General features: G+C 67.8%; 50 protein-coding genes and 1 pseudogene (1 of these 51 only partly in view). 39 read left to right on the plus strand and 12 right to left on the minus strand.

What is annotated here, in order from left to right:
• The 5 genes in view from AC5RVS_RS08640 to AC5RVS_RS08660 are tightly spaced (at most 8 nt apart) and all read right to left on the minus strand, a layout consistent with a single transcriptional unit that may run on beyond the window.
• On the minus strand, positions 1-107 hold the 5' portion of the coding sequence (locus AC5RVS_RS08640; protein ID WP_494107810.1) for a DUF58 domain-containing protein. Its footprint begins 1186 nt before the window's first position; the window shows 107 of its 1293 coding nt (coding positions 1-107); its start codon is at positions 105-107; the stop codon falls past the left edge of the window.
• Positions 108-115: 8 nt separating this feature from the next.
• Positions 116-1141 carry an AAA family ATPase gene (locus tag AC5RVS_RS08645; RefSeq protein WP_494107811.1) on the minus strand — a complete coding sequence of 342 codons (1026 nt, stop codon included), beginning with the start codon at positions 1139-1141 and terminating at the stop codon, positions 116-118.
• Positions 1138-2400 carry a DUF4350 domain-containing protein gene (locus AC5RVS_RS08650; RefSeq protein ID WP_494107812.1) on the minus strand — a complete coding sequence of 421 codons (1263 nt, stop codon included), beginning with the start codon at positions 2398-2400 and terminating at the stop codon, positions 1138-1140. The genes AC5RVS_RS08645 and AC5RVS_RS08650 overlap by 4 nt, the downstream gene beginning before the upstream one ends.
• The gene (locus AC5RVS_RS08655) at positions 2397-3110 is read right to left on the minus strand and encodes a DUF4129 domain-containing protein (RefSeq protein WP_494107813.1); all 714 of its coding nucleotides are present in this window, start codon (positions 3108-3110) and stop codon (positions 2397-2399) included. The genes AC5RVS_RS08650 and AC5RVS_RS08655 overlap by 4 nt, the downstream gene beginning before the upstream one ends.
• Positions 3098-4531 (minus strand): glycerophosphoryl diester phosphodiesterase membrane domain-containing protein, encoded by a 1434-nt coding sequence (locus AC5RVS_RS08660; RefSeq protein ID WP_494107814.1) that lies wholly within the window; start codon positions 4529-4531, stop codon positions 3098-3100. The genes AC5RVS_RS08655 and AC5RVS_RS08660 overlap by 13 nt, the downstream gene beginning before the upstream one ends.
• A 190-nt stretch (positions 4532-4721) precedes the next feature.
• On the opposite strand from AC5RVS_RS08660, the gene mtrA reads away from it, so the two are divergent.
• The 7 genes from mtrA to secA all read left to right on the plus strand — a co-directional run bounded on the left by mtrA (position 4722) and on the right by secA (position 14808).
• A complete protein-coding gene (mtrA, locus tag AC5RVS_RS08665) occupies positions 4722-5399 on the plus strand; it encodes an MtrAB system response regulator MtrA (RefSeq protein WP_493989146.1) in 678 nt (225 codons plus the stop codon).
• Positions 5400-7094 (plus strand): MtrAB system histidine kinase MtrB, encoded by a 1695-nt coding sequence (mtrB, locus tag AC5RVS_RS08670; protein WP_493989147.1) that lies wholly within the window; start codon positions 5400-5402, stop codon positions 7092-7094.
• Positions 7075-8802: an LpqB family beta-propeller domain-containing protein gene (locus tag AC5RVS_RS08675; RefSeq protein WP_493989148.1), complete on the plus strand. Its 1728-nt coding sequence runs from the start codon at positions 7075-7077 to the stop codon at positions 8800-8802. Before mtrB ends, AC5RVS_RS08675 begins: the two co-directional genes overlap by 20 nt.
• Before the next feature lie 107 nt (positions 8803-8909).
• Entirely contained in the window at positions 8910-9761 is an 852-nt protein-coding gene (locus tag AC5RVS_RS08680; protein ID WP_493989149.1) for a ComF family protein, read from the plus strand.
• 249 nt (positions 9762-10010) lie between these two features.
• Positions 10011-10733 carry a ribosome hibernation-promoting factor, HPF/YfiA family gene (hpf, locus tag AC5RVS_RS08685; RefSeq protein WP_493989150.1) on the plus strand — a complete coding sequence of 241 codons (723 nt, stop codon included), beginning with the start codon at positions 10011-10013 and terminating at the stop codon, positions 10731-10733.
• A gap of 29 nt (positions 10734-10762) precedes the next feature.
• Entirely contained in the window at positions 10763-12013 is a 1251-nt protein-coding gene (locus AC5RVS_RS08690; RefSeq protein WP_493989151.1) for a winged helix-turn-helix domain-containing protein, read from the plus strand.
• 44 nt (positions 12014-12057) lie between these two features.
• Positions 12058-14808, plus strand: a complete 2751-nt coding sequence (gene secA, locus AC5RVS_RS08695; RefSeq protein ID WP_493989152.1) for a preprotein translocase subunit SecA — start codon at positions 12058-12060, stop codon at positions 14806-14808.
• A 7-nt stretch (positions 14809-14815) separates the two neighbouring features.
• Here secA and AC5RVS_RS08700 read toward each other — a convergent pair whose 3' ends face one another.
• A complete protein-coding gene (locus AC5RVS_RS08700) occupies positions 14816-15565 on the minus strand; it encodes an Rv3235 family protein (RefSeq protein ID WP_494107815.1) in 750 nt (249 codons plus the stop codon).
• Positions 15562-16284 carry a LysM peptidoglycan-binding domain-containing protein gene (locus AC5RVS_RS08705; RefSeq protein WP_494107816.1) on the minus strand — a complete coding sequence of 241 codons (723 nt, stop codon included), beginning with the start codon at positions 16282-16284 and terminating at the stop codon, positions 15562-15564. The genes AC5RVS_RS08700 and AC5RVS_RS08705 overlap by 4 nt, the downstream gene beginning before the upstream one ends.
• 158 nt (positions 16285-16442) lie before the next feature.
• On the opposite strand from AC5RVS_RS08705, the gene AC5RVS_RS08710 reads away from it, so the two are divergent.
• Complete coding sequence (locus AC5RVS_RS08710) at positions 16443-17003, plus strand: hypothetical protein (protein ID WP_494107817.1); 561 nt, start codon at positions 16443-16445, stop codon at positions 17001-17003.
• Between the two features lie 4 nt (positions 17004-17007).
• Here the strand turns inward: AC5RVS_RS08710 and AC5RVS_RS08715 are convergent, their stop codons facing one another.
• Complete coding sequence (locus tag AC5RVS_RS08715; protein ID WP_493979122.1) at positions 17008-17223, minus strand: helix-turn-helix domain-containing protein; 216 nt, start codon at positions 17221-17223, stop codon at positions 17008-17010.
• A gap of 239 nt (positions 17224-17462) precedes the next feature.
• Here AC5RVS_RS08715 and AC5RVS_RS08720 point away from each other — a divergent pair, with 239 nt between their 5' ends.
• The 4 genes from AC5RVS_RS08720 to AC5RVS_RS08735 all read left to right on the plus strand — a co-directional run bounded on the left by AC5RVS_RS08720 (position 17463) and on the right by AC5RVS_RS08735 (position 25808).
• Positions 17463-18110: an SAF domain-containing protein gene (locus tag AC5RVS_RS08720; RefSeq protein ID WP_494107818.1), complete on the plus strand. Its 648-nt coding sequence runs from the start codon at positions 17463-17465 to the stop codon at positions 18108-18110.
• Entirely contained in the window at positions 18107-19420 is a 1314-nt protein-coding gene (locus AC5RVS_RS08725) for a CpaE/TadZ family protein (protein WP_494107819.1), read from the plus strand. Before AC5RVS_RS08720 ends, AC5RVS_RS08725 begins: the two co-directional genes overlap by 4 nt.
• A gap of 78 nt (positions 19421-19498) precedes the next feature.
• On the plus strand, positions 19499-24331 hold the full coding sequence (locus AC5RVS_RS08730) for an NAD-glutamate dehydrogenase (protein WP_494107820.1): 4833 nt from the start codon (positions 19499-19501) through the stop codon (positions 24329-24331).
• A 1-nt stretch (position 24332) separates the two neighbouring features.
• Positions 24333-25808, plus strand: coding sequence for a sensor histidine kinase (locus tag AC5RVS_RS08735; RefSeq protein WP_493989159.1), 1476 nt, complete (start codon positions 24333-24335; stop codon positions 25806-25808).
• A 75-nt stretch (positions 25809-25883) separates the two neighbouring features.
• Here AC5RVS_RS08735 and AC5RVS_RS08740 read toward each other — a convergent pair whose 3' ends face one another.
• Positions 25884-26132 carry a WhiB family transcriptional regulator gene (locus tag AC5RVS_RS08740; protein WP_086994524.1) on the minus strand — a complete coding sequence of 83 codons (249 nt, stop codon included), beginning with the start codon at positions 26130-26132 and terminating at the stop codon, positions 25884-25886.
• A 275-nt stretch (positions 26133-26407) separates the two neighbouring features.
• Between AC5RVS_RS08740 and AC5RVS_RS08745 the strand changes: the two genes are divergently transcribed.
• A complete protein-coding gene (locus tag AC5RVS_RS08745) occupies positions 26408-26824 on the plus strand; it encodes a hypothetical protein (RefSeq protein ID WP_494107821.1) in 417 nt (138 codons plus the stop codon).
• On the opposite strand, the gene AC5RVS_RS08750 is transcribed toward AC5RVS_RS08745, so the two are convergent.
• Entirely contained in the window at positions 26796-30746 is a 3951-nt protein-coding gene (locus AC5RVS_RS08750; RefSeq protein ID WP_494107822.1) for an FtsK/SpoIIIE domain-containing protein, read from the minus strand. The genes AC5RVS_RS08745 and AC5RVS_RS08750 overlap by 29 nt on opposite strands.
• A 154-nt stretch (positions 30747-30900) precedes the next feature.
• Between AC5RVS_RS08750 and AC5RVS_RS08755 the strand changes: the two genes are divergently transcribed.
• The 5 genes from AC5RVS_RS08755 (at position 30901) to AC5RVS_RS08775 (ending at position 36214) form a co-directional block, all read left to right on the plus strand.
• Entirely contained in the window at positions 30901-32190 is a 1290-nt protein-coding gene (locus tag AC5RVS_RS08755; protein ID WP_494107823.1) for a nucleotide sugar dehydrogenase, read from the plus strand.
• A gap of 61 nt (positions 32191-32251) precedes the next feature.
• Positions 32252-32872 (plus strand): acyltransferase, encoded by a 621-nt coding sequence (locus AC5RVS_RS08760; protein ID WP_494107824.1) that lies wholly within the window; start codon positions 32252-32254, stop codon positions 32870-32872.
• The gene (locus tag AC5RVS_RS08765; RefSeq protein WP_494107825.1) at positions 32869-33963 is read left to right on the plus strand and encodes a DegT/DnrJ/EryC1/StrS family aminotransferase; all 1095 of its coding nucleotides are present in this window, start codon (positions 32869-32871) and stop codon (positions 33961-33963) included. Before AC5RVS_RS08760 ends, AC5RVS_RS08765 begins: the two co-directional genes overlap by 4 nt.
• Positions 33964-33965: 2 nt before the next feature.
• A complete protein-coding gene (locus AC5RVS_RS08770; RefSeq protein ID WP_494107826.1) occupies positions 33966-35036 on the plus strand; it encodes a Gfo/Idh/MocA family protein in 1071 nt (356 codons plus the stop codon).
• The gene (locus AC5RVS_RS08775; protein WP_494107827.1) at positions 35036-36214 is read left to right on the plus strand and encodes a glycosyltransferase; all 1179 of its coding nucleotides are present in this window, start codon (positions 35036-35038) and stop codon (positions 36212-36214) included. The genes AC5RVS_RS08770 and AC5RVS_RS08775 overlap by 1 nt, the downstream gene beginning before the upstream one ends.
• 99 nt (positions 36215-36313) lie before the next feature.
• Here AC5RVS_RS08775 and AC5RVS_RS08780 read toward each other — a convergent pair whose 3' ends face one another.
• Positions 36314-37453 carry a glycosyltransferase gene (locus AC5RVS_RS08780; protein WP_494107828.1) on the minus strand — a complete coding sequence of 380 codons (1140 nt, stop codon included), beginning with the start codon at positions 37451-37453 and terminating at the stop codon, positions 36314-36316.
• A gap of 246 nt (positions 37454-37699) precedes the next feature.
• Between AC5RVS_RS08780 and AC5RVS_RS08785 the strand changes: the two genes are divergently transcribed.
• The 8 genes from AC5RVS_RS08785 (at position 37700) to fdhA (ending at position 45558) form a co-directional block, all read left to right on the plus strand.
• Positions 37700-38860, plus strand: coding sequence for a glycosyltransferase family 4 protein (locus AC5RVS_RS08785; protein ID WP_494107829.1), 1161 nt, complete (start codon positions 37700-37702; stop codon positions 38858-38860).
• 27 nt (positions 38861-38887) lie between these two features.
• Complete coding sequence (locus AC5RVS_RS08790) at positions 38888-39553, plus strand: glycosyltransferase family 2 protein (protein ID WP_494107830.1); 666 nt, start codon at positions 38888-38890, stop codon at positions 39551-39553.
• 4 nt (positions 39554-39557) lie between these two features.
• The gene (locus tag AC5RVS_RS08795; RefSeq protein WP_494107831.1) at positions 39558-39941 is read left to right on the plus strand and encodes a DUF2304 domain-containing protein; all 384 of its coding nucleotides are present in this window, start codon (positions 39558-39560) and stop codon (positions 39939-39941) included.
• Complete coding sequence (locus AC5RVS_RS08800) at positions 39938-41182, plus strand: glycosyltransferase family 2 protein (RefSeq protein ID WP_494107832.1); 1245 nt, start codon at positions 39938-39940, stop codon at positions 41180-41182. Before AC5RVS_RS08795 ends, AC5RVS_RS08800 begins: the two co-directional genes overlap by 4 nt.
• Positions 41175-42311: a glycosyltransferase family protein gene (locus AC5RVS_RS08805; protein WP_494107833.1), complete on the plus strand. Its 1137-nt coding sequence runs from the start codon at positions 41175-41177 to the stop codon at positions 42309-42311. Before AC5RVS_RS08800 ends, AC5RVS_RS08805 begins: the two co-directional genes overlap by 8 nt.
• A gap of 3 nt (positions 42312-42314) precedes the next feature.
• Positions 42315-43298, plus strand: a complete 984-nt coding sequence (locus AC5RVS_RS08810) for a glycosyltransferase (RefSeq protein ID WP_494107834.1) — start codon at positions 42315-42317, stop codon at positions 43296-43298.
• 191 nt (positions 43299-43489) lie between these two features.
• Positions 43490-44260, plus strand: coding sequence for an MIP/aquaporin family protein (locus AC5RVS_RS08815; protein WP_494107881.1), 771 nt, complete (start codon positions 43490-43492; stop codon positions 44258-44260).
• 83 nt (positions 44261-44343) lie between these two features.
• Complete coding sequence (gene fdhA, locus AC5RVS_RS08820; RefSeq protein WP_494107835.1) at positions 44344-45558, plus strand: formaldehyde dehydrogenase, glutathione-independent; 1215 nt, start codon at positions 44344-44346, stop codon at positions 45556-45558.
• A gap of 104 nt (positions 45559-45662) precedes the next feature.
• Here fdhA and AC5RVS_RS08825 read toward each other — a convergent pair whose 3' ends face one another.
• Complete coding sequence (locus tag AC5RVS_RS08825) at positions 45663-47465, minus strand: ABC transporter ATP-binding protein (protein ID WP_494107836.1); 1803 nt, start codon at positions 47463-47465, stop codon at positions 45663-45665.
• Positions 47466-47672: 207 nt separating this feature from the next.
• On the opposite strand from AC5RVS_RS08825, the gene AC5RVS_RS08830 reads away from it, so the two are divergent.
• The 13 genes and pseudogenes from AC5RVS_RS08830 (at position 47673) to AC5RVS_RS08890 (ending at position 57450) form a co-directional block, all read left to right on the plus strand.
• Positions 47673-48899, plus strand: a complete 1227-nt coding sequence (locus tag AC5RVS_RS08830; protein WP_494107837.1) for a TadA family conjugal transfer-associated ATPase — start codon at positions 47673-47675, stop codon at positions 48897-48899.
• The gene (locus tag AC5RVS_RS08835; RefSeq protein ID WP_494107838.1) at positions 48896-49753 is read left to right on the plus strand and encodes a type II secretion system F family protein; all 858 of its coding nucleotides are present in this window, start codon (positions 48896-48898) and stop codon (positions 49751-49753) included. Before AC5RVS_RS08830 ends, AC5RVS_RS08835 begins: the two co-directional genes overlap by 4 nt.
• Positions 49754-49767: 14 nt before the next feature.
• Positions 49768-50691, plus strand: a complete 924-nt coding sequence (locus AC5RVS_RS08840; protein ID WP_494107882.1) for a type II secretion system F family protein — start codon at positions 49768-49770, stop codon at positions 50689-50691.
• Between the two features lie 70 nt (positions 50692-50761).
• On the plus strand, positions 50762-50974 hold the full coding sequence (locus AC5RVS_RS08845; RefSeq protein ID WP_493989302.1) for a hypothetical protein: 213 nt from the start codon (positions 50762-50764) through the stop codon (positions 50972-50974).
• 106 nt (positions 50975-51080) lie between these two features.
• On the plus strand, positions 51081-51425 hold the full coding sequence (locus AC5RVS_RS08850; protein WP_494107839.1) for a TadE family protein: 345 nt from the start codon (positions 51081-51083) through the stop codon (positions 51423-51425).
• Between the two features lie 69 nt (positions 51426-51494).
• Positions 51495-51944, plus strand: a complete 450-nt coding sequence (locus tag AC5RVS_RS08855) for a hypothetical protein (RefSeq protein ID WP_494107840.1) — start codon at positions 51495-51497, stop codon at positions 51942-51944.
• A gap of 80 nt (positions 51945-52024) precedes the next feature.
• A complete protein-coding gene (locus tag AC5RVS_RS08860) occupies positions 52025-52438 on the plus strand; it encodes a pilus assembly protein TadG-related protein (protein ID WP_494107841.1) in 414 nt (137 codons plus the stop codon).
• Positions 52439-52680: 242 nt separating this feature from the next.
• Positions 52681-53007, plus strand: a pseudogene (locus AC5RVS_RS08865) (ATPase, T2SS/T4P/T4SS family); the annotation flags it as partial.
• A gap of 108 nt (positions 53008-53115) precedes the next feature.
• Positions 53116-53835, plus strand: coding sequence for an OB-fold protein (locus AC5RVS_RS08870; protein WP_494107842.1), 720 nt, complete (start codon positions 53116-53118; stop codon positions 53833-53835).
• A 276-nt stretch (positions 53836-54111) separates the two neighbouring features.
• Positions 54112-55152 (plus strand): hypothetical protein, encoded by a 1041-nt coding sequence (locus AC5RVS_RS08875; RefSeq protein WP_494107843.1) that lies wholly within the window; start codon positions 54112-54114, stop codon positions 55150-55152.
• 275 nt (positions 55153-55427) lie between these two features.
• Positions 55428-55706, plus strand: a complete 279-nt coding sequence (locus AC5RVS_RS08880) for a hypothetical protein (protein WP_494107844.1) — start codon at positions 55428-55430, stop codon at positions 55704-55706.
• Complete coding sequence (locus tag AC5RVS_RS08885) at positions 55699-56598, plus strand: hypothetical protein (protein WP_494107845.1); 900 nt, start codon at positions 55699-55701, stop codon at positions 56596-56598. The genes AC5RVS_RS08880 and AC5RVS_RS08885 overlap by 8 nt, the downstream gene beginning before the upstream one ends.
• Positions 56599-56754: 156 nt before the next feature.
• Positions 56755-57450, plus strand: coding sequence for a hypothetical protein (locus AC5RVS_RS08890; protein ID WP_494107846.1), 696 nt, complete (start codon positions 56755-56757; stop codon positions 57448-57450).
• Positions 57451-57671: the final 221 nt, after the last annotated feature.

Consider the following 57671-nt stretch of genomic DNA (forward strand, 5'->3'; position numbering starts at 1 on the left):
GCGGCCAGCAGCAGGCAGCACACCAGCACCGTGACGGGGCGCGGGAAGAGGATCAGCGGGATGATGCCCGCAAGGGCCAGCAGGACAAAACGTCCGGTGATCGCCACGGCGTCACTCAGCGGGGGACCGGCACAGTGGCGAGGATGCTCTGCAGCACGTCGTCGGCCTGCACGCCGTCCATTTCGGCCTCCGGCCGCAGGCCCACCCGGTGCCGCAGCGCCGGCAGGGCCATCGCCTTGACGTCGTCCGGCGTGACAAAACCGCGGCCGTTCAGCCACGCCCACGCGCGGGAGGTGTTGAGCAGGGCGGTGGCGCCGCGAGGCGAAACGCCCAGCTGGAACGAAGGCGCCGAGCGCGTGGCCCGGACCAGGTCCACAATGTAGCCGACCACCTCCGGCGCGATCGCCACCCGGGCCACGGCGGCCCGGGCCTGCACCAAGTCCCCGGCGGAGGCGGCGGCCCGCACCCCGGCGCCGCGCAGGTCGCGCGGGTCGAAGCCCTGGCTGTGGCGGCGGATGATTTCGATTTCCGCGTCCCGGTCGGGCAGGTGCATGGTGAGCTTCAGCAGGAAGCGGTCCAACTGGGCTTCCGGCAGCGGGTAGGTGCCCTCGTATTCCACCGGGTTCTGCGTGGCCGCCACGATGAACGGCTCTGGCAGCTTCCGCGACATGCCGTCGACCGACACCTGGCGTTCTTCCATCGCTTCCAGCAGCGAGGCCTGCGTCTTCGGCGGCGTCCGGTTGATTTCGTCGGCCAGGAGGATGTTCGTGAACACCGGGCCCTCACGGAAGCGGAATTCGGCGGTGTGGGTGTCGTAAATCATGGAGCCGGTGACATCGCCGGGCATCAGGTCCGGGGTGAACTGGATCCGCTTGGTATCCAGGCTCAGTGCGGCGGAGAGCGAGCGGACCAGCAGCGTCTTGGCGACGCCGGGCACTCCCTCCAGCAGCACATGCCCGTGCGACAGCAGGGCGATCAGCATCCCGGTGACGGTGGCATCCTGGCCCACCACTGCTTTCGCCACCTCGCTGCGGACGTCGTGCAGCGTCTGGCGCAGGCGGTCGTCGTCGGCAGGCGGCGTGGCGACGGCCGGGCCCCCGCCGTAGTGGGATGCCTGCTGCTGTCCTGGCTGATCGCTCATCGGTGCATTATCTCTTTCTCTAGCTGCTGCAGTTCTTGTGCCCAGACCGCCAACCGGGCTTCGGTGCCGGGTGCCTCATGGCGCAGGAGGCGCTCCACGTCCGCCCGCGGGCGGCTGCTGTCCCGGGCTACCGCATCGACGACGTCGGCGCTGGCGGCTCCTGCGGGCAGCCGCAGGTGGGCGGCGAGCCGGGTCAGGGTGGCGGCGCGCAGGTTGTCGGCGGCGTGGTTCACGGCCTTGGCGCTCTGGTAAAGCCGGGCACGGCCCTCGATCGTCTCGGCCGAGCGGACCACCACCGGCAACGGCTCGGACACCAGCGGTCCGAGCCGGCGTCCGCGCCAGAACATCGCGGCGACGCCGACCCCCATGAGCCACAGGGACACCGGGAGCACCCAGCGGGGCAGCAGGTTCAGGGGGTTGACCGCTTCGTCGGACACCGGAAGGTCCTCCAGTCCCGCCCGGTACCACACCAGCCGCTCGGTGGCTCCCAGAGTGTGCAGTGCCAGCGCGGCGTTGCCGGCGCGGACAACGCCTTCGTTGCTGAGCACGTGTCCGGCGCCGAGCACGATGGTGCCGCCGTCGTCGGACACCACGAAGGGGGCCGCGTCTTCGGCGGGTGTCTCGAAGGCGAAGCACAGTTCGCCGCCGCCGCGGTAGGACAAGCCGCCGCGGGTGATTTCGCCGGCTGCGGCGGGGCCCGGCACGCCGCATGCCGCCGTGAGGTTGCCACCGTCGGCAGGGACGACGCCGGCGGCCCGGACGCCGGGGGCAAGTGCCCGCAGCGCCTCGAAGCCGGGCTCGAGCAGCACGATGCGGGCAGCCTGCTCCTTCAGGGGTTCCAGCTGGCCGGTGGTCAGGTAGCCGTCCGGGTCGTGGACCAGCAAGGCGGTGTCGCCTGCCTTCAGCTGGTCCCGGGTTTCCTGCAGCGAATTCGTCGCGGTCACCTGCACGCCCTGCTGACGGAGCACTTCGGCCACGGCCTTGGCCCCGTTGGGCGCGGCGTTGCCGGGGGAGAGGTCGGCGCGGTCGGCGGCCGGGCCGCGGAGCAGCTCCAGCGCTACCACCCCGCACAGCAGCACCAGCAACAGGAGCCAGAAGCTCCACCGGCGCAGCCGGTTGCGCAGCGTGGACAGCACCGAGCCGCCGTCGCCGATGGTCTCCGGCAGGGATCCGGGCGGCGCGCCGCCGGTTCCGGTGGCGCCTCCGGCGAAGCCGCCGGGTGCTGCAACCGCCTGATCCGCGGCGCCGGCGCGGCTCATCGCGGAACCGCCAGCGGCGCCGGGCTGCTGCCGCCATGGTGCGGCGTCGCCACGGCCAGGGCATCGTCCAGGGCTGCCAGCCGGTCGACGTCCTCACGGGTTGCCGGCACCTTGCCGTACCGCACGGAGTCGAACCGGGTGGCGGCATCACGCAGCCGCCCGGCCTCGGTGCTGAACGCGGTGGCGATGCCGGCGGCAGCTTCGTCGGCGGTGCGGCCCGGCTGGGGGTCCAAAACCACCCGCTCTTCCATCGATCGCACCAGCGCGCGGAACCGCTCGGTCAGCGCCGAGTCCCAGTCGCCTTCGGCCGCGGCCGCCCGCGAGTTCCGGCGGTGCTCGTCGGCTGTGAGCGGGACGGCGCCGTCGAACATCTCTGCCGCCGCGCGGCGGCGGGAGTTGCGCCGGGGTTTGACCAGCCACACGGCCGCGCCGATCAGCAGCAGGGCAGCCAGGACCAGGACCAGCGTGCCGAGATTGGGGGTGAAGCCATTGAGTTGGGCGATCAGCTCCGCCAGCCAGTCGAGGATAGCCTGCAGCACCGATTCCAAGACTCCGGGGCGGGCATCCTGGTACTCCTCCTTGGCCAGTTCACGGACCAGCAGTTCACGCGCCTCTTCCGGTCCCGGTTCCACCGGGACGTCGAAGGGGACAGCTGCGAAGCCCGGTGCCACCGGCGCCACGCCCATGGGGACCACGATCACGTGGTCCATGGACCGGATGGCCCGGGAACCGCGGGGCCGGGTGCGGCGCCGGTGCCGAGTCCCGGGATGGTCCGGGTGTCCTGGCCGCCGGAGGCTTCATGCTCGCGCAACAGCACCACGTCGAACCCTTCGCGGCGGATCCGCAGGTCTATATAGACCAGGGCGATCACGGCCGCTTGGAAGGCATAGCCGATGGCCGAGAAGATGGACGACAGCAGCATCGATACCAGCGTGAGCGGCCCCATGGTCGCCAGCATGCTCTCGGCCGACGTCGGATCGCCGAGCAGGGGACCGGCGAGTCCCACGATGAACGAAATCGGCATGCTGACCACGGAGGTGATCACCGTGACGATGATGGTGCACAGGAGGATGATGCCGAAGGTCCGCCACCAGCTGCGGTCGGTCAGCTGCCACGACCGGGCGAGCGCCCGGAAGAGCGGTGCGCGTTCCATGATGATGACCGCGGGCGCCAGCATCAGCTTGATGCCGATCCAGACGGACACCGCCGTCAGCCCGAGGATGATCAGCACGATGATCCAGGCCGAGGACACGCCGAGCTGGTCGGCCAGGAAGAAGGAGCCGGCGATGATCGCGACCAGCGCGGCAGCAGTGAGCGCCAGATAGAGCAGGGCCAGGCCGACCAGTGCGCCGATCCGGCCCTTCGCGAGCGCGAACATCAGGCCAAAGCCGGTTTTCTGGTTGACCGCGGCCCGGGCCGTGGGAATGGCAAGGATGCCCTGCAGGACCAGGATCCCCACCCCGGACAGCAGGCCCAGCACCAGGGAAGAGATGATGATGGACAGGCCGAAGGCCACCGCGGATTCGTCCGTGAGTTCCTCGTTCGCCATGACCTGCAGGCCGCCGAAGGCGGAGATGATCAGTCCGCCGACCAGCCAGGCCAGCGCGCTGACCACTACTTGGAGCAGCACCGCCGTCCCGAAGACCGCCGCGGCGTTCTTGCGGGCAGCCTGGAAAGCGCCGTCGAGGATCTCGCCGACGCCGAGCGGACGCAGCGGGATGACGCCCGGTTTCGGCGGAGCAACGTAGCCGCGGTAGGGGCCCGGGCCGGCCGGGGCCGGCCAACCGCCGCCTGGCTGGCCCGTCCAGGCAGGCTGCCCGGGCCAGCCTCCCGGCTGCTGCCCGCCGGGCCCGGGCTGTCCCCACTGCGGCTGCGGGTTCCACACGGGCGGGGCGGGCGGAGGCTGCTGGCCCCACCCTGACTGGGCGGTCGGAGGCTGCTGGCCCGGCGGCGCCCACGCCGGTTGCGGCGCGCCGGGCGCGGGCTGTCCCCACACCGGCTGCTGTCCCCACGCCGGCTGGCCCGGCGCCTGGCTGTTGGAGCCGGCGGCGGAGTTGGAGCCGGGGCCGCCGGGGCCCTGGCCTTGCGGATCCCTGCTGTCGTGCCCGGCGTCATTGGCCCCGTGGCTCATCGCGTCCCGTCTTCCTCGTCTCGTGTCGCCGACGGCCGGAGGCCTTCGGTGAAGTGTTAGCCTCTCATCAGCCTATAGTTTCGGTCCGCCAGTTCCTATCATTCCCGCGGGCCCGGCCGTGGGCGCGCTGTCGGTGTGCCCTGTGCGTCGTTACGCCGGGGATGAGGTGAATAGGGAACAATAGGGAGATATGAAGGCACGCATTCTGGTCGTAGACGACGACGAGGCCCTGGCCGAGATGATCGGCATCGTGCTGCGCAACGACGGATTCGATCCGGTGTTCTGCGCGGACGGCGCCCAGGCTCTCGAGGTCTTCCGCAGCAGCAAGCCGGACCTGGTGCTGCTCGACCTGATGCTCCCGGGGCTGGACGGGATTGAGGTCTGCCGCCAGATCCGGGGCGAATCGGACGTTCCCATTGTCATGCTGACAGCCAAGTCGGACACCTCCGACGTGGTCCGGGGCCTGGAATCGGGTGCCGACGACTATGTGCCCAAGCCGTTCAAGCCGGCAGAACTCGTGGCCCGGGTGCGCGCCCGCCTGCGTCCGGGAGACCAGCGGGCACCGGAGACCCTGCGGATCGCCGACGTGGTGATCGATGTTGCCGGGCATGTGGTCCACCGCGGGGACGAGAAGATCTCGCTCACCCCGCTGGAATTCGACTTGCTGGTGGCCCTGGCCCGGAAACCCTGGCAGGTCTTCACCCGCGAATTGCTGCTGGAGCAGGTCTGGGGCTACCGCCACGCCGCAGACACCCGACTGGTCAACGTCCACGTCCAGCGGCTGCGCTCCAAGATCGAACGCGATCCGGAAGCCCCCGAAGTGGTGCTCACGGTACGCGGGGTCGGTTACAAGGCCGGCCAAGGGTAAGTGGAGCCGGTTCTCAGCCGGTGGACAGCCAAGCTGAAGGCGGCAGCTGAGGCCGCTTGGCATGCCACGCTGCGGGCCCGCGAGTTCCTGAACCGGAAATGGCGGCGGTCGCTGCAGTTCCGCACGGTGACGGCCGCCGTGCTGCTCACCGCCTTCGCCTTTATGGGCGTCGGCGCTTTCCTTTCCAGCCAGATAGCCTCCGGGCTCTACCAGGAGCGGGTGAACCAGGCGGAGGCCGAGTCCCGGCGCGGGCTTTCCCAGGTCAAGACGATCTTCGAGAGTTCATCTGCCAGCGACCGTTCGACCGTCTCCAGCATGGTGGCGGACACGCTGAAACTGCTGGAAGGCACCGGCGCCGAAGCGCCGCGCTACTACCTGCTGACGCCGCTGCCGGGCGGCCAGAACCTCTACGTGTTCAGCCAGTCGAACACCTCCATCACCGCCAACATCATTCCGGAAGGGTTGGCCCAGGAAGTCGCCACCGGCACCGGGCAGTACCGCCAGGCGCTCGCCCTGCCGGTGGGCGACAGCGATGTCCCCGCGATCGGATTCGGCACCAAGGTGTCGCTGCCACCGGGCAATTCCTATGCCCTGTACCTGATCTACGACCTCTCCTCCGTGCAGCAGACCCTGGACTTTATCCACCGGGTGCTCTGGATCGGCGGCGGGTTGCTGCTGGTCCTGGTCGGCGGCATCGTGTGGCTGCTGACCCGCGCCGTGGTGCACCCGGTGAGCCAGGCGGCGATCGCGTCGGAGAAGCTGGCGGCAGGACAACTGCAGGAACGGCTGGAAGTCCGGGGCGAAGACGAACTCGCCCGGCTGGGCGCCTCCTTCAACCACATGGCAAACAGCCTGCAGGAGCAAATCACGCAGTTGGCCGCGCTGTCCGAAATGCAGCAGCGGTTCGTCTCCGATGTGTCGCACGAACTGCGGACGCCGCTGACCACGGTCCGCATGGCCGCTGAAGTGCTGTACGAATCGCGCGGGGACTTCGATCCGATCAACGCCCGCTCCACGGAACTGCTGTACAACCAGGTAGAGCGTTTCCAGGCGCTGCTGGCCGACCTCCTGGAAATCTCCCGCTTCGACGCCGGTGCTGCCGCGCTGGACGCGGAGGCGACCGATTTGGTGGAGATCGCCCGCACCGCGCTCGACGCCGCCCAGCCGTTGGCGGACAACAGCGGGTCGGAACTGCGCCTGATCGCCCACGAGCCGCGCTGCATCGCGGACATGGACCGCCGCAGAATCGAGCGCATCCTGCGCAACCTGATTGTCAATGCGCTGGAACACGGCGAAGGCAAACCGGTGGAAGTCACGGTCGGGGCAACCGACGACGCCGTGGCCGTCTCGGTCCGGGACTACGGCATTGGGATGACCCCCATGGAAGCCTCCAGGGTGTTTGACCGCTTCTGGCGCGCCGACCCGGCCCGGGCGCGGACCACCGGCGGCAGCGGCCTGGGGCTGTCGATTTCCACCGAGGATGCCCGCCTCCACGGCGGTTGGCTGCAGGCGTGGGGGGAGCCGGGTAACGGTGCTTGCTTCCGGCTCACGCTGCCGCGGCACAGCGGCGGCACGCTCACGCATTCGCCGCTGCCGCTGCCACCGGCCGGTGCCTCGGCGTGGCACGGGCAGTTGGTGGCCGAGAACGTACTCCTCGAACAACAGGAGGAAAACGGTGTTCCGGATCCCAGCTGACCCTGCCCGCCTCACCCGGCTGCGCGCCGTCGTCGTCATGCTCTGTGCCATGCTGGCGCTGGTCTCCTGTTCCTCCATCCCGATGTCGGGGCCGGTGGGCACGGTCCAGGCCGATTCAGGCGAAACCGGGGGGACCGGCTACACCTTCAACCCGCCGGGGCCGTCGCCGGGGGACACCCCGCAGCAGATCGTCGCCGGCTTCATCCAGGCGGGCACGGCCACGCAGGACGATTACCGGATCGCGCGCGAATTCCTGGCTCCGGACCTGGCCGGCGAATGGCAGCCGGTGCAGCGGACGCTGGTGTACCGGAACGTCGTGAGGATTGTCGGGTCGCCGTCCGAAACCGAATTCGTTCTGCAGGTGGAGGTCGATACCACGATCAACGAAGCGGGCGTCCGGACCCAGGTCGAGGAAGGGGCCACCGAATCGCTGCCGGTGGAACTGACCCAAGTGGACGGTGAATGGCGGATTTCCAGCGTTCCGGACGGAACCATGGTTTCCACGGTGGACTTCCGCAGCTTGTTTTCTCCGTTCAACCTGTACTACTACGATCCGACGTACACCTATGCCGTGCCGGACGTCCGCTGGTTCGCCAACCGGCAGGGCATTTCCGCGGCCATCGTGGCCGCCATGCTGGAGGGGCCGGCACCGTACCTGGCCGGTGCCGTGATCAGTGCCTTCCCGGAAGGGTCGCAGCTGGTGCGCCGGGCCGTACCGATCGAATCGGGTGCCGCCAGCGTGGACCTGTCGGCCGAAGTCCTGACGGGCACCACGTTCCTGCGCCGGCAGCAGATGCAACAGCAGCTGGAGCTGACGTTGGGAGGGCTCAATACTGTCTCCACCGTCCAGATGACGGTGGACCAGCGGGAAGTGGACCTGGGCAATTCGCCCGATCCCCAGTTCCAAGCCGCGGTGACGGACCCCGCGGTCGGCGATGTGCAGATCGGGGTCCTGGACGAGGAGCTGGTGTTTTACGAGGGATCGCGGCCGGTCAGGCCGGAGGACCTGCCGTCCGTTGACCGGCTGCGGCCGCGCGAACCGGCGATGTCGCTGGACCAGGAACGCTTTGCTTTCCTGACCGCCGAGCGCGACCGGATGTTCGTGATCGGCGGTGACCGCCGCGCGGTGGAGGCGGCATCCGGGAGCAACCTCACCGGACCCAGCGTCGATCCTTTCGGCTGGGCCTGGACGGCGGCCGGAGACGGCGGCGGGAAAGTCTCCGCGGTTTCCATCGAAAAGCCGGACGAAGCGGTCGCGGTCAGCGCCCAATGGCTGACGGAGCGGACCGTGACCGAGCTGCAGATTTCCCGTGAAGGCTCCAGGGCGCTCATCACCACCCGCGAAGGCGAGAGCACCTCGGTCTATATTGCCGGCGTCGTCCGCGACCAGGACGGCAGGCCGCGGGGCATCACCACGCCCAAGCGGCTGAACCCCTCGGTGCCGGTGGACTCCGGCGTCTGGGCCGACGAAGACACCGTCGTCGTCATGCAGGCCTCGCCCGAAGAAGCGGTGACCGCGGAGGTGCTGAACCTGGACGGCAGCACGCTGCGGACCGCGCCCCTGCAGGGGATGGTGGAGATCAGCGCCGGCAACGGCGACCAGGATGTGTACGCCCAGACCAACGAGATGCTCTACATCCGCGTGGGCAACAGCTGGGCCCCGCAGCGCAATTCGCCGCTGGTCATCGATCCGTCCTTCCCGGGTTAGCCCTGCCTCCACAGCCGCCGCAGCCCGGGCCGTCTCCACATCCGGTGCCTGTGTCGCCCCGGCGGGTCGGGGCGCGGCCATGCTGGAGGCATGGCAGGGACCCGCTCATGAGGGCGACGGCGGACGTGGGCGCCGGGCTGGACAGGCTGTATTTCAGCCGGGCAGCCCAGGCGCTGCGGATCTGGTCCGGACAGTTCGGGCGGCTGCTGCTGCCGACCGACTGCGTGGCCTGCGGTGCGCCGGATTACGTCCTGTGCGCCGCCTGCCGGCAGCGGCTGCGGCGGTCGACGGTGCGCCCGATCGCCGTGGAGCAGGACGCCGACTCCTTGCCGCTGGACGAGGCCGGCCGGCCGCTGCCGGTGACCGCCGGGGGACCCTACCGGCGTGAACTGTCCCAGGCCGTGCTGGCGTTCAAGAACCACGGCCGGACCGAGCTGGCCCCGGTGCTGGCCGTCGTGCTGGCCGGAGCCTTGGACGCGGCCGCGGCACGTGCCGGCCGGCCCGCCGCAGCGGTGCTGGTCCCGGTTCCCCCGCGCGGCAGCTCCCGCCGGCGCCGCGGCTACGATCCGCTCCAACTGCTGTTGTCCCGCCTGGCGCGGCAAGGCCTGCTGCCGGCCGGTCTGCAGTTGCTGCCCGCCGTCCGCCCGATGGACCCGGTGCGGCGGCTGCGGCGGCCGGGTTCCCCGGGCGGGCAGAAGGCGCTGGGCCGGTCGGCCCGGCAACGGAACGTTGCCGGGAGCATGGCCGTGCCGCCGGGATACGCACGCTTGATCGCCGGGAGGTGCTGCCTCCTGGTGGACGATGTGCTCACCACCGGGGCCACGATGGGTGAGCTGGCCCGGGCGCTGCGTGCCGCCGGCGGACTTCCCCTGGGCGGAGCGGTGTTGGCAGCCGCCTCGGCTCCGGCCGGGCCCGCCGGCGGATATGCGGGCGGGGAGGCCGGACCCCGACCCGCATGAGCGCCGCGGTGACGCCCGGTGTGGCGCCCGGTGTAACGATTACGCGCCGACCCGTGCACCGGCCGTCGGAGTGCCCCAAGGCATCGTCGGGAAATGTTGTAGATATTCGTGGGTAAAGGGTGAATAAAAAGTGTCAGTGATCTAACGTGAGGTATGGGCTCCCGCGAGGGAGGCAACCCGTCTTCAGCGGCTGAAAGGAGTTTCACTTTCGGTCGCTGTTGTGTCATCTAGGCAATTATGGAGGGCACCATGGAATTCAACATCAACGGCCGCAACCTGTCCGTTTCGGACCGGTTCCGCGAGTACGCTGAGGAGAAGATCTCCAAGATCGAGCAGCTGGGCGACAAGGTCCAGAGGCTTGATGCCAAAGTCACCAAAGAGGCCAATGCCCGCAATGCCGAAAGCTCGATGACCGTCGAGCTCACCGTGCTCGGACGGGGCAGCGTGGTCCGCGCCGAGGCCAAGGCCGCGGACAAGTTTGCAGCTTTCGACATTGCCTATAACAAGCTTTTGGAGCGCCTGCGCCGCGCCCGGGACCGCCGCAAGGTCCACCACGGCCGCCACACCCCGACCGCCGTCCACCAGGCTACCGCCACGCTGGAACCGGCCAGCACCGACGTGCCGCTGCATGAAGAGGCGCTGGCTGCGGCCACTGCCCAGGACCAGGCCGAGGACCGGACCGGCTACGAGATTGACAATGACGTTCCCGCCGGAGACTCGCCGGTGCTGATCCGCCGCAAGGTCTTCCCGGCCGCGGCCATGACCCTCGACGATGCCGTGGACAACATGGAACTGGTGGGACACGACTTCTACCTGTTCATCGACAAGGCAACGAACGCTCCCAGCGTCGTGTACCGCCGTCGCGGCTGGACGTACGGCGTGATTACCCTCGATGCCGACTGCAGCGCCGAAGAAGCCGAGGCGCGCGAAGAGGTGCTGGCCTACCGCTCGTCGGCGGGCGCGAAGGCCTGACTGCCGCCGCGGCTGCCTAATATGAAGGCATGACAGCCCGCATCACTCCGGCCCAGGCCCGCCGCATCGCGCTGGCGGCGCAGGGACTGGTTCAGGAACGGCCCACCGGCCTTGTCACGGCAAGGCAGGTGGGCCGGACCTTTGACCGGCTGCGGCTGCTGCAGATTGACTCCGTGAACGTGCTGGTGCGCTCGCATTACCTGCCGTTTTTCTCCAGGCTCGGCGGCTACGACGTGGACATCCTCCACCGGTTCGCGGGAAAACCGCCGCGCCGCATGATGGAGTACTGGGCGCACGAAGCCAGCTATATCAAGCCGCAGGATTTCGCCGACCTCCGCCAGTGGCAGCGGCGCCGATGGGTTGGCGCGACCGGAATGGACCCGGACCTCGTCCGGGACCTGACCGCGAAGATCCTGGACACCCTTGCCTCCTCGCGCGGCCTGACCGCCCGGGCGGTCGCCGCCCGAATCGGCCATGACGCGCACCAGCCGAAGACTGACTGGGGCTGGAACTGGAACGCCGTCAAGCGGGTGCTGGAGGACCTCTTCGAACAGGGGCTGGTCAGCGCCGCCGCGCGCACTCCGCAGTTCGAACGGCTCTACACCCTGACCGAAAGGGTGCTGCCCGCCCATCACGACGCACAGCACCGGCCCGATCCGGAGCAGGCGATGCTGAGGCTGATCGAGGCCGCAGCGCTGGCTCACGGCATCGGGACGATTAAGTGCTTCGCCGACTACTTCCGGGTGCCCGCGCGGGCCGCGGCCGGGGCGGTGCGGACGCTGCAGGCGGCCGGAAAGCTGGAAGCGGTGCAGGTGGACGGCTGGAGGGGAGACGTGTACCTGCACGCCGAGGCAGCCCGGCCGCGCCGGGCCACCGGCAGGGCGCTGCTGAGCCCCTTCGACTCGTTGGTGTTCGAACGCCAGCGGGTGGAGCGCCTGTTCGGCTTTCGCTACCGGATCGAAATCTATACGCCGGCGCCGAAGCGGACCTACGGCTACTACGTCCTGCCGTTCTTGCTGGGGGACCGGCTGTGCGCCCGGGTGGACTTGAAAGCGGACCGGGCCTCGGGCAGGCTCGTGGTCCGGGCCGCGCACGCCGAGGCCGACGCTCCGCCCGGAACCGCTGCGGAGCTGGCAGCCGAGCTCGCCATGATGGCCCAATGGCTGGCGCTGGACGCCGTCGTCGTCGAGGAGAGGGGTGATTTGGCCGCCGCCCTGGCCCGTGAGGCAGCGAAACAGCCGGCGGGAACCAAAACGGTGCGGGACTCGTCTCTCACGTAGACTGAACAAGCCAGATTTCTGCGCAACTGACTGGGAGCAATGTAGTGCCAACGATTCTCGAGCGTGTGCTTCGTACCGGCGACAAGAAGACGCTGAAGAGGCTGCGCGGCTACGCCGATGCGATCAACGTCCTGGAAGAGGACTTCAAGTCCCTCACGGATGCCGAGTTGCGCGGGGAAACCGACACGCTGAAGCAGCGCTACCAGGACGGCGAGCTGCTGGACGACCTGCTCCCCGAAGCCTTCGCAGCTGTCCGTGAAGCCGCCAGCCGCACGCTCGGCCTGCGCCACTTCGACGTCCAGCTGATGGGCGGCGCAGCACTGCACATGGGCAACATCGCGGAGATGAAGACCGGTGAAGGCAAGACACTGGTGGCCACAGCGCCGGCTTACCTGAACGCGCTCACCGGCAAGGGCGTCCACGTGGTGACGGTCAACGATTACCTGGCCGAGTACCAGTCCGACCTGATGGGCCGCGTCTACCGCTTCCTGGGCCTGACCAGCGGTTGCATCCTTTCGAACCAGAACCCGGCGACGCGCCGCGAACAGTACGCGGCGGACATCACCTACGGCACGAACAACGAATTCGGCTTTGACTACCTGCGCGACAACATGGCCTGGAGCCGTGATGAACTGGTGCAGCGCGGACACCACTTCGCGATCGTGGACGAAGTCGACTCGATCCTGATCGACGAGGCCCGTACCCCGCTGATCATCTCCGGCCAGGCCTCCGGCGACGTGAACCGCTGGTACACCGAATTCGCGCGCGTCGTGATGCGGCTGAAGGACACCGAGGACTACGAGGTCGACGAGAAGAAGCGCACCGTCGGCGTGCTGGAGTCGGGCATCGAAAAGGTTGAGGACTACCTCGGCATCGACAACCTGTATGAATCGGCGAATACGCCGCTGATCGGGTTCCTGAACAACGCCATCAAGGCCAAGGAGTTGTTCAAGCGGGACAAGGACTACGTGGTGCTCAAGGGCGAGGTGCTCATCGTCGACGAGCACACCGGCCGTATCCTGGCCGGCCGGCGCTACAACGAAGGCATGCACCAGGCGATCGAGGCCAAAGAGGGCGTCGAGATCAAGGCCGAGAACCAGACGCTGGCCACGGTGACCCTGCAGAACTACTTCCGCCTCTACGGCAAGCTGTCGGGCATGACCGGCACCGCCGAAACGGAAGCGGCCGAGTTCATGAGCACCTATAAGCTCGGCGTTGTTCCGATCCCGACGAACAAGCCGATGGCCCGCCTCGACCAGTCGGACCTGATCTACAAGAACGAAGTCGCCAAGTTCGACGCCGTCGTGAAGGACATCGCCGAGCGCCACGAAAAGGGCCAGCCGGTCCTGGTGGGCACCACCAGCGTGGAGAAGAGCGAGTACCTGTCCAAGCAGTTGGCGAAACAGGGCATCCGGCACGAGGTGCTCAACGCCAAGAACCACGCCCGGGAAGCGGCCATCGTCGCGCAGGCAGGGCGCAAGGGTGCCGTCACGGTGGCCACCAACATGGCCGGCCGCGGTACGGACATCATGCTCGGAGGCAACGCCGAATTCAACGCCGTGGCCGAGTTGGAACGCCGCGGCCTGGACCCCGCCGCGAATCCCGAGGAATACGAGGCTGCCTGGCCCGGTGCCCTGGCGGCGGCCCAGAAAGCCGTGCAGGCCGAGCACGACGAGGTCAAGGAGCTCGGCGGGCTCTACGTGCTGGGTACCGAGCGGCATGAATCGCGACGCATCGACAACCAGCTCCGCGGCCGCTCCGGCCGGCAGGGCGACCCGGGCGAATCGCGCTTCTACCTCTCCCTGACCGATGACCTGATGCGGCTGTTCAATTCGGGTGCGGCCGAGCGGATCATGAACTCCTCCCGCATGCCCGACGACGTGGCGCTGGAGTCCAAGATGGTTTCCAAGGCCATCCAGAACGCGCAGGCACAGGTCGAGGGCCGCAACGCCGAGCAGCGCAAGAACGTGCTGAAGTACGACGACGTGCTCAACCGGCAGCGCGAGGCCATCTACAACGACCGGCGGCGGATTCTGGAAGGCGACGACCTGCACGAGAAGGTCTCGTTCTTCCTCGAGGACGTGGTGACGGCGATGGTCAACGAAGCCACCATGGAGGGCCATGGCGACGACTGGGACTACGAGCAGCTGTGGACCAACCTCAAGCAGCTTTACCCGATTGAACTGACGATCGACGAGGTGCTGGAGGAAGCCGGCGGGCGCTCGAGAGTCACGGCAGACTTCCTGCGCGCAGAAATTGTCTCCGACGCCAAGGTCGCCTACGCGCAGCGTGAGCAGGCACTCGGCTCCGAGACCATGCGCGAACTGGAACGGCGCGTGGTGCTCTCGGTGATCGGCAGGAAGTGGCAGGAACACCTCTACGAGATGGACTACCTCAAGGAGGGCATCGGCCTGCGGGCCATGGCACAGCGCGATCCGCTGGTCGAATACCAGCGCGAGGGATTCGTGATGTTCCAGGCCATGATGGAGTCCATCCGTGAAGAGAGCATTGGCTATCTCTTCAACCTCGAGGTTCAGGTGCAGCAGCCTGCCGCGGCGACTGTCCCCGGGGTCGCAGATGCCCGGGCGGCGGCGGGGCCGCAGATCACTGCGGCAGGATTGGAAGCTCCGCAGCGCCCGGTTGCCCTGCAGTTCACGGCGCCCAGCGCGTCCGGGGAGGCCGAGACGCGGGTCGAGCGCCAGGCTCCGGCCAAGGCGGCACGCCAGGCTCCGGCCAAGGCGGCAGGTCCCGCCAGGGACAAGCGGCCCGCCAAGAGCGGCAAGCGCCGGAAGTAGTTTCGGTTCAGCCGATCTCCAGGGCCGTGACCTTCCACAGTCCGCGGATCAGCTCCAGGCGCAGCGCTACGGCGCGAATCCGGTGGGTCTCGGCCACCACGAGCGACGCTTCATACGCGCTGTCGGCGGCGCGGCACACCCGGGAGGAGCGGACCACGGCGCTGCGGTGCAGCCGCAGCGGGGCCCGGCCATCGGAACGAAGTTTCGCCTGGTGCGCCCGGACGATGTCCGCGCGGTGCACCAGCTTTTCATAGCTGACGGGATCGAGCCAGCGGGCCAGCTGATGGACCGGCCGCGTGCCGGAGACGGCCTCCAGGCAGGCCTGCGCCACGGACCGGGCCGTCGCGGTGACGTGGCTCAACTCGGCCTCCGTCTCCGGATCCCCGCCCACGGGCAGTGGAACGGGCCGGGGCACTGCAGCGGGTCCGGCTGTTCCGTGGGCCCCGGTGTCCTCCGGCCGCCTGGGCTGCAACCGGATGACGGGGGCGAAATAACCGTCCGGCCCCGCCGGTTTGACCCGCCGTACCGTCAGGGGCCGAGGCTCCCCGCTCGCGGGTGCCAGCGCCTGGATCCGCGCGCCCGCCGCGGCTTCTTTGCCCGGCGCCTGCACCGCCGGGAGGTGTCGCACGTTGTCCATGTCCTGCCGTTCCTTCCACTGGTACTGCACTGGTACTGCCTTGACTTCCAGCCGCTCCACCATCCACGCGGCGTCCGTGGTCCGCGGCTGTGCGTCTCTCCGCCCGCCGGAAAGGTTCACTGCCCCGGTGGAGGCACAACGAGGGTTTGCCCCGGTTTGATCAGCGAGGGGTCGAGGCCGATGACGGTCCGGTTGGCGGCATACCAATCGGGCCACCGCTCGGCGATTTCCCTGTCGGTCGCCAGCGGACCCAGCTCGGCGGCCGCGAGATGCCAGAGGGAATCCCCGGCGGTGACGGTAACGGTCCGCGGGTTCCCGGGAGTGTGCCGGGTCAGCGGCTTGGCGACGACGCCCGGTGCCGCGGCCGGCGGCGCGGGCTTCCATAAGGGGTCCACCGGCGGATTTGCCGGACCTGCCGGGCCGTTCGGCTGCCACTGAGGATCCACGACTTCGGCGCCGGAGATACCGGTCCCGGCCGCAGGTTCAGCCGTACGCGTCGTGGTCGCCGCGTGGGCCCCGGCGACCATCACCAGGTTGAGGCCGACGACCGCGCCCGCCAAGCGCCGCAGGAACGCGGGACTCAGGGCGGCCCACCGAGCCGCCAGGCGCCGGTGGCCGGTCCTGGCCAGCACGGCGCTGGCGGCAGCTGCTGCCATGCCCAGGAGCAGCCAACAGAGCACGGCCGCGCCGCCGCCGATCGACAGGACGGCCAGCAGGTCCTGATAGTTTTGCGCCGGCCACGCGGCGCCGGCGCCTACTTCGGTCCCGGCGAGAATCAGCACGGCGGCGCAACCCGCGACCAGCCCTGCGGTTGCCAGATCGGCGGTGGTTCTGAGCATGGGAAGCGCCTCCGGTCCGGATCGGCTTTTGACTCCGTTTGATGCAGTTTGCTGCTCTTTGTTGCTGCTTGAGCACCCATGGTGGCACTGGCCAAGGCTTGTTGTAAAGTGGCTGGTTTCGATTGACGGAATTTGATCGGGGTTCCTAGGCTGGCGCCATGCGTTGGGACGCCCTGTTTGCCGATCTGGAGACGCAGCTACACGCCGCGGGGCGGTTGGAGCTGGAAGCCGAGGCCAACGAGCGTGCCCGGATCGAGCTGGCCGCGGTGCATCTGGCCGACAGGCTTCGGGGGCAGCTGGGAAGCTGGCTGCGCTTGCATCTCGGCGCAGACCTCAGGTTCGAGGGAACGTTGGCCCATGTGGGATCAACCTGGTTGGTGCTCAACCAGGGCGTGCGCAGCATGCTCGTGCCGCTGGCTGCCCTCCAGCTGCTCGAAGGCATGGGCCGGCATGCGATTGCCGACGAGTCCGGAGCGCGTCGGCTAGGCCTCGGTTCCGCGCTTCGGGCCCTGGGCCGCGACCGCGCCCCTGTCGCCGTCTATCTATCCGTTAGTTCGGGCGTGCCCGCGGCGGAGGGGGTAATCGACCGGGTCGGGGCGGACTCCTTCGACGTCGCGGCAGTGCCCTCGGGCGAGGACCGGCGCGCGGCAAATGTCCGGTCGGTCTACACGGTGCCCTTCCCGGCCCTTGCCGCCCTCGTATCGCGCAGCCCGGACTAGGTGCTCATTCCGTGGTCGACTTGGCTTCTTCGATCAGCCGCCGCGTCTGGGCGTACTTGTCCTGGATGTACTGATCGAGCATGACCTGCTCGACGCGCCACTGGCCCCGGCCGCCGATCTGGATGGCGGGAAGTTCGCCGCTGCGGACCAGGGCGTACGTCTGCGACGAGGAGATCTGCAACTCCTCCGCCACATCGGACAGAGTCAGGAACCGTGGCATGGACAGATCCTTTGGGACGGGGATAGTTTTCCCCATTATGGCATCGTTTGATGTCATTTGATCCGGCTGCTGCCGTGCTGTTGACCCGAAAAGTTTTTCCACAGACCGGGGCCGATCGGCCGCCGCGGTTCCCTTTCCCTGCCGCCACGACCAGAATGGTGCCACCCGCGGCCTCGAAGCCCTTGTTCGGACCGCAGCGTGGCTGTCCCTTCGGGGCGCGGGGCTGAGGGGGAAAATCCGTGAGCGCTGCCATCGCCGAAAAAACCACGGCACAACGGTTGAAACGCCCGTCGTGGAAAGATCCCCGGCTGCTGGTGGGACTGCTGCTGGTGTTGGCTTCGGTGGCCGGAGTCTCCGCGCTGGTAACCGGCGCGGACCAAACCACCGGTGTCCTGGCAGCCAGGACGGACATCGCGGTGGGACAACCAATCTCCGCCGCGGACGTCGTCGTCGTCGAGGTCCGGCTGGGCGAGGCCGAGGGCCGCTACCTGCCGGCAGCAACGGGGCTGCCGGCAGGTGCCGTCGCCACCGCACTGATCCGGGGCGGGGAATTGCTGCCGGCCTCCGTGCTGGGTGTCGCCGACGACCTGGACCGAAAGCCGATCGGCCTGAACATCGAGAGCCCGTTGCCCGAGGGCGCCGGCCCCGGTTCCAGGGTCGATGTCTGGGTTTCGCTGCCCGACGGACGGAACGGCTTCAAGCAGCCGGAGAGGCTGCTCGAGGCGGCCGAGGTGTCGCAGTTGACCGACGCCACCACCGCTTTCGGCTCGTCCGGAGCGGAACGGCTGCACGTCCTGGTGGGGGATGACACCATGCCGGCGCTGCTGCATGCACTCGCCAACGGGGCACGCATCAACGTCGTACTCAACCCGGCCGGCACCCCATGAGCCTGCCGGTCGTCACGCTGGGCACAGCGGCCGCCGACTTCGTCGCGGGCCTGGAACGGCTGCATGGACCCGTGACGGTGGTCCGGCGCTGCACCGAGCTCGCCGAGTTGCTGGCGGCGGCGCAGTCCGGGCTGGCCCGGGCCGCCATCGTGGCAGGCCGGACCCGGGAACTCGACGGCAGCGTGCTGGAGCGGCTGCACAGCGCCGAGGTTTCCGTGGTGGCGCTGACCGACGACGGCGGCGAACGCCTCCGGCTCGAAGCCCTCGGCATCCGCACCGGTGCCGAAACCGTCGAACCCGTGGCCCTGGCAGCACTGGTCGCCGAGTCGGTCGCACAGCTGGGCTCGCTGACGCCGGCCGGGGCGGCAGGGCGGGCTGCGGCGCCCGGACCGGCGGCGCTGGCCGACCCTGCCCGTGCCCTGCACGCGCACGGCGCTGAACCCGGACCGGCGGTACCTGCAGGGCCGAAGGGCGAACTGATCGCGGTGTGGGGTCCGGCCGGGGCGCCGGGACGCACCACGGTGGCGGTCAACCTCGCGGCCGAATACGCCGCCGCGGGGCGGCGGACCCTGCTGATGGATGCGGATACCTATGGGGCCAGCGTGGCCGCGTTCCTCGGCCTGCTCGACGAATCCGCCGCCCTGGCCCACGCTTGCCGGCTGGCGGACCAGGGCGTCTTGGATCTTCAAGCCTTGGAGCGGGTCTGCCTGAAGGTGGCCGTGGCCGGAACCTCGATGTTGGTGCTGACCGGGATTACCAGGGTGGACCGGTGGACCGAGCTGAGGCCATCGGCGCTTGGAACGGTGCTGGAGGTGGCGCGGGCGGTTGCGGAGACCGTCGTCGTGGATTGCGGTTTCTCGCTGGAACACGACGAGGAGCTGAGCTTTGACTCGATGGCGCCCCGGCGCAACGGCGCCACCCTGCGGGTGCTCCAGGCGGCGGACCGGGTGCTGGCTGTGGGCAGCGCCGATTCCTTGGGGCTGCCGCGGCTGGTCCGCGGATTGGACGAATTGGCGCACGCAGTCCCCTCGGCCCCGGCAGAAGTCGTGCTCAACAAGGTTCGGGCGGCAGCAGTGGGAGCCAGGCCGGAAGCACAGCTGCGGGAGGCTTGGGAGCGGTTCGGGCCCGCGCGTGACATCCGCGCCCTGCTGCCGGCCGATTCCCCCGCGGCCGATGCCGCCCTCTTGGGCGGTTCGGTCCTCTTGGAGACCGCGCCCGGCTCTGTGCTGCGGCACGCCATCGCCGGGCTGGCAGGAAGCCGGCCGGCGGCACCCAGGCGGGGAATCCGCCGCCGTACCCGGCCAAAGTGAAGTTTTGAACGCGCCGCGTTAGGCTAGCCAAAGGACCGCAACGGCGCGGTCGGGACACACCTATCGGAGGCGTTTTACATGTCGACTGGATCCAGCATGGCGGATCTGTCCAGCTCAGCAACCGGCGATGAGGAATTCATCGCCAAATACTACGAGCACCTGGCCGCGGAGGATGCCGCGAGCTACAGTCCGGATGTGCTCCGCGCCCGTGCGCTCGCGCACCGGGAGCTGGCAGTCCACCGGCCGCCGGCCCAGCCAGTGATCGGCATCCGCGACGAACCCGAGGCCAGCGTCGTCATGATCGTCACCGACGACATGCCGTTCCTGGTCGATTCGGTCACCGCCGAGCTGCTGCGGCAGGGTATTGCCATCCGGATGATCATGCACCCCACTTTCGTGACCACCCGGGCCCGGGACAGCCACGACCTCGCCGGCGTGGAACAGGTGCCGGTCGCCGCCGGGGTCTCCAGCGGCGACACGGCGGCACTGCCGCATCTGGGATCGTTTGAGACCGGCGGCGACCAGGTCCTGCGGATCGAGTCCTGGATGGCCGTGGAGACCGGACGTATCGAGCCGGAGAAGGCCGCCGAATTGATGACCGGACTCAAGAGCGTCCTGGCGGACGTCCGGGCGTCGGTCGAGGACTGGCCGGCCATGCGCCGGCAGGTGCGGCAGGTGGCCGCGTCGCTGGATGCGGTCGCAGGCGCCGACGAGATTCCCGACCTGCAGGAGGCCAAGGCGCTGCTTGAATGGCTCGACGACGGGAATTTCACCTTCCTGGGCTACCGCGAATACGATCTCGTCACCCAGGACGGCGAAGACGTGCTCCTGGTCCGCGAGGACAGCGGCCTGGGCATGATGCGCCACATCGGCGACACGAAGCGGATCCAGCACCTCACCGAAGAAGGCCGCGCCCGCGCCCGGGAAAAGCGTGCGCTGGTGATTACCAAGGCGAATTCGCGCTCCACGGTGCACCGTGCGGCGTACCTGGACTACATCGGCGTGAAGAGCTTCGATGCGCAGGGCAACGTGGACGGCGAGCGCCGCTTCATCGGCCTCTTCGCCACCAGCGCCTACAACCGCTCGGTCAAGAGCGTCCCGATTGCCCGGGAGAAGGTGGGGGCAGTGCTGCAGCACAGCGGCTTCCCGGCCGATTCGCACTCCGGCAAGGACCTGCTCTCGATCCTCGAAACGTACCCCCGGGACGAGTTGTTCCAGATGGACGTCGAGGAGCTGGCAGAGACCGCGATGGGCATCCTGCGGCTGCAGGAGCGGCGCCGGACCCGGCTGTTCCTGCGCACCGACGCATACGGCAGGTTCGTGTCTGCCCTGGTGTTCCTGCCGCGCGACCGCTACACGACAGCCGTCCGGCTGCGGATCGAGCAGGAGCTGCGCAGCACCTTCGACCCGCAGAGCATCGACTACGAGGCGCGGATGTCCGAATCCGCCCTGGCCCGTCTGTTCTTCCGCATCCGGCTCAAGCGTGCCTCCACGGTGCCGAAGGTCGATACCGCCGACCTTGAGCGCCGGCTGGCCCAGGCGTCCCGGTCCTGGTCGGAGGGCATCGAAGAGGTGCTGCGCGCCAATTTCGACGGCGAGGAGGCTGCCCGCCTCTCGGCGAACTGGAAGGACGCGTTCCCGCCCAGCTACCGGGTGGACTACGAGGTGGAAGACGCGCTCGAGGACATCGCCCGTTTCCGCAACTACGAGGGAGGCGACGCCGGCGCCGCCCCCGTGCTGCACGTCTATGTTCCCGAGGACAGCGCCGACGTGCTCGCCGCCGACGCCCGGCTGAAGCTGTACCTGCCGGAGGCCCGGTCGCTGAGCAACATCATGCCGGTGCTGCAGAACACCGGGTTGGAGGTACTGGACGAGCGCCCGTTCGAGATCGCGACGGCGGACGGCGAAGACTACTTCCTGTACGACTTCGGCCTCCGGTACCCGGCGGGCGTCGACCCGATCGCCACCGGCGACCTGCTTGAGGAAGCCTTCGGCGCTGCCGTCACCGGACGCAGCGAGTCGGACGGCTTCGACCGGTTGGTCCTCGCCGAGGGCATCGGCTGGCGCCAGGTTGCGGTGCTGCGCGCCTACACCCGGTACCTGCGGCAGCTGGGCAACCTGGTCTCCTACGCCTTCGTCTCCGACACGCTGCTGGCCAACCCGGCAGTGGCCCGCGCCCTGCTGGCGGTGTTCAACGCCAGCTTCGACCCGGACCTGGACGGTGACCGCGAGGCGGCGGTCGAGGCCGCCCGTTCCGAGCTCGCAGTGGGACTGGAAGCCGTGCCCACCCTGGACGCCGACCGGGTGCTGCGCTCGCTGGCGAACCTGATTGACGCGACGCTTCGCACCAACTACTTCCAGGACAAGCCCTACTTCAGTTTCAAACTCAGCCCGTCGCGGATCGATGGTGCACCATTCCCGCGGCCGAAGTATGAGATCTGGGTCTACTCGCCGCGGGTCGAAGGCGTCCACCTTCGGTTCGGCGACGTTGCCCGCGGCGGACTCCGCTGGTCCGACCGGCGGGAGGACTTCCGCACCGAAATCCTGGGACTGGTCAAGGCGCAGACGGTCAAGAACGCGGTCATCGTGCCGACCGGCGCGAAGGGCGGCTTCTTCGCCAAACGGCTGCCCGACCCCGCCGTCGACCGCGCGGCCTGGATGGCGGAGGGGCAGGAAAGCTACCGCACCTTCATCCGCGCCTTGCTGGACATCACCGACAACCTGGTCCGGACCGAATCCGGCCAGGAAGTAGTGCCCCCGGAGCGGGTTGTCCGGCTGGACGGCGACGATACCTACCTGGTGGTTGCCGCGGACAAGGGGACTGCGAGCTTCTCCGACATCGCCAACGACATCTCGCTGGAATACGGCCACTGGCTGGGTGACGCCTTCGCGTCCGGAGGCTCGGTCGGCTACGACCACAAGGCAATGGGCATCACCGCACGCGGTGCCTGGGAATCGGTCAAGCGGCACTTCAGCGAACTCGGCGTCGACACCCAGTCCGAGGATTTCACCGTCGTCGGGGTCGGGGACATGAGCGGCGACGTCTTCGGGAACGGGATGCTGCTGTCCGAGCACATCCGGCTGGTCGCAGCCTTCGACCACCGGCATATCTTCCTGGACCCGGACCCCGACGCCGCTGCCTCCTTCCAGGAGCGCCGGCGCCTGTTCGAGCTGCCCCGGTCCTCCTGGGCCGACTACGACGAGAAGCTGATCAGCGTCGGCGGCGGGGTCTACCCGCGGTCGGTGAAGTCGATCCCGTTGTCCGGGCAGGTTCGGGAAGTCCTCGGCCTCGATCCGCAGCTCACGAGCATGAGTCCGCCCGAGCTGCTGCAGGCCATCCTGAAGGCGCCGGTGGACCTGCTGTACAACGGCGGCATCGGCACCTATGTGAAGGCGTCGACCGAGTCGAATGCCGAAGTCGGCGACAAGGCCAATGACGCCATCCGCGTCAACGGCGCCGACCTGAGGGTCAAGGTGATCGGCGAAGGCGGCAACCTGGGCATGACCCAACGCGGCCGGATCGAAGCCGCCAGCCAGGGGATCATCCTGAACACCGATGCCATCGACAACTCCGCCGGCGTGGACTGCTCCGACTACGAAGTCAACATCAAGATCCTCGTGGACCAGATGGTCGCCGCCGGAAAACTGCCGGTAGCGGAGCGTGCCGACCTGCTGCACTCGATGACCGAGGAAGTCGGCCGGCTGGTCATCCAGGACAACATCGACCAGAACGTCCTGCTGCTCAACGACCGCCAGCGCATCATCGAGTGGAGCCCCAGCTTCGAACGCCTGATGGACTGGCTCGAAAACCATGCGGACCTGGACCGGAAACTCGAAGCGCTGCCGTCCACCGAGGAGTTGCACGAACGGATCGGCGCCGGCCAGGGCCTGACCTCCCCGGAGCTTTCCGTGCTGGCCGCGTATTCGAAGATTGAGTTGACCCATGCCCTGACCGAGAGCAATCTGGCCGACGACCCGTTCTTCGACGGCGTGCTGCGCGGCTACTTCCCGCACCAGCTGGTCGAGCGGTTCGGGGACGATATGGCAGGCCACCCGCTGCGCCGGGAGATCATCGCCACCGTCGTTGCCAACGACATGATCAACATGGGCGGCATCACCTTCGCGTTCCGGGTCATGGAGGAAACGTCCGTCTCCGAGGCCGACGTGGCACGGGCCTTCGTGGCGCTGCGCGAGATCTATGAGCTCGACAAGCTTGTGGAGGCGCTGAATGCGTTGCCGGCCAGCTTCCCGACGGATCTGTGGTGCACGGTGCATCTGGACATGCGCCGCCTGCTGGACCGGGCGGTACGTTGGTACATCAACCATGTTGACAGCGGAACCCCGGTCGCCGAAGGCGTCGCAATGTTCAAGCCCCAAATGGATCCCTTGCGCAACAACCTGGTCAAGTACCTGCGCGGTGACGACCTGGACCGCGTGCACGAATGGCTCGAAACCGCCGAAGAACGCGGGCTGCCGGCAGGGATCGCCCGGCAGTGGGCCGAGCAGTTCGAGAGCTTCGGGTTGCTCGACGTCGCCCGCATCGCCGGGCAGGTGGACGAACCGGTCGAGTCCGTCGCACGCGTCTACTACGCGGTCTACGATCGGTTCGACGTCGACAACCTGCTGGAGCGCATCACCTCGCTGCCGCGGGAGGACCGCTGGCAGTCGCTGGCCCGGGCCGCCATGCGCGACGACCTGTACACGACCGTCACGGACATCACCGTGGCGGTGATGCGAAGCACCCCGGCAGGGGAGCAGGCCGAGGCCAGGCTCGACGAATGGGAGCGGGCCAACGCGGAGAACATCAAGCGCACCCGGGACATGTTCGAGGAAGTGAACAAGCTCGAACAGGACGACATGGCCTCGTTGTCCGTGGCCCTGCGACTGATGCGCTCGACAGTACGGCGATAGCTTGGCCATCTTCACCGATCCCATCCGCGACTACGCCGACTTTCGACCGGGTGACGCGGAGTGGCTCCATCTGCTGGTCGGCGACTGGCAGCTGATCGCGGACCTGGCGTTCGCCGATCTTGCCCTGTGGTTCCCGACGCCGGACGGGAGCTACGTGGCGCTGGCGCATGTACGGCCGTCGACCACCCACACGGTGTTCCACCGGGACTTCGTGGGGGAGCGGATCCGTGAGGATCTCAAGCCGCTGGTGGACCAGGCGCGCCGGTCGCAGACGATCGAACGGTCGTCGGAGGCCGACTGGACCACGGAGATGGCGATGCGGGTGGAGGCGGTGCCCATGGTCCGCAACGGCCGGACGCTGGCGATCGTGACGTCGCACATGGACCTGTCCAGCTCCAGGATGCCGTCGCGGCTGGAGCTGACCTACCGGCAGTGCGCCTACGACCTCCTGAAAATGGGAACGCTGGGACTGTGGCCGGACTTCGCCTCGCCGACCGGGTCGCGCCGCGGCGCGCCCCGGGTCGGCGACGGCCTGATCAGGTTGGACGCCGACGGGGTAGTGGAATATGCCAGCCCCAACGGCGTTTCGGCCTTCCGGCGGCTCGGCGACGTCGAGTCCCTGGAAGGGCGCTCACTGGCCGAAGTGACGACGGCGCTGCTCAAGGACCGGCGGATGGTCGACGAAACCCTGCCGCTGGTTGTCACCGGGCGCATGCCCTGGCGCACGGAGATTGAGTCCCGCGGCGTCTCGCTCTCGCTGCGGGCCATACCCCTGAGGAATGAGCAGGAGCGTTTCGGCGCCCTGGTGCTGTGCCGGGACGTCTCCGAACTGCGCCGGCGGGAGATGGAGCTGGTGTCGAAGGACGCCACCATCCGGGAAATCCACCACCGCGTGAAGAACAATCTCCAGACGGTGGCCGCGTTGCTGCGCATGCAGTCGCGCCGGATGGTCAGCGACGAAGCGAAACAGGGGCTGGAACAGGCCATGCGCCGGGTCGCCACGATCGCGCTGGTGCACGAAACGCTGTCCCAGGGCTTGGCGCAGAACGTGGACTTCGACGAACTGATCGGGCGTCAATTCCGTCTCTCGGCGGAAGTTGCATCGCCCACGCAAGCGGTCCGCACCGAGCGCAGCGGCGAGTTCGGGGAACTTCCCAGCGAATTCGCGACACCGCTGGCCCTGGTGATCAACGAACTGGTCACGAACGCCGTCGAACACGGGCTGGCCGGGCGGCACGGCACGGTCCGGTTGACTGCCCGGCGGAGCCGGCGGGGCGACGACGAAGTGCTGACCGTCTCGGTCGAGGACGACGGCGTGGGCCTGCCCGAGGAACCGCGGGGGGAGGGCCTGGGTTTGCAGATTGTCCGCACGCTTGTCACCAGCGAACTGGGCGGCCGGATCGAATGGACCCCGCGCGACGGCGGGGGGACGTGTGTGCGGATCGACTTGGTGCTCAACAACAAGGGTGCCCGCTGAGCGCGGGCAGGCCGCCGACGCGAGAGGCCGCTGCCGAATCCGGCAGCGGCCTCTCGCCAAACTGGGGGTCTTGGGTCAGGACGCCCGGCGGGCCCGGGCGGCGCGGCGCTTGAGCGCCCGGCGCTCGTCCTCGCTCATGCCTCCCCACACACCTGCGTCCTGGCCGGACTCGATGGCCCACTGCAGGCAGGTATCAATCACCGGGCAGCGCCGGCAGACGCTCTTGGCCTCTTCGATCTGCAGGAGTGCCGGCCCGGTGTTCCCCACGGGGAAAAACAGTTCCGGGTCCTTGTCCAGGCATGCCGCGCGGCTACGCCAATCCATGCTGATCACATACTCCTTTAAATGGTGTCCGGTGGTTTTTGTGAAAACATTCACGAACAGACTCATAGAAAAGGGAGCCCGACCGGCCCCCTCTGCGCTTCGCCATCAAGCGTTTCATGTTAAATCCGCGTAAACAAGAGGTCATGGGGACTTAACCGGCCGTAATGCCTGAGTCATTCGTCACAGGGTGGTATGGTTCGGCTCCGGCCGGGAACCGGTGCCCGGCGATCTGCAGCCGATAATCCGACTATCTAAGGTAGGGTGCGAGTGTGTCAATGCCTGCACCGTCATCCGCCCCTGCCGCCCGTCCCATCGCCATCAAAATCATCGCGGCGGCAGTGGTTCTGGAAGCGCTGGTGCTCCTGTGCGGAGCCGCCCTGTACGGCTACGGGCTGGCCACTCAGACCCCGATATCGCTGTCCAGCAGCATCTTCCTGCTGGTCCTGATGCTGGTCTTCGGCCTCTGGCTTTTGGTCGTCGGGCACTTCCTGTTCCGCGGTTACCGCTGGACGCGGGCCGCTGCACTGGTGTGGCAGATCTTCGTCGTGGTGGTGGCCATCTCCATGATCCAAGGCGGCCAGCTGGTGCTTGGCCCGGTCCTGCTGTTGGCGGCCGGAGCCTCTTTCGTCCTGCTGCTGACCAAGCCCGTGACGGCTTTTTTGGTCAAGGGCGCGGCTCCGCGCGCCTTGTAGCCACGGCTACCTGCAGGGGGACGGCCCGGCCGGAATCGATCCGGTAGCCGCGTCCCGGCGGCCTCCACCCGTCGTCGAGCCGCACCCCGAAGAAGTCCGCATCCGCGCCCGCGCGCGGCGCCAAAACCATGCCGCGCCCCCGGGCCCTGGCCTGCAGGGCCAGCGGAACCTGCTGCGTCAGCAACGGCCCCGGGCGGGCAGCCACCACGGCCGATGCGCCGGCAGCGACCAAGGCGGCGATGGCACCGTGGGCACGCCCGCCGAGGCCCTCGGCGTCGTCGACCAACAGGACGGCGCCGCGCCCGGCGGCCGCGCGGCCGGCCCAGAATTCGTCGGCGTTTCCCTCGCGGGGCGGTGCGCAACAAGGCCTCAGTCCCTCCAGCGACTGCTGCAGCAGGACCAGCAGGTTGGTCTTCCCGCTGCCGTCGGGGCCCAGGACCAGGTACACCTCGCCGGCGGCCAGCGCCAGCGTGGAGGGCTCAAGCTCGTCGCCTTCCACGCCGATCACCGGATGCCCGCGGCACGCGGGGGGCAGCGCGGCCGCGGAAACCGTCAGCGGCAGCGCTTCTATCCGGAAGGGGCGGGTGCGGGCATCGGCCGGCGGGAGGCAGCCCGCCGGATCGGTGGTCAGGTGGCAGATCCCGCCGTCGCCGCCGATCCGCCCCTGCACCAGAGCCCTGCCGGGCACCGCGTCCATGGGAGGAAGGCGGGGCCAGCCCAGCAACGTTTCGGGACCGGCTCCGGTCGGCAGGTAAAGCCGGTTGGCCATGAGCGGCAGGAAGCGGCTGCCGGACAGCTCACGGTCTCCGGACACGGCCAGGACAACACCCGTCGCCTGGCCGTCGCGGGCCAGATCCTGCAGACAGTCTTCGGCCCAGCCGAGCCGGCCGGCCCGGAAGCCACTGAGCCAGCGGCCCCACCCGGTGACCAGCACGACCAACGGAACGGTGGCCGCCGGCTCGGCCGGCCCCACGGCCGACGCCAGGCCGCCGAGCCGGGAGGCAACCTCGTTGGCCAGCCGGCGCAAAACCCTTGCCGCCCGTTCGGTGTCCTGGGGCCCCACGTAGGCGCCCGTCCGGCCGGCGCCCGAGGCCAGGCCCAGCGAACCGTCGCCGTCCAGCACGTAGCAGTGGCGTTCCACCGGTCCGCCCAGGACCTGTGCCGCCAGGGTTCGCAAGAACTCCCGGTGCCCCCCGCCCTCCACGCCGAGAACCGCCAGGTGACCGTCGCGTTTCGGCTGCCAGCGCAGCGTCACCTGCCGTTGCCGGGACGGCAGATCCAGCAGCCCGATCGCGAGGCTGCCCCCGGCGTGCGGCGAGGCACCGGCGGGGTGCTGGCTCCCGCCGTCGCCGCCGCCGGGATAGCGGGCCGGGGCGAACGTCCCGGGCCCGGGCAGGTCGGCGACGGCCAGTCTCGCCGGCAGGGCCGGCGGCAGCCGCCTGGCTTCCGCCAGGCCGAGGCCACGGGAGGCGGCCGCGGCCTCGGCCACCAGCCGCCCGACCTCTCCGGCGCCCTCCGGGGCAGCCGCCGCCGGGGGTTCTGCCGCCAGCCATTCGTCCACGGTCCGGAAGACCGGGAGGGGACCGGCGGCCGGCAAGGTGCTGGAGGCCGACTGGAAGGGCACCGCATCCTGCGTGCCGATGCGCAGGTAGGCCCTGCCCCTTGCGGTCACCGGAATGTCGGCTGCCACGGGTGAGTCCAAGAGGTCGCGGGACTCGGCCGTGTTCTGCGTCCGCAGCACGATCATGGTGGTGATATTCGCGCGGATGTCCGAGGAGACCGCACCCTGCGGCCGCTGCGTGGCCAGCACCAGATGGATGCCCAGGGCCCGGCCCACCGTGGCCACGCGCATCAGCTCGGGAAGCGCCTGCGGCGCGTCCGCGCCCAGCATCCGGAATTCGTCCACGACGACGACGAGCCGCGGCAACGTGCCCGGCGGGCAGGCCGCGATGTCGCCGACGCCGCGGCCTGCCAGCAGGGCTTCGCGGCGGCGCACCTCCGCCTGCAGCCAGGCCAGCGATCGGCCGACTGCCTCCAGCGTCAAGTCCGTGAGCAGGCCGGCGCAGTGCGGCAACCGGGCGAGCGGGCCGAGCCCGGACCCGCCCTTGAAGTCGATCAGCAGGAAATTCACCGTGTTCGGGGACTTGGTCAGGGCCAGCGAGAGGACAAGGGTCCGCAGCAGTTCGGACTTGCCGGAGCCGGTGGTGCCGGCGACCAGCAGGTGCGGCCCGTAAACGGCCAGGTCGAGCGCCAGCGGTCCCGCGGCGCCGGCACCCGGCAGGGCGGTGAGGCCGGGATGGCGGTCGCCGCGGGACCAGCGCTCCGCCGGCGGCTCCCGCGGAAGCAGCGACTCCAGGCGGCAGCCCGGCGGCACGGAGCCGGCCGCCTGTGGCGCAGTGCCCGGCATGGCAGCGGCGGCCAGCCGGGCAAAGCGGTCCAGCGTCAGGGCCGACACCAGATCCGCCGAAAACACGACGTCGCCTGAGTCGGCGGTCAGGCGGGACTCCTGTCCGGCCACGATGATCCGGGTCCCGGCTTCGGCCGGACCGTCGAACCAGAGCTGCGCGGCCGGCCGTTCGGAATCCGCCAGGACCCGGGCTGCCTCGCAGCCGCGTCCGGCCACCAGCAGCACTAGGGTGCCGCTGCCGGCGGCGAGCCGCTCCGCCAGCTGCCCGGGCCGGTCCACCAGATCCACCCCCGGCAGGAACCGCGCCGACGCCCGGAGCGACTCCGGCAACGCAAAACAGACAACACGCAGAGCCGTTCCCGCTGCCCGTGCGGCCAACTGCAGCAGGACGGAACGCAGCAGTCCGTCCAGCCCGGACGGTGCTCCCTGGAACCGCAACCGGGGCTCGGCGAGCAGGTCCACACACAGCGGAACATCCTGTGGCGCGGGAGGCTCGGCGACCGGCGCCGACGCCGAGCCGATGTGTGCCGGCAGGCTGGCCGTCCCCAGCCGCAGCCACACGTGCGCCGGGAGTGCCGGAGGTGTCGGGTCCGCGGCGGAACGCAAAAGCCCCGTGCCCGCCCGCAACAGGGACACGGTCAGCTCGGCGGCGCCGGGGGCCGCCAGGCGCCGCCGCCCGGCATCCGCTTCCGCCGCGGCAAGCACCGCGGCCCGGTAGCGGCGACGCTGCCGCCGCCCGGCGGCGTAGGGCACGGCGGCGGCCAGCAGGGACATGGCGCTGAAGGCCAGGAAGAACCAGAGGCCCGTCAGCAGGGCCAGCACCAGGCCGGCGAGCAACGGAAGCCCGGCCAGCAGCAACGTCGTCCCGGTCCGTCGCTCCGCAGGCTTTTCAGCCACGGGCACCGGAACGGTCAGGTCCGTGTCTGGCCGGAACGGTTCGCCCGGTTCGCTGCCGACGACCAGCTGCAGCCGGCTGCCGCCGATCCGCACCGGGTGCCCCGCCCTCAGCACGACCTGCCTGGTCCGCCTGCCGCCCCAGACGATGCCGTTGGACGACCCGGCGTCGCGCAGCAACACCTGGCGGTCGGTGACGTCCACGGTGGCATGCAGCCGAGACAACGCAGGATCCGCGATGGTCAGCCCGCAGGCATGCCGGCCGACGGTGAAGCGGCCGCGCGTGAGGGCGAACAAGTGGCCGGCGTCCGGCCCGGCGGTGACGGCCAGCAGCAGCGGCGGCAACGCCGGTGCTTCCCGGCGCGGCATAGCTGCCGCGTCCGGGGCGCAGACGACGACGGCGCCGTCGACCAGCGGGGACACGCCCGCGGTGAGTGAGGACAGCTGCTGTCCGGCCACCGTGAAGGCCACCCCCGGCAGGCGCCCGCGCAGCCAGGCCGCCAACGGCGCGGCGCTGTTTCCGGTTTCCAGCCCCGCGACGGCATCGGCATTCGCGGCGACCCAGGCCGTGGCGGTGGCCTGCAGGCCGGGGGCGGCCGCGAGCGTCACATGGAGGACCATGACAAGGAACCTAGGCAGAAAGGCGTGCCATTTTCCCGTGCTTCGCCCGGTTTGTGGATAACTGCGGAACCGGAGGCTGCCGTGAACAAGCGATACCCTTGACTCTGGGCCGAAAGGCCCACACACCGACACAACGAGAAAAGGCCTTGCTCTGGTGAAGATCGCTGTCATTGCTCTGGGAAAGATCGGGTTGCCGTTGGCCGCCCAGTTCGCTTCGAAGGGGCACGAGGTCGTCGGCGTGGACGTGAACCCTGCCGTGGTCGACCTGGTCAACGCGGGCAGCGAACCGTTCCCGGGCGAGGCAGGTCTCCAGGACAGGCTGGCCGAGCTGGTGCCAGCCGGCAGGCTGCGGGCGACCACGGACTATGCGGACGCGGTGCCGGGCGCGGACGCGGTGGTCTTGGTGGTGCCCTTGTTTGTAGACGCCGAGGCCAAGCCCGACTTCGGCTGGATGGATGCTGCTACGCAGGAGCTGGCCAGGCACCTGAGGCCGGGCACGCTGGTCTCCTACGAGACCACGCTGCCGGTGGGCACCACCCGGACCCGGTGGAAACCGATGCTCGAGGTCGGCTCCGGGCTGGTCGAGGGCGAGGACTTCCACGTGGTGTTTTCCCCGGAGCGGGTGCTGACCGGGCGGGTGTTCGAGGATCTGCGCAAGTATCCCAAGCTCGTCGGCGGGCTTTCCGCGGCCGGTGCCGCCGCGGCGCAGGAGTTTTACGAGGCGGTGCTGGACTTCGACGACCGGCCGGACCTGCCGCGCGGCAACGGGGTCTGGGACCTGGGCTCCGCTGAGGCCTCCGAGCTGGCCAAGCTCGCCGAGACCACGTACCGGGACGTGAACATCGGGTTGGCGAACCAGTTCGCCCGCTATGCGGCCACCGCCGGGATCGACATCTACCAAGTGATCGAAGCGTCCAACTCCCAGCCTTACAGCCATATCCACCAGCCCGGCATCGCCGTGGGCGGGCACTGCATCCCGGTGTACCCGCGGCTGTACCTATGGAACGATCCGTCGGCCACGGTGGTCGCTGCGGCGCGGGCGGCGAACGCGGGCATGCCGGACTACACGATCGGCCTGCTGGAGGGCGCGTACGGCGACCTGGCCGGCGCGCGCGTGGCGGTGCTGGGCGCGGCCTACCGCGGCGGCGTGAAGGAGACGGCGTTCTCGGGGGTGTTCGGCGCGGTGGAGGCGATCAACGCGCGGGGAGGCACCGCCGTCGTGCATGATCCGATGTTCAGCGATGCCGAGCTGACGGCTTTGGGTTTCACGCCCTATCATCTGGGCGAGCCCGCCGATGCCGCGGTGGTGCAGGCCGACCACGCCGAATACTCGGAGCTGGGACCGGACGACCTGCCCGGCGTGAAGGTGTTTGTCGACGGCCGGCGGGTCAGCTCGGCCGGGCGGTGGCCGGGCGTGGCGTACCGGGTGATCGGCAAGCCCTGAGCGCCGGAACGAAAACGGAATCGACGGCGGCGCAGCGGCCGTGAGCGGAAAGAGGGAAACCATGGCGTTCATCGCCGATTCGGCGGACGTCGCCGACGCCGCCCGGCTGGGCGAGGGCACGAAGATCTGGCACCTGGCACAGGTCCGCGAGGGCGCCGTGCTGGGAGAGAACTGCATCGTGGGCCGGGGCGCCTACATCGGCACCGGGGTGCAGGCCGGAGACAACTGCAAGATCCAAAACTATGCGCTGGTGTACGAGCCGGCGCGGCTGGGCCGCGGGGTGTTCATCGGCCCGGCCGTGGTGCTGACCAACGACACCTACCCGCGGGCGGTCGCCCCGGACGGTTCGCTGAAGAGCGCCGAGGACTGGACGCCCGTTGGCGTGGACATCCGCGACGGCGCGTCGATCGGCGCGCGGGCGGTCTGCGTGGCCCCGGTGACCATCGGCGCCTGGGCCACAGTGGCCGCCGGCTCCGTGGTCACCCGCGACGTGCCCGACTTCGCCCTCGTGGCCGGGGTTCCGGCCAAACGGATCGGCTGGGTGGGCCGGGCCGGACAGCGGCTGACGCAGGACCCGGCGGATCCATCGGTGTGGGTGTGCCCGGCGACCGGGTCCCAATACCGGGAGGACGAGGGCGTGTTGCACGAAGTTTCGGACAAGACCGGAGGAGAACAGCTGTGAGCAAGGACTTCATACCGGCGGCGAAGCCGATCATCGGGGACGAGGAACGGGCCGCGGTCGACGCCGTGCTGGCCTCCGGCATGCTCGCGCAGGGGTCCGAGGTGGCCGCCTTCGAGCAGGAGTTCTCGCAGGTGCTGCTGGACGGCCGGCACGCGGTGGCGGTCAATTCCGGGACCTCGGGCCTGCACCTGGGCCTGCTGGCCGCCGGCATCGGGCCCGGCGACGAGGTCATCGTCCCGTCCTTTACCTTCGCGGCCACCGCCAACTCGGTGGCCCTGACCGGCGCCACCCCGGTGTTCGCCGACATCGAGCCGGAGCACTACTGCCTGGACCCGGACGCGGTCCGCGCCGCGGTGACCGGGCGGACCAAGGCCATCATGCCGGTGCACCTGTACGGGCACCCGGCCGACATGGACGCGCTGGGCAGGCTGGCCGCGGAAAAATCGCTGCTGCTCTTCGAGGACGCCGCCCAGGCCCACGGCGCGTCGCTGGGCGGCCGCCCGGTGGGCACGTTCGGCGAGTTCGCGATGTTCAGCCTGTACCCGACCAAGAACATGACCTCCGGCGAAGGCGGCATGGTCTCCACCGGCAGCGACGAGGTGGCGCGCCGGCTGCAGCTGCTGCGCAACCAGGGCATGGAACGCCAGTACGAGAACGAACTGGTCGGCTTCAACGCCCGGATGACCAACCTGCACGCCGCGATCGGCCGGGTGCAGCTGGGCAAGGTCCGCGGCTGGACCGACCGGCGCCGGGCCAATGCCGCGTTCCTGGACGCGAATCTGGACGGTGTGGGCACCCCCCGGGTGGCCGACGGTGCGGTGCACGTCTACCACCAGTACACGGTGCGGATCGGCGCGGGGGAGCGCGACCGGTTCGCCGCGGCGCTGAAGGATGAATACCGGATCGGGTCCGGGGTCTACTACCCGATCCCGAACCACCGGCTGCCCTCGTTCAACACCGCCGCGGACCTCCCGGTGACCGAAGCCGCGGCCGCCGAGGTGCTCTCGCTGCCGGTGCATCCCTCCCTCGACGCCGAGGACCTGGACCGGATCGCCACCGCGGTCAACGCCCTCGCGAAGGCAGGTGCCTGAGCATGGCAGGGACCGGCAAGACCGTGCTGCGCGCCGGGCTGATCGGCCTGGGCATGATGGGCCGCCACCACGCCCGGGTGCTCCGCGAGACCGACGGCGTGGACCTGGTGGCCGTGGCCGACGCGTACGGCGACCCGCACGGGGCCGCGCCCGGCCTGCCCGTCTGCGGCGGCGTCGAGGAGCTGATCGCGGCCGGGATCGACATCGCCATGTGCGCGGTGCCCACCGGCCTGCACGAGGGGGTCGGCCTGGCCCTCGCCGAAGCCGGCGTGCACACCATGGTGGAAAAACCGCTCGCCGACACCGTCGCCGGCGGCGAGAAACTGGCCGCCGCGTTCGAATCCCGCGGCCTGGTCGGCGCCGTCGGCCACATCGAACGGTACAACCCGGCGCTGCAGTCGCTGCGTGCCCGGCTGGAGGCCGGCGAACTCGGCCGGATCTTCCAGATCGCCACCCGCCGGCAGGGCCCGTTCCCGGCCCGGATCGCCGACGTCGGCGTGATCAAGGATCTTGGCACCCACGACATCGACCTCACCGCCTGGCTGGCGCAGTCCGAGTACCAGTCCGTCAGTGCCCGCACCACCACCCGCTCCGGGCGGGAACACGAGGACATGGTCGCGGCCACCGGGCAACTGGCCAACGGGGTAATCACCAGCCACCTGGTGAACTGGCTCTCGCCGATGAAGGAACGGGTCACCGTGGTCACCGGGGAACGCGGCGCCTTCGTGGCCGACACGCTGACCGCCGACCTGACCTTCTACGAAAACGGCACCATCGACACCGAATGGGAATCCGTGGCGAACTTCCGCGGCGTCTCCGAAGGCAACATCACCCGCCTGGCCATTCCCAAGCGGGAACCGCTGAAGGTCGAACACGAGGCCTTCCGCGACGCCGTGCTCGCCACGCGCGGGCTGCCGCCCGGTTCCCCGGCTGCACAGCACGACGGCGGCGCCGGCACCGACCGCCCGGCGGCCACCATCGTCACCATGCGCGAAGGGCTGAACACGCTGCGCGTCGCCGAAGCCATGATCGCCAGCGCGAAGGAATCCCGCACCATCGGGCTGCAGGCCTGATGGGCCTGCGGATCGTGCTGGCAACCCGGATCTATGCGCCGGAGGCCGGCGCCGCCGCCTACCGGCTGGCCGCCACTGTGCGCGCCCTGACGGACGCCGGGCACCAGGTCACCGTGCTGACCACCCGGCCCCCGAAGGGACTTGGTGCCGCGGCGGGGGAAACCGGCCGCCACGGCGCCCGGATCCTGCGCTGGCCGGTGCTGCGGGATGCCAGCGGCGCCGTGCGGGGCTACCTCCAGTACGCCAGCTTCGACATCCCGCTGTTCTTCCGCCTGCTGGCGCAGCAACCCTTCGACGTGCTGCTCGTGGAACCGCCGCCGACCACCGGCGTGGTGGTCCGCGTGACGGCCGCGCTGCGGCGCCGTCCCTACGTGTACTTTTCCGCCGACGTCAGCTCCGACGCGGCGGCCGGAATCGGCGTGCACCCGCGGGTGGTCACGGTGCTGCGGGCCGTGGAACGCTGGGTGGTGACCGGTGCCTCCGGCGTCCTGAGCATCTCGCCCGGCGTGACGCAGGCGCTGGCGCGGCTGACCTCCGGACGCGCCAGGGTGGCCGAGGTGGGCACCGGCATCGACACGGGCACCTTCAGCCTGCACGGGCCCCGCGCTGCCCATCCCGGCCCCACCTTCGTCTACGCCGGCACCATGTCCGAAATCCAGGGCGCCGGCGTGTTCGTGGACGGATTCCTCAAAATCACGGACCGGTACCCCCACGCGCGGCTGCTGATGTACGGCGGCGGCGTGGAGCTGGAGGAGCTGCGCCAGCGGGCGGCACCGGCGGGGGAGCGCATCCGCTTCATGGGAACGGCCGACGGCGGCACCATCGCCGGCGCGCTGCGCTCAGCCACCGCGGGGCTGGCCTCGGTGCGGCCGGCCCGCGGCTATGACTTTGCCTTCGCCACCAAGGCCTTCGTCTCGCTGAGCTGCGGCACGCCCGTGGTCTACGCCGGCGTCGGCCCGCTGCGGCAGCTGGTGGCCGACCACGGGCTGGGCCGGAGCGTGGACTGGGACGCCGGCCAGGTGGCCGAGGCCCTGGCCGCGGCGCTGGAACGGACCCCGGACGACGCCGAGCGCCGCCGGCTGTCCGACTGGGTCGAGCGGAACTACTCGCTGCGCAGCGTGGGGGCCCGCGCCGCCGAAGCCGTTGCGGACGCCGCGAAAGGCTTCCGGCCGCGCTGACGCCGGCTCCGACGGCGCATCGGCCGGGCAGCGAGAATGCGTGAAGGCCCTGTCAGGGCGACAGCAGGGCCGCGAGAATGCCGCTGGCGCCCGGCCCCGTCAGGGTGTCAGCAGGGCCGCGAGAATGCCCCTGGTGACGGCCTCGTCCTCTGCCGAGCTGAGCGCCGCGGCGGCTCCGTGCGCGTTGGCCTTATACTTGTCCACCTGTTCGGTGGTCAGCGACGCCAGCGCCCGGGCCAGCGACTCGGTGCTGAAGTCCTCGGTCACCACGCCCAGGTCGTAGGCCTTCATTAGCGCCGCGGTCTCCGGGGACGGGCTGAACACCAGCGCCAGCCGCGCCTGCACGAAATCGAAGAACTTGTTCGGCAACATGAACCGGTGGTTCATCGTCTGCGGCGGAAGGGAAAAGACCCCGACGTCGTAGGCATTGAGCGTGGCGGGAAGCTCTTCCGGCGGCACCGCGTCGTGGAAGGTGATGCGTTCGTCGCCGTCGGCCAGGTCCTTGAGCTGCTGCCAGTAGCGTCCGCCGTCGCGGGCTTTGACCAGGTACAGATCCAGCGTGAAACGGTCATCGAGCAGCTTGACGGCGTTGATGGTGCCTTCCAGGTTGCGGCCGGGAACTGCGGCGCCGCTGTGGACCAGGCGGATCTTCCCCGGCACAGGGGCCGACGGATCCAGATGACGGAACGGCCCCGCGTTGCGGACCACTTCCACGGTGCAGCCGAACTGATCCGCATACATCCGGGCGATCGATCCGTTGACGGCGGTGACCGCGGCGCTGTTCGGCAGGTACTTGGCGCAGAGCCTGTGCATATACGGCGCGACCAGCAGCCGCCAGGGCAGTACATGGGAGCGTTCCTCCGGCGCCCACTCGTGCATGTCTCCCCAGACCGGTGCCCCCTGCGCCACGGCGTGGGCCAGGGGCAGGGCGCGGGCCTCATTCGCCACGACCAGGTCGAAGCGGCGTCCCGCCACCAGCTCGCGGGCCTGCTTGATGGCGGGGGCAGCCAGTTCCACCGCAGAATACAGGCGCAGCGCCAACAGCAGCACCCCCAGCGGCGTCTGCGGCAGCGAGGGCAGCGACGCGTCGATTTCGAGGTGGTGGGTGGCTCCTGGGGGACGCTTGCCGTAGCTGAGCGTGGTGACCTCACCGGCTTCGGCCAACAGCTTCAGTTGCCGCAGCACACGGGAATCGGCCTGGATATCCGAGAACGAGATACACAGGATCTGCTGGGCCACCACTGCTCCTTGTCGCTGACGCCGGGCGAATGCCGGACACTGAAAGATTACCGTCCGGGAATCGGTCCACCGCGGCGCGACGGCGCACCGGGCGCGCCGGACCGCGGCGCGAGGCAAGCGGACCCCGGCCCGTGGCAGGGGCCCCCGGGCGAGGCCCGGAGCGCCGGGCTGGCGTTCAGGACCCCGGGCTAGGATGGCGATAAGCCGCACCGAGCCGGCTGCAGCCCACCAAGGTCCGGGAGCCCCGTGAAGATCGCCATCACCAAGAGCACGTTGCGGATTCCGCCAACGTACTTCGCCACGGCGCACGCCGAGCGGTTGAAGGACAGGCACGACTTCCGTGTCTTCACGCTGGTGGCGGAGGTCGAGGATTCATCCGTCACGATCCCGGTCACGGACTTCGTTCCGGTGCCGCGGCTGGGCTTCCGGCGCCGCGAACTCATGATGCCCGCTTTCATGCCGGCCATGACCGTGGCGGTGGGCCGGTTTGAACCGGACATCATCCATCAGCACTTCGCCACCTGGTCGACGCCCGCCGTCAAGGCCTCCATCGTGTCCGGGACGCCGCTCATCACCACCATGCACGGCTCCGACATGGTCTCGCTGGGGAATCCTGCGGACACGATGATGGCCCGGTGGCACCAACGGAATGTCCTTGCCGCCGCGGCGCACAGCACCCGCATCCTGGTGGTCAGCAACTACATGGCCGGCCGCGCCGCCGAGCTGGAACTGGACACCGCGAAAATCCGGGTCCATTACCAGGGCGTCGACACCGACTATTTCGAGCCGGCCCGCTACCAGGCCGATGAAATACCGGTCGTGCTCTTCGTCGGCCGGCTGAACACGCAAAAGGGCATCCGGGACCTGTTGGACGCCTCCCTGGCCGTCTGGCGCAAGGCACGGCACCGGCTGGTGGTGATCGGGGACGGCCCCTTGCGCGACACCGTCGCCGAGCAGGCCGCCAGCCATCCGCACATCGACTACCTGGGCCGCCAGGACCGGAGCGCGATCCGCTCCTGGCTCCAGCGGGCACATGTCCTGGTGGCCCCCAGCCAGGAAGCCGGCGGCGCCCGGGAAGCCGCCGGACTGGTGCTGCTGGAGGCCCAGGCGTGCGGCACTCCCGTGCTGGCGTACCGCAGCGGGGGTATTCCCGAAATGATGGACGACGGCGTCACCGGCCTGCTGGCGCCGGAAGCCGAGTACAACCAGCTGCAGGACGGGTTGCAGCAACTGCTGCAGCTGGGCAGCGCGGAGTACCTGGCCATGCGGCGCGACGCGCGCAAGTTCGTGGTGGACCAGCGGAGCCTGGCGGGCAGCGTGCGGGAGCTGGACGGCCACTATCGCGACGTGGCAGCCCAGCCGCCGGCCACCGGGCGGCAGGGCCCGCCGCCGCCGGAACAGCCGTGACCATTCCCTGTGTGGAATACTAGGCGAGTGAGTCGCTGCTGGGTCGTCGTGCCGATGTACAACGAGGCCACCGTCGTCGGTTCAGTCATCCAGGAGCTGCTCGAAACCTTCCCCCACGTGGTCTGCGTGGACGATGGCAGCACCGACGATTCCGCCGGCCTGGCACGCAAGGCGGGCGCCGTCGTCGTTGCCCATCCGGTGAACCTGGGCCAAGGCGCCGCGCTGCAGACCGGAATCGAATATGCCGTGCAGGATCCGCAGCTGGACGCGGTCATCACGTTCGATGCGGACGGCCAGCACCGGGTCCAGGACGCCGCGGCGATGCTGGCGCGGATCAGGGCCGGCGAAGCGGACGTGGTGCTCGGTTCCCGCTTCCTCGACGGGCGGGGCGAGGTCTCGGCGCTCAAGCGCCTGGTGCTGCGCACGGCGGCCATCCAGTCCCGGATTTCCACCGGCTACCGCCTGACCGATGCCCACAACGGGCTGCGAGCCATCTCCGCCGACGTGGCCCGGAGGATCCATCTGACCCAAAACCGGATGGCGCACGCTTCCGAACTGATCCACCAGTTCGCCGCCCTGGATGCCCGCGTGGTGGAGCAACCGGTACACATCGTCTACACGGAATATTCCAAGTCCAAGGGGCAGTCCCTGCTCAACGGCATCAACATCCTCGCTGACCTCTTCTTCCGGTGAACCCATGCTCATAGTTGTCCAAATCGTTCTGGTCCTGGCCGTCGCCCTCGGCGCGCTGGCGCTGATGCGCGGGGGCCAGAACGCGCGGCACCAGGCCGTGCGCCGCATCCTGCTGCTGCTCTTCGCGGTCCTGGCCGCGCTGTCCGTGTTCTTCCCGGGCATCCTGACCGCCGTGGCGAATGCGCTGGGCATCGGCCGCGGCACCGACCTGGTGCTGTACGGGCTGATCGTGTGCTTCCTGATCTACATGGCGAGCTCTTTCCAGCGCACCCGGCAGCTCGAGGAGCGCATCACCAAGCTGGCCCGGCGCATCGCACTGGACGAGGTGCCTAAGCCGGATGACGTGGCCGGACCGAACGACGCGGCGCCCCCGGGAAGCGGGACGTGAGCGTGCCGGAGAATCTTCGCCGCCACGACGGCGGTCCGGAGGCCGAGATCGTGATCGCCGTGCATACCGCTGACCGCCCGGTCCGGCGCGCCGTGGAATCGGTCCTGGCCGCCGCGCCGGGACGCGTCGGCGCCACGGTGGTGTGCCACAACATGGATCCCGGGCCCGTGCGCGAACGGCTGGCGGGCCTGCCGGAGACCGTCCGGCTGCTGGAACTGGCCGACGGGATACCGTCGCCGGCCGGGCCTTTCAACCACGGGCTGGGCCAGGCCCGGGCAGAGTTTGTCGGCATCATGGGATCCGACGACACGCTGGAGCCCGGATCGGTGTCCGCCTGGCTGGACGCCGCGCACGTCACGGGTGCGGGGGCCGTCGTCGCACCTCTCCGCTACCGTGGCGGCGCACGCATCCTGACGCCGCGCGCCCGGGTGTTCAGGGGCCCACTGGTGGATCCGCTGCGCGACCGCCTGGCCTACCGGACGGCACCGCTGGGGCTGATCCGGCGCGAGGCGGTCGGCCGGTTGGGCCTGCGGCTGACCGCTGGGCTGCGTACCGGGGAGGACCTGGAATTCGGCCTGCGCCTGTGGTTCTCGGGCGAAAAGATCGCCTACCCGGCCCACGCCCCGGCGTACCTGGTGGGGCAGGACGCGGACGAACGCGTCACCGCGGCCGTGCTGCCGCTGCGCACCCAGTTCCAGGACGTCGAGTCGCTGGTGTCCGGGGACTGGTTCCAGGCGCTGCCGGGTGTCCAGCGCGAGGCCATCGCGGTGAAGCTGCTGCGCGGCCACGTCATCAGCGCGGCGCTGCGCCGGGGTGCGGGCTTCGCCTGGGGAGCCGAGGACCGGCAGGCGATGTCCGCCGTCGTCCGTTCCCTGACCAGCGCCGCCCCGGGGGCCCCGCGCCTGCTGGGCGCCCCGGACGAACGCCTGCTGCTGGCCCTGCGGGACGCGGCCTCCGCCGCGGACCTTGCGGCGGAAGTACGACGACGGGAGGCGGCCGGGGCGCTGCGGCGCACCTTCACCCGGCGCTGGCAGGACAACGCCCGGCGCGAAGCCCCGCTGCGGACCAACCTGAACTCGCTCGCGTTCAGCGCCGCCTGCCGGCTGCGCGATGCCCGGTTGCAGGCCCGCCCGGCCGCCGTCGCGGGACGCCCCGCCGCGGCCAAAGGCTCCTCCGCCGCCAACGGCTCCGCCGCAGCTCCGGAATCCGCCACATTAGACGTAAGGCAGCCCCGTGACTGATTCCCGCTCCCTGCTGATCCTCTCGCTCTCGCCGCTGCGCAGCGACCCGCGGGTGCTCAAGCAGATCACCCTGTTCAAGGACCAGTACCGGGTCTTCACCTGCGGCTACGGCCCCGCGCCGGACGGCGTCGCCGGGCACTTCGAGCTGGACACCGCGCTGGCCAGCTGGCCGCGCGATCCCCGGCGGCTCGCCCTGCGCCGCTACGTGGACGTCTATTGGAACATCGCCGCCGTCGCGCAGGCCCGGAAGCTGCTGGGAGGCCAGCGCTTCGACGCGGTGCTGGCCAACGACACCAACACGGTGCCGCTGGCGCTGAGCCTTCGCCCGGACCACGGCGTCCACGCCGACCTGCACGAATTCGCGCCGAAAGAGCACTTCAACAAACCGGCCTGGCGGGCGCTGGTCGCTCCCTACGTCCGCTGGCTCTGCCGCACCTACCTGCCGGACGTGCGTTCGGTAACCACGGTGGCGGAGGGCATCGCGGAGCAGTACACCAAGGACTTCGGCGTCGCCGCCTCCGTGGTGACCAACGCCGCCCCCTACGCGGACCGGCAGCCGCGGCCCACCGGCGGGATGATCCGGATGATCTACAGCTCCGCCGGACAGCGCTACCGCAAGATCGAAGACATCATGGAGGCCATGCGCGGCGCGCCGGAGCACCTGGAGCTGGACCTGATCGTGATGCCCAACGAGCCGGCCTATGTGGCCGAGCTCAAGGCGCTCGGCGAGGAACTGCCGCGGGTGCGGTTCCGCGAGCCGGTCCCGTACGACCAGCTGGTGGACACCGTGGCCGAATACGACGTCGCCATCTCCATCATTCCGCCCACCAACTTCAACCTGGCCCATGCGCTGCCGAACAAGTTCTTCGAAGCCGTCCAGGCCCGCACCGGGCTGATCATCGGGCCCTCACCGGCCATGGAGACGCTGCTGCGACGGCACGGGCTGGGCGCCGTCACCGCCGACTTCACCCCCGCGGCCCTCGTGGAGGTGCTCAAGACCCTGACGCCCGAGCTGGTGGACGAGTGGAAGGCCAACGCACACGCCGCCGCCCGCGAGCTGTCCTCCGAACACCAGATCAAGGGCTGGGAGCAGGCCGTGGACAGTCTGTTCGTCCGGCAGGAGGCCTGAGCGGTGGCAGCAGAACCGCGCGTCCTGCACATCTATGACGCCGCCGACGTCGGGGCCACCCTGGTCAGGTACGGCCGGCGGGCGGGGCGTCCGTGGCGGCACTTCAACATGATCCCGCCCGAAGGGGCGCCGTCGTCCGCCGTGGGCAGGGCCGGCAAACTCGCCGCCGGTGCCGCGTGGCAGGCCCGGCGGGCGGCCGCCATTCTGCGGTCGGACCTGCTGCATGTGCACTCGGGGTCGCGGATCGGCGTGGTGCGGTCGCGTCCGGTCAAGCCCTTCGTGCTGCATTTTCACGGCACGGATATCCGCACCCAGTACTACGACCCCGTCCGCCGGCCCGCGCTGCAGTGGGGCGCCGACCACGCGGTGAAGGTGCTGTACTCCACCCCGGACCTGCGGGAACCCGCGGAAACGGCCCGCCCCGACGCCGTATACCTGCCGAACCCGGTGGACCTGGAGGAACTGCCCGAGTGGCGGCCCGCTTCCAGGCCGCGGATTATTTTCGCCTCCCGCTGGGATGACTCCAAGGGCGGCCAACGGCAGCTGGAGCTGGTGCGTGCCTTGCAGGTTGCCGCCGGCACGGAGGTGGAGCTGCAGGGGCTGGATTGGGGCGGCGGCGCCTCCCGGGCGGCGGAGCTCGGCGTCGTGATGGTGCCGAAAATGCCCAAGCCCGCGTACCTGCGCTGGCTTGCGTCTGCGCACGTAGTGATCGGCCAGGCGGCCGGCATCCTGGCCATGAGTGAGCTGCAGGCCATCGGCATCGGGGTTCCCGTGGTGCTGCAGCTGGGGGAGGGGTACTACCGGTCGCCTCCCGTGCTGCAGGGGGAGTCGGCCGACGCGCTCGCGGCTGCGGCCGGGGCGGCGCTGGAGAACCCATCCCGCACCTCCGCGGCCCTGGGCGGCCGCGCCTGGCTCCGGGAGCACCACGAGCCGGCACGCGTGGTGGACCGTCTGGCGGCGATCTACGCCGAGGCAGTAGCCGGTTAGTCCGCCTTCCGTCCGTCTGCTCGGGCGCGAAGCAGCCGGAAAAATAACGTCTTGGTGAACCGGTACCAATAGTCGTGCCCTATTGACTCCCTTTGCAAATCCCGCCTAGACTCGCAGAACTTCCACCTCCTTCCATTTTCGTAACATTTTCTCGTTACTACTTGAGATGGTGCATAATGACCCCGACCTTGATGCGGCGGCTTGCGGCTGAAGTGCTAGGCACGGCGCTTCTGGTGATTTTTGGAGTCGGATCGGTGCTGGCTGCGCTTACTGCTGGCAGGGGGGAAATAACCTATCCGGGGATCGGGTTCATTGCCCTGGGTTTTGCCATTGCCGTGGCGGTGGTTATCTATGCGTTTCTGGCGGTTTCGGGAGCCCACATCAACCCGGCTGTGACCATCGCGCTGGCGGTGACCAAACGGTTCCCCTGGGTGGAAGTGGTTCCCTACTTCATTGCCCAGTTTGTCGGCGCCGCTGTCGGCAGCCTCCTGCTGGTGGCGTCATTCGGTATGCGGGCAGTGGACTTTGGCAGCGGCGCGACCGCGTTGGGTGAGGGGGTCGCTTACGGCCAAGGCATCGCTGCGGAAGCGGTGGGAACCTTCCTGCTCATGTTGGCGGTCATGGCGGTAGCGGTGGACCAGCGGGCGCCGAAGGGCTGGGCGGGCCTGATCATCGGGCTGGCTGTCGCCGGGGCCATCCTGGTCTTCGCTCCGCTGACCGGCGGTTCGCTCAACCCGGCCCGGACCTTTGGCCCGAACCTCGCTCAGTCTATCTTCGGCGGCACCGTCGAATGGTCCCAGTTCCCGCTCTACATTCTTGGTCCCTTCATTGGCAGCGTAGCCGCTGCCGTCGCCTACGATCTGGTTGTCCGCCCGCGCGAGGTCCCTGAGGGCCAGCCACGCGCCGACGACCCGTCAATGTCGGCCGACAAAGACATGAAACCGGAATCCGACACAGAGTAAAGAACCAAATCAAAAGAAAAAATACGGCTGCGCAGGGCCCGCCGGCTATGGCGCGGCTTGAAATGAAGATGAGAGGAATAGCCATGACGGGAAATCGTGTAATCGTCTATAAAGGCCCAGGGGAAGTTGCGGTTGAAACGATCGACTACCCTAAGCTGGAACTGCCTTCCGAAGTCGCCAACAAAATGGGGATCCAGCAGAAGGCACCGCACGCCGCGATCCTCAAGCTGGTCGCGACCAATATCTGCGGCAGCGACCAGCACATGGTGCGCGGGCGCACCACCGCACCGGTCGGCCAGTCGCTCGGTCACGAAATTACCGGGGAAGTGGTCGAGACCGGTGACGACGTGCTCTTCGTGAAGGAGGGCGATATCTGTTCGGTACCCTTCAACATCGCCTGCGGCCGCTGCCGGATGTGCAACGAAGGCAAAACCGGCGTCTGCCTCAACGTGAACCCCGCCCGGCCCGGCGCGGCCTACGGCTACGTGGACATGGGTGGCTGGATCGGCGGCCAGGCCGAGTACGTGATGGTGCCTTATGCGGACTTCAACCTGCTCAAGTTCCCGGACCGGGACCAGGCGCTGGAGAAGATCCTGGACCTGACCATGCTCTCCGACATCTTCCCGACCGGCTACCACGGTGCGTTCACCGCCGGCGTCACCACGGGCTCCACGGTCTACATCGCCGGAGCGGGGCCAGTGGGACTGGCCGCGGCCTTCTCCTCGCACGTGCTGGGCGCCTCGGCGGTAGTTGTCGGCGACATGAACGCCGAGCGGCTGAGGCAGGCCGAAAGCTTCGGCTGCGAGACGATCGATCTGAGCCAGGAAGGCTCGTTGCCGGAAAGGATCGAGCAGATCCTCGGCGTCCCCTTGGTTGATGCGGCGGTGGACGCGGTCGGGTTCGAGGCCAAAGGGCATGGGCCCGACGCCGAGGAGGCGCCGGCGACGGTGCTGAACGACATCATGTCGGTGACGCAGGTGGGCGGTGCCCTGGGCATCCCCGGCCTCTACGTCACCGGGGATCCGGGCGGCATCGACGAGAACGCGAAGGTCGGCCAGATCGGTGTGCAGCTGGGCACCGGCTGGGCGAAGTCGCTTTCGTTCACCACGGGGCAGTGCCCAGTGAAGCGGTACAACCGTAGGCTCATGGATCTGATCCTGGCCGGTAAGGCCAACATTTCCAAGGCCGTGAACGCCACGCCGATCAGCCTGGACGAGGCGCCCCAGAGTTACAGGGAGTTCGACCAGGGAGCGGCGAAGAAGTACGTGATCGATCCGCACGGGATGGTTGCCGCATAGGTCCGCCCGTCCCGACAGGTAGCGGCGGCTGCGCCCGAGTTGGATGCTTGGACGCAGCCGCCGCTGCAACAGCCAGCAAGGGACGTCCGCTCAGAGGCGTTCGTCTACCGGCTTCCCGGTCTTCCGAGGCCGGCGAGGGCAGCCTGTTCGGCGAAGTCCGGCACGGTGGCCACCACTTCGTCGAAGGTTCCGGCGGCAGCCACCGTTCCTCCGCGCATGAAGAACACGATGTCGGCGTCCCGGATGGTCGCCAGGCGGTGCGCCACGGTAATGACGGTGACGTCACCGTGCAGCTGCCGGATCGCCGTCGTCACCGCCGCCTCGGTGGCGGTGTCGAGCGCCGAGGTGGCCTCGTCCATGACGAGCACCCGTGGGTTGTCATACAGGGCGCGGGCGATGCCGAGCCGCTGGCGCTGCCCGCCGGAGAGCGCCATGCCGCGCTCACCCACCAGGGCGTCCAGGCCGCCGTCGCGCCCCATCACCGTGTCCAGCAGTTGCGCGCGCCGCAAAGCAACGGTCACGCGCTCGCGATCCACGCGGGCCTGGTCCCAGGCCAGGGCAACGTTCTGCGCTATCGAGGCGTCGAAGAGCGAGACCTCCTGCGGGACGTAGCCGATGCGCCGACGCCAGGAATCCAGCACGAACTCCATCGGTTCGCCGCCCACCAGGATGCGCCCGCGGCTCGGCTCGAGCAGGCCCAGGAGCAGGTCCACCATCGTCGACTTGCCGGCGCCGGACGCACCGACGAAGGCCACGTGGCTGCCAGCCGGAATCCGGATGTTCACGTCGTGGAGGGCCGGCGCCGCGGTATCCGGATAGCTGAAGGCGACGTCCTGCAGCTCGATATCGGCGGCGTTGTCCGGCAGCTCGTGCTGCGGGCGCTCGTCGCGCAGTCGTGACATTTCCGCCTCGCCCTCATGGATGTCCTCGACGATCTGCCGGGCGAAGGACGCGCTGGTATTCACGGAAGACTGCACGGCCTGCATGCGCGTCAGCGAGGGGATCAGGCGGAACCCCGCGACGGCGAACAGGCCGACGGCGCTGACCGCCCCGGCCGGTCCGCCGGTCAGGTAGCCCACGCCGCCCAACAGCGCGAAGCCCAGCACCAGGGCGGTCTCCAGCACGTAGCGCGGGATCTGCGAAATCTGGATGGCGCCGGCGCGCGCTATCGAGGACTTGGTGCGGGTTCCATGCACCTGCTCCTGTACCTCGGGCCCGCGGCCGGCCAAGGTAATTTCCTTGAGGGCGCCCAGCGCCTCGTACAGGGTCTTGGCGGTGCGGTTGGACCATTCGCGGTTTTCCCGGCCGATCGCCACGGCGCGCGGGGAGATCACCTTGGCCAGCAGCAGCGCCACCAGGCCCAGGTAGATCATCGTCACCACCGCGATCAGCGGCTGGGCCACGAAAAGTACGACGACGACCGCCACCAGGGTGCCCAGCTCGCCGAACAGGCTCATCGCCGGCATCAGGACTCCCGAGACGGTGATTCCCACGCCGACGTCGACGGAGCGGACGATCTCGGCCGAGTTCCGGCCGAGCCGCTTCTCCCACGGGGAGGCGAGGTAGGCTGCGAAGAGGCGGTCGCCGATGGCCACTTCGTGCCGGGCGAAGCGCTTGGTCGCGAAGCGCAGCAGCAGGACGGCCAGGACTCCCTTCAGCACGATCAGCAGGCAGATGAAGGCCAGCAGCGGCAGGGCCAGCCCGTTTTCGGCGACGTTGCCGACGATGGGCAGCTCGGCGTCGGAGCTGCCCACGAGGGCCGGCAGGAGCGCGGCGATCAACCCCAGGGCGACAACGTCCAGCAGAGCCAATGCCGCCGATGCCGCGCCATAACCGGTCAGGAAACGGCGGCTGCCGTCGGGCAGGGTACGCAACAGCGGCACAAGAACGTCGAGGATGCTTTTCATACTGCCCCTCAGCCTATTCCATCGCGCCCTTATCACCCGCGACGGCTACTGGCCAGTGGTGGATTGAAAATGCGACAGCTTTTCCACAATCCGTGTGGAAGGGCTAGCCGGTCTGAAGCGTGTCCCCTAGGGTCGGTGGAAACGCCCGCCCGCCGGTCTCAGTTTCGCGCGGCAGGGGTGCGCCCGGACTCTGAGGGGGGAGAAGGGATGGAGGGCATCCGGATCGTCGAGGGGGAGGTCCGTGAGCTGATCCGCCAACGAGGCTTGGACCCTGTCCGCCAAGTTCCGGAGGTCCGGCGGCTGGTCGAAGCCGCGGTGACCGACTATGACGAACGGTCCCTGCTGGGGTCTCTTCCGCCGCTCGGCCACCTGGACCACGCGCGTCGGTACATCTTCGACTCCGTGGCCGGCTTCGGCCCCTTGCAACCGCTGCTGGACGACCGCTCCATCGAAGAGATCTGGATCAACTCCCCGTCGGAGGTCTATGTAGCCCGAGGCGGCGAATCCGAGCTGACGTCCGTTTCGCTCACGCAACAACAGGTTGCGGATCTGGTGGAGCGGATGTTGAAGTCGTCGGGACGCCGTCTGGACTTGTCATCGCCCTTCGTGGATGCGGCACTCCCGGACGGATCGAGGCTGCATGTTGTCATTCCGGACATCACCCGCCAGCACTGGGCGGTCAACATCCGGAAGTTCATCGCCCGTGCTTCGCGGTTGGAGCATCTGGTCGAACTGGGCTCGCTGACGTCGGAAGCAGCCCGGTTCCTGGGAGCGGCGGTCAGCAGCGGTCTGAACATCCTCGTGTCAGGAGCAACGCAGGCGGGCAAAACCACCATGCTCAACTGCCTGGCAGCCGCTATCGGCAGCCGGGAACGGGTGGTCACGGTTGAGGAAATCTTCGAGCTGCAACTGCCCCTGCGCGACGTCGTAGGGCTGCAGTGCCGGCAACCGAATCTTGAAGGGGAGGGCGCCATACCGCTGCGGCGGCTGGTCAAGGAGGCACTGCGCATGAGGCCCGACCGGCTGATTGTCGGTGAGGTACGGGAAGCCGAAAGCCTTGACATGCTCGTGGCCCTTAACAGCGGGCTGCCTGGGATGTGCACGGTCCATGCCAATAGCGCCCACGACGCCATCACCAAGATTTGCACCCTGCCGCTGCTGGCTGGACAGAATATCTCGTCCGCCTTCGTGGTTCCGACGGTTGCATCGTGCATCGACCTCGTGGTCCATTGCGTCCGCCGGCCAGACGGCAGGAGACAGGTCGCGGAAATTGTTTCGCTGGGCCGGCGGGTGGAGAACGGGATCATCGAAACATCCACGCTGTTCAGCCGACAGGACGGCCAACTTGAGGTGAGTCCTTCTGCCAGCCCCGCGGGGGAGAAGTTCGCACGCGCAGGATATGAAGTCATGCAGTTGCTGGAACCGGTGCCATGACGACGGCGGCGGGACTCCTTGGCGGCGTTGGGCTCTTTTTGATTTGGTGGTCCTGCTGGGAAAAACCGCCTACCCAGCCGGTACGGCGAAAGCAGCCGGGCCGGCTCCAGCAGATGATCAGCCAGGCAGGCATCGAGAAGGTTTCGTCGAGTGCGCTTCTGGCCAGCTGCGTGGCAATGGCAGCTGCAACCTTTCTGATGGTGTTTGCACTCGCAGCGTCCGGTCCCATCGCAGCCTGTTTCGGGTTGTTAGGGGGATGGCTCCCGTTCGCCCTGGTGAGTTGGAGGGCTCGCCGACGCGCCGCCGTCTTGCGCGAAATCTGGCCGGACGCCGTCGACCACCTCCGCTCGGCCATCCGGGCAGGACTCTCCCTGCCCGAGGCGCTGGTGCAGTTGGGAACGCGGGGTCCGGTGGAGCTGCGGCCGCCCTTCAGCGAATTTGCCTCGGATTACCGCGCGGGCGGGAATTTCGACGACGCATTGGAACGGCTCAAGGCAAGGCTGTCCGATCCGGTGGCCGACCGGATCGTGGAGGCGCTGCGCATGACGCGTGAGGTCGGCGGTACCGACTTGGGCAGGTTGCTCGGGACCTTGGCGGATTTTCTCCGCGATAGCGCACGGACCCGCAGTGAACTTGAGGCCCGCCAATCATGGACTGTCAACGCTGCCCGGCTCGCCGTTGCTGCCCCTTGGATCATCTTGATGCTGTTGGCAACCAGGCCGGAAGCTGTGGCTGCCTACAACACGGCTGTCGGGGCGGCCGTCCTGCTGGGCGGGCTGGTGGTGTCGATTGTGTGCTACCGACTGATGCTGCGCATTGGGTCGCTCCCTGAAGAGGAGCGGGTGCTCCGGTGAATCACACGGCTGCAATGACAGCGCTATTGGGCATCACGTTGGGAGTGGGCCTCTGGCTGACGGTCGTCCGGTTGCCGTTCTTCCGGCGCAGGCGCTTCGCGGATCGGATCGCCCCGCAATTGAAGTCGATCGACTTGAAGTCGCGGCTGCTGGACGGCGGATCGGGAAACGTCACGCCGTTTGGCCCTTTGGAACGGATTTTCCGCCCGGTGCTCCGCGACTCGGTCACTTGGCTCGGGAAGTTCCATTTCGGTTCCACTTTATTGTCCAAGCGGTTGCTGCAGGCGGGACGCCGGCAGGGCACCGTCGATTTCCGCGCCGAACAATTGCTGTGGGCAGCGGCGGGTTTCGTCATCGGTATTGCGTGGACGATCACCTCGGCGGCAGGAAATTCGCTGGATCCGGTACTTGCGGTGATTCTCACCCTGGGACTGGCAGTTGGCGGATTCATGCTGCGGGATTACCTTCTGAGCGTCCAAATCCAACGCCGTGAGGAAAAGATGCTGGCGGAATTTCCCAGCTTGGCGGAGTTGATGGCACTTGCCGTCAGCGCTGGAGAGAGCGCCACGGGAGCACTGGAGAGAATCTGCCGCAGCGCCCAAGGCGAACTCGCCGGCGAATTTGCGGTGGTGCTCGCACAAACGCGATCCGGTACGCCGATGCTGACGGCATTGCAGGAGTTTTCACACCGAACCCGCTTGCCAGCGCTCGTGCGGTTCGTCGACGGAATCACCGTTGCCGTGGAGCGCGGAACTCCGCTGGCGGACGTCCTGCGGGCGCAAGCCCAGGACGTGCGTGACATGGCGAAGCGGAATCTGATGGAGTCGGCCGGAAAGAAGGAAATCGGCATGATGGTGCCGCTGGTTTTCGGGGTCTTGCCGCTGACCGTGCTGTTTGCCGTGTATCCGGGCATCGCGCTGATCAACCTCGGCTGGTGAAGTGCACCGAGGGAATTTCAAAATGGGGGTCTAAAAGGGGAGGAACTACGACATGATGAAACTCTCGCTCATGTTCACCGTCACGATTTCGCTGCTGTGGAGCGGCGGGCTGGACCGACTGCGACGTGCGGCGCGGTCCGATGATGGCGAACGCGGAGATGTACCGGGGTGGGTGATGATCACCCTGATGTCGGCCGTGCTCGTGGCAGGCATCCTGGCCCTGGCCAAACCGGCTCTGGAAGGACTGTTCAACGACGCCATTGGCCGCGTGACCCAGCCCTGACATGGGATCGAGCGACAGTGACCGTATAGTGCGGCCGTCCACCGCTGCCAGCGTCGGCAGCGGTTCCGCTCCGGGCCGAGACCGTTCCGACCGAGGCTCCGCAAGCGTGGACTTCGTGTTGGTGGGCGGTGTCCTCACCCTGATATTCGTGTCGATCATGCAGCTGAGCCTGGTCCTGCACGTGCGCAACACGCTCATCGACGCCGCGGGGTCGGGTGCACGCTACGGAACCTTGGCTGATCGAGGCGCCGCCGACGCGCACGAAAGGACGGTTGACTTGATCTCAGCTTCGCTGACCGACGATTACGGCCAAGACGTCCACGTTGAAGAGATCGTCCGGTCCGGCGTCCCCACGTTACGGGTCACGGTCCGGGCTCCGCTGCCCGCGCTCGGACTGATCGGCCCCCAAGGTGCGCTGGAAGTCCACGGTCATGCGGCTCTTCCGCGCTGACCGGGCACCGCACCGGGCGCCGGCACCAGCGGTCGCCGGACCCATTCCGAAACTTGCCGGAGGAGTGCGGTGACGGGCTTGCGGCAGCGACTGAAGGACTGCCTGCAGGCGGAGGAACCGGAACGGGGGAGCGCCGTCGTCGAATTCGTCTTTCTGGGAACGCTGCTCCTGGTTCCGGTGGTCTATTTCGTCATCGCGGTCTCACACGTGCAGGCCGCGTCGTTCGCCGTCGTGAATGCCGCGGACCAAGCGGCGAAAGTGTATGCGGGGTCGGACGAGGCCGCGGCTGCTGGTCCGGCCGCGCAGCAGGCGGCGCTCTTGGCCGCCGATGACTTCGGTTTCGGCCCGGAACGTGTGGATATCAGGATTAGCTGCAGCAATGGGGCGTGCTTGGAAGCGGGCTCCTCGGTCACCACCGAAGTCGCGATTTCGATCCCGCTGCCGTTGCTGGATGGCACGGGCCTCACCATGGCGACCGTGAACTCTTCGGCGACCCAAATAGTGGAACGCTACCGATGATGCCCGGTTTATGCGCCAGGACTGCCCGTTCCACCGGGGGCGTAGGAAGCCGAAGGGTCAGGACCGATGATGAGGGCCAGGTGCTGGTTCTGCTCATCGGCTTTGTGTTGCTGAGTCTGTTGATCCTGACCGTGGTGATGGGTGCCTCCGCCGTGTATGTCGAGCGGAAGAAGCTGCTGTCCGTTGCGGATGGGGCCGCGTTGGCTGCCGCGGACACTTTCGCCTTGGCCGACGTCGAGACTGGTTCAGGGGTGCCGGTGCCATCGCTGGATGACGATTCCGTGAGGGGATCCGTCTCGCGCTATTTGTCTGACACGGGTGCGTACGGGAGGTTTGACCAGCTGACCGTCGGCGGCGGCACCGGCTCCCCGGAGCAGCGCACGGCGCACGTGGTGCTGCGTGCGGTCGTCCGGCCGCCGGTGGTCAATTTCCTCGTTCCGGCAGGTATACCGATTACAGTTTCCAGCGACGCGCGCTCGGAACTAAGACGCTGACCGAAACGCTGAAAGCCCGGCGGCTAAGTAATTTCCTTGAGGGCGCCCAGGGCCTCGTACAGAATCTATGGGGCTTTTCCTCCAGTCGCCTAGAAGAGCCATGCCGGCCGGCAGCGCCGTCGAAGGGATCATAAACAAGTACCCCGCAATTTTCCCGAAGTGAGATAAACCGCCCCTGCGAGTCCTTGAAGAGGTCAATCTTTTCGAGGCTGGACGGATCGAGGCTGCATGTTGTCATTCGGGTCAGCAGCGGACTGAACATCCTCGTGTCAGGCGCAACGCAGGCGGGCAAGACCACCATGCTCAACTGCCTCGCAGCCGCTATCGGCAGCCGGGAACGGGTGGTCACAGTGGAGGAGATCTTCGAGCTGCAACTGCCCCTGCGCGACGTCGTAGGGCTGCAGTGCCGGCCACCAAATCCTGAAGGGGAGGGCGCCATACCCCTGCGGCGGCTGGTCAAAGAGGCGCTGCGCATAAGGCCCGACCGGCTGATTGTCGGTGAGGTCCGGGAAGCCGAAAGCCTTTACATGCTCGTGGCCCTTAACAGTGGGCTGCCTAAACCCTGCACGACCGGGCAACACTTGAAGACTGCCGCCATTTTTGTCCGACCATCGCCATATAATCAAACCATTCACTCGCACGTGATGTGATATACATACCTGAAAGTTGGGGAACCAATGACCGCAAACAACCAATTCCCGCCGCCCGGAACATGGGAGACGCCGAAGCCGGCCCTTAAAGCCAAGAAGAAGAAGTGGCCGTGGATCGTGGGCATTATCGTCCTGCTGTTCATCTTCGGTAGCTGCGGCGCTGCCGGGTCTGCCGAACGTGAGGCTGAGGCTGCGGCTGCGGCCAGCGCCAGCGCTGCTGCACAGGCCAAGGCTGACGCTGAGGCGGAAGCCAAGGCTGAGAAGGAGGCCGAGGAACAGGCCAAGCGTGAGGCTGAGGAAGAGGCCGAACGGCTGGCCGCTGAGGAAGCGGCCGCGAAGGAAGCCGAGGAGCAGCGAAAGAAGGAAGAAGCTGAGGCCAAGAAGGAGGCCAAGGCTGAAGCCAAAAGGCTCAAGGCGGAACAGGCAGCACGCACCGTCAAGGTTGATGCCGGCACACTGCTCAACGAGTACGAGGGCAACGAGGCCGCTGCCGACGAGAAGTATGACGGCAAGGTTCTTCAGGTTACCGGCGTCGTGGACAAAGTTGACACTGAGTTCTTTAGCGTGGACGAGTACACTGTGCAGCTAACTGACGGAGACCCTTGGCGCTTCATCAGCGTGAACTGCCGCGACGTGCCCAAGAAGCAGGCTGCGAAGATTCAGGCCGGCAGTACGGTCACCGTGCGCGGTGAGTTCACCGATGGCGGCGACCTTGGTGTAGAAATCGACGACTGCAAGGTTCTCTAACCTGGGCGGTCCAGGCCGGTGTCTCTTCGTAGGTACAGGCTTGGACCGTTCTCCTTTTTACAAACGATTATTCCGTCCCACGAGTGGAGCTTCCGTCACTCCTTCCGGAAGCGGGCAAACCCTTTGTACTGTGAGCATTTCGGGCTGCCCGGAGAAGACTCAGGCACCATGCAATGCAGGATTTCGCGCGTCGGTCGTATGTGGTGAGCTGAAAGCCTCTGCTGCAGGCGATGAGTTGACATCGACTGATGATTTCGACAGGAGTTCGAGTTCGACATGATGCGGAACTTACATTTCGACAGCGATACGAACACAGCGCTTTACTTTCCATACTTGCGCGTGCCGCAGACGCCATGGTTTACGCAGGTTCTCCTGTACTGGGATCAAGCGGCCGCGATCGTGCCCCGTACTCTTTGGCACAACGACGACGAGATCAGTCAATTCATGCGAGAACTTGAGGCAGAGAAACTGCTTGTTACTTTGAGCCCAGATGACGGATTGGCGAACATCGACAGTGATGCGTTCATTGGCACGTTCCTTGACATGGTCGACATTCAGAGGCGGCACCTTCCTGGTGGAAAGTTCGAACGTCTTCACTACGGAAAGATTTCTTGGTCGCTGTTCCGGGAGCTCGAACGACGCGGACTCGCCCGTCACGGGGGCGATCAAGATTGGTGGCAACTTGAGGCGGGAACCGCTGATCTATACATGGCCTATCTGGCCAGTGCAATGAGCGCATCTGTGCCGAATATGGACCCCGTGACGGACAGCCCAAGGTCCCTCGGTACCCTGGGGATGAAGGGGGCCGACGACAACCGTGACCTCGCTCAACGACTAGGTGCCTTGCGCTACGCAGTGATCGAGAATGCTCTGCCTGCCCCTCAGGGATCGGTAGGGGTAGCTGAGCTAAGGCGATTTAAGGACGAGAATTGGGAACGTCTCCGCAGATGCCGAGCATACGTTGATGGCAAGCTCGCCGATTTAGTGGTGGTTGAGGATCCGGCTCTGCGCGACGTAAAGACGAGGGCGCTGTTGCAAGAGCTTGAAGACGACGTCGCCATCCTGCAGGAGCAGATGCTCAGAAAACGGTGGTCGAAAGTGGCGTTTGTTGGCGTTGGAGGGGTTATGGCGGCAGCAGGGACCATGGCCGGATCGCTTGCCGATCCCGCCGCTACCCCGCTGGCACTCGGCCTCGCGGTTGGTACCGGTCTGCTCAATGTGGGTATCTCTGGTCACGGACTCGCTGAGGTCTTAGAGGAGTCTCGCTTTTACAAGCGGGCACCATTGGCCTATGCGGCGCTGGCAGGACGACTCTAAGAGGTCTCCTCAAAGGGCTGTTGAATGTGGATTGCGTTTCCTCCGCGGCGTGATTCTACGTGACGTGTACTTCCGTTCGGGCTTGGGCGATGGTGACGTAACCTGAGCTATTCGATGGTCTTACTTCGGGTTCGGTTTAGGTATCTCTCGTGCGTAAAATGATCCCGCCTCTGGCGAGACCGATGGATTAGGTCCACACTGGGCTCAACCCGCGGGGGCGCCGGGACGAATGCTCTCGCGGTGTCGCAGATAAACGAGAGCATCGGAGGAGCGCAGTGGATAAGCGCATTGACATTTATCTGGCAGGTGGGGGTAGCTTCGACGACACAATCGAGGACATCCGGGTGAGGGTATACCCGGGTGTGAAACCGGGCGCGTCGGAGTCCGGTCCGTCCTACGTAACTGAGGGCTTTGGTCCTAGCGATGATGAGGTCGTGGAGATTGAGCAAATAAGTCTGGCCAAACGCATGAAGGAGAACGTTTTCTTCACGGGTGAGAAAGTATTGGAGCGGGGCCGGGACTCTCTAGTGAAGAGGTGGAAGGGCCGTGGCTGAGGAGAAAAGCCCTGCTTCCCTCACTCTGGCGGCTGAAGACAGGATTCGGGAAACAGCCAAATGGCTGATCGTAAGCCTTGCTGCAGTCGGCGCCGTCATCGTCACGGGAACTCAATTCAGTAGTCTGGGTGCCATCGAACTCGGCACTCCGAGGTTTTGGGTGGTTCTGATCAGCGCTGTTGTGGCCGCCGCCGGTGCGGGAATGATTCTCACGGCCGCCGTCCGGACTGCTACCACTCCGCCCGTGACACTGGAAACGCTGCCGCAGACAGGACTGGCAAACGACTCCGCTCTCCAGGAAGGGATTGAAGGAGGTGTAACGGAACTAGCGACGGACTACAAGAACGCCCTCGACGAGCGGGATAGGGCCATTAGAGCGAATCTCGATAATCCCGTTTCCGCTACTCATCTGGCAGCAACTGTCGCCCAAGCTAGGGCACTCCATCTAAACAACGTAGTCCGAAACGTAATCCGGAATGGGTCCTACCAGACTGTCGCTGAGGAATGGAAAAGGTCATCGAAATGGATCGCTTGGGGAGCAGGAGCCTCGCTGGTGGGGCTCCTGGCTTTCATTTGGGCAATCAATCCACCAGACAAGGTCAAGGCGAGCGAGGCGGCGCCGGCGATTGTGAGTGAAGCAACCACACGGACCCTCGAGCTGACGCCCGAAGGGCGGCGGGCTTTGGCCGAGGTACTTGGAAGGGATTGCGATGCAGATCGCCAGTTACAGGTAGTGCATTTGGCTCATACCGATACGGGTCCCGATGTCCTGGTGCAACAGGAGAGGTGTAAGTCTGTCCGGCTAATCCTAACGAACAGTTGGGGTCACCTCCGTGAATCGGCGCCCAGCCTCCCAGTGACGGAGTCAGGGACTCAGCCCGCAACACCCTGACCTATTCGCTTCAGTGGATAGGTCATTGATATCGCCTAGCCGGCACTGCTGAAACGCAATACGACTAGTTTTGGCACAGCCGACGGGCTTACCTGAGCTGCCACTGAGTCCGTTGCGAATCCTTCCACCCTTGATGCCCTAGGGTGCACCTCCCGCTTGCTTTCCGTACCGACGCGTGGCATCACGCAGGAACAGAGCCAGCATGATTTGTTAGTCAACATGATCGCAACCATGCTCGTATTATCTGCTGATAAGGCACTCGACCAGGCAGTCCGCACAGCGGACGCAGGCTGGGAAACCGCACGCTGGACATTTTGGCTGTTTGTGACCACCGGAGGTTTATTGCTGGGCGCGGTTGCCGCTGGAATTTTCGCAGGACTCACCTGGGTCGTTACCCGAAAGCAGCTAACCATGGCCAAGGAGGCGGAGGAGCGACGTGAGGCAGCGCAAGTCCAAGCGTGGCTTACCCATCCAAGTGACGTCTTCAACGTTTATCTCCGCAACGGAAATAGTGGTCCCATATTCGATGTTCAGGTGGAGGTAGTGGCTTTTACTCTTGGGGGGAAGACTCCAAAGGTGGCCGCGAACTTAGCTTTTCCCATCCTCCCTCCCTCGGTGACGGACGTAAACAAGGGGCTTAGAAAGGTTCTTTCGCCCGATGATCATTTGCCGGATGGCTACAACGTGATTAAGGACAAGCGCGTGCCTACTGTTGCCTCAAAAGAGGATTGGAAGGTCTGGGACGGTCAGCCCGGTTCGACGGGCGTTGCAGTGAGTTTCTCCTTCCGCGATTCTGTCGGTAAATACTGGCAGCGAGATTGCCACGGACAGCTAAGTCCCGTACGGGTTTGAAATACGGTGCAGAGCTGCACTTTCCGTCCATTGCTCAGGCACACACGAACTAGCATCGTGCAATCTTATGGACTGACGAGAAGCGGAGAACGCATTCGGCGCCATCATGCGGCACGCCTACAGTTGCATCAGGACTTACTCCGAAGCCAGTAAAACCTGGACCGGAGCCGCAATTATTCGATGAATTTGATGCTGCACAGCCGAAGGCCGAGCCATCTAGA

Source organism: Arthrobacter sp. Y3221048, from assembly GCF_059092685.1.

Coding starts and splice junctions, on each gene's coding strand:
- AC5RVS_RS08645 (WP_494107811.1), bottom strand. CDS start 1,141: ATGAGCGATCAGCCAGGACAGCAGCAGGCATCCCACTACGGCGGGGGC.
- AC5RVS_RS08650 (WP_494107812.1), bottom strand. CDS start 2,400: ATGAGCCGCGCCGGCGCCGCGGATCAGGCGGTTGCAGCACCCGGCGGC.
- AC5RVS_RS08655 (WP_494107813.1), bottom strand. CDS start 3,110: ATGGACCACGTGATCGTGGTCCCCATGGGCGTGGCGCCGGTGGCACCG.
- AC5RVS_RS08660 (WP_494107814.1), bottom strand. CDS start 4,531: ATGAGCCACGGGGCCAATGACGCCGGGCACGACAGCAGGGATCCGCAA.
- mtrA (WP_493989146.1), top strand. CDS start 4,722: ATGAAGGCACGCATTCTGGTCGTAGACGACGACGAGGCCCTGGCCGAG.
- AC5RVS_RS08680 (WP_493989149.1), top strand. CDS start 8,910: ATGAGGGCGACGGCGGACGTGGGCGCCGGGCTGGACAGGCTGTATTTC.
- hpf (WP_493989150.1), top strand. CDS start 10,011: ATGGAATTCAACATCAACGGCCGCAACCTGTCCGTTTCGGACCGGTTC.
- AC5RVS_RS08690 (WP_493989151.1), top strand. CDS start 10,763: ATGACAGCCCGCATCACTCCGGCCCAGGCCCGCCGCATCGCGCTGGCG.
- AC5RVS_RS08705 (WP_494107816.1), bottom strand. CDS start 16,284: ATGCTCAGAACCACCGCCGATCTGGCAACCGCAGGGCTGGTCGCGGGT.
- AC5RVS_RS08710 (WP_494107817.1), top strand. CDS start 16,443: ATGCGTTGGGACGCCCTGTTTGCCGATCTGGAGACGCAGCTACACGCC.
- AC5RVS_RS08715 (WP_493979122.1), bottom strand. CDS start 17,223: ATGCCACGGTTCCTGACTCTGTCCGATGTGGCGGAGGAGTTGCAGATC.
- AC5RVS_RS08725 (WP_494107819.1), top strand. CDS start 18,107: ATGAGCCTGCCGGTCGTCACGCTGGGCACAGCGGCCGCCGACTTCGTC.
- AC5RVS_RS08730 (WP_494107820.1), top strand. CDS start 19,499: ATGTCGACTGGATCCAGCATGGCGGATCTGTCCAGCTCAGCAACCGGC.
- AC5RVS_RS08740 (WP_086994524.1), bottom strand. CDS start 26,132: ATGGATTGGCGTAGCCGCGCGGCATGCCTGGACAAGGACCCGGAACTG.
- AC5RVS_RS08745 (WP_494107821.1), top strand. CDS start 26,408: ATGCCTGCACCGTCATCCGCCCCTGCCGCCCGTCCCATCGCCATCAAA.
- AC5RVS_RS08750 (WP_494107822.1), bottom strand. CDS start 30,746: ATGGTCCTCCATGTGACGCTCGCGGCCGCCCCCGGCCTGCAGGCCACC.
- AC5RVS_RS08760 (WP_494107824.1), top strand. CDS start 32,252: ATGGCGTTCATCGCCGATTCGGCGGACGTCGCCGACGCCGCCCGGCTG.
- AC5RVS_RS08770 (WP_494107826.1), top strand. CDS start 33,966: ATGGCAGGGACCGGCAAGACCGTGCTGCGCGCCGGGCTGATCGGCCTG.
- AC5RVS_RS08775 (WP_494107827.1), top strand. CDS start 35,036: ATGGGCCTGCGGATCGTGCTGGCAACCCGGATCTATGCGCCGGAGGCC.
- AC5RVS_RS08795 (WP_494107831.1), top strand. CDS start 39,558: ATGCTCATAGTTGTCCAAATCGTTCTGGTCCTGGCCGTCGCCCTCGGC.
- AC5RVS_RS08815 (WP_494107881.1), top strand. CDS start 43,490: ATGCGGCGGCTTGCGGCTGAAGTGCTAGGCACGGCGCTTCTGGTGATT.
- fdhA (WP_494107835.1), top strand. CDS start 44,344: ATGACGGGAAATCGTGTAATCGTCTATAAAGGCCCAGGGGAAGTTGCG.
- AC5RVS_RS08825 (WP_494107836.1), bottom strand. CDS start 47,465: ATGAAAAGCATCCTCGACGTTCTTGTGCCGCTGTTGCGTACCCTGCCC.
- AC5RVS_RS08830 (WP_494107837.1), top strand. CDS start 47,673: ATGGAGGGCATCCGGATCGTCGAGGGGGAGGTCCGTGAGCTGATCCGC.
- AC5RVS_RS08835 (WP_494107838.1), top strand. CDS start 48,896: ATGACGACGGCGGCGGGACTCCTTGGCGGCGTTGGGCTCTTTTTGATT.
- AC5RVS_RS08840 (WP_494107882.1), top strand. CDS start 49,768: ATGACAGCGCTATTGGGCATCACGTTGGGAGTGGGCCTCTGGCTGACG.
- AC5RVS_RS08845 (WP_493989302.1), top strand. CDS start 50,762: ATGTTCACCGTCACGATTTCGCTGCTGTGGAGCGGCGGGCTGGACCGA.
- AC5RVS_RS08870 (WP_494107842.1), top strand. CDS start 53,116: ATGACCGCAAACAACCAATTCCCGCCGCCCGGAACATGGGAGACGCCG.
- AC5RVS_RS08875 (WP_494107843.1), top strand. CDS start 54,112: ATGATGCGGAACTTACATTTCGACAGCGATACGAACACAGCGCTTTAC.